The organism is Curtobacterium flaccumfaciens (assembly GCF_004361695.1).
Taxonomy (GTDB): Bacteria; Actinomycetota; Actinomycetes; order Actinomycetales; family Microbacteriaceae; genus Curtobacterium; species Curtobacterium flaccumfaciens_B.
Genome location: NZ_SNVW01000011.1, coordinates 54,296 through 110,751, shown reverse-complemented (window position 1 = coordinate 110,751; position 56,456 = coordinate 54,296). Strand labels below are relative to the sequence as shown.

Genomic DNA, 56,456 nt, shown 5'->3' with positions numbered 1-56,456 from the left:
GTAGCCGATCGAGGCGCTCGCAAGTGAGCCGTAGGTGATGCCCGAGACGTTGAGTTGGCCGACGAACCGGCCGTCGAGCTCCATCGCGAACGGGAGTCCGAGTCCCGCGCGGGCGTTGGCCTGGAGCGCGCGGATGCTGCCCCGGACGTCGGAGGAGACGTGTCCGGAGGGGTTCGTGGCCTCCCAGGTGCGGAGCCACGGACGGTTGGTCGCGAGCGCGACGTCGAGATCGCGGGTGTCGCGCAGCCGGAGGGGCCGGATGGTGACCCGCCCGTGGGACAGGGTCGGGATCGTCGTCATCGCTCAGGTTCCTCCGGTGCCCCGGCAGTTCCTGCGGGGCGGGTGTCCCGCTCGGGTCCGGCGTACCGGGACCCGAGCGGGATGGGCCGACTCATTCGCCCGCGTTGAACTCCTTGAGCCACGACTTGAGGTCGGGGCCGAGGTCCTCGCGGTCCGAGGCGAGCTGCACGATCGCCTTGATGTAGTCGAGTTTGTCACCGGTGTCGTACCGGCGTCCACGGAACACGACGCCGTACACGCCGCCGGTCCACTCCTCGGCGCTCGCCATCTTCATGAGCGCGTCGGTCAGCTGGATCTCGCCGCCCTTGCCCGGCTCCTGCTTCTCGAGGACGTCGAAGACCTCGGGACGGATGACGTAGCGGCCGATGATGGCCAGGTTCGAGGGGGCCTCGCCCTGGGCCGGCTTCTCGACGAGGCCGGTGATCTTCACGACGTCGTCGGTGTCGGTCTCCTCGACCGTGGCGATGCCGTAGAGGTGGGTCTGCGACGCGGGGACCTCGAGGAGGGCCACGACGGTCGCGTTCTTCTCGCCCTGGACCTCGATCATGCGCTTGAGCAGCGGGTCGCGGGCGTCGATGATGTCGTCACCGAGGAGCACGGCGAACGGCTCGCGGCCGACGTGCATCTTCGCGCGGAGCACCGCGTGGCCGAGGCCGAGCGGGTCACCCTGACGGACGTAGTGCATGTCGGCGAGGTCCGTGGACTGGTTCACCTTCTGCAGCTTCTCGTGGTCGCCCTTCTTCTTGAGGGTCTCCTCGAGCTCGGACACGTGGTCGAAGTGGTTCTCGAGCGCGTTCTTGTTGCGGCCGGTGATCATCAGCACGTCGGTGAGCCCGGCGCCGACGGCCTCTTCCACCACGTACTGGATGGCCGGCTTGTCGACGACGGGGAGCATCTCCTTCGGCATCGCCTTGGTCGCGGGGAGGAAGCGAGTGCCCAGCCCTGCCGCTGGGATCACCGCCTTGGAAATCTGGAAGCCCATGCGTCAGAAACTATCGGATGACCCCTGGACGGGGCATGTCGTCACTGCTGGGGACACGGCTTCCCGCTGCCCACGGCGGGAAGCCGCAACGGGGCCGCTCGGTAGACTCCTCCGCATGATCGCCGATCTCGGGAACGAGAAGCGCGCCCTGCGAGCCGAGCTCCGGCAGCGGCGGCGCACCCGGACCACGACCGAACGCGACGCCGACACCGAGGCGCTCACCGCGACCCTGCAGCGCTTCGCCGAGGAGCGCCAGGTGCACTCCCTCGCCCTGTACCTGTCGGCACCGGACGAACCGAACGTCCGTCCTTTCCTGAACTGGGCGTTCACGCACGACATCCGCGTGCTCCTGCCGATCACCCGCGAGGACGGCCTGCTCGACTGGGCCGTCGACGACGGGGCGTCCGAGACCGAGGGCATCCTCGGCATGCCGGAGGTCGTCGGCGAGGTCCTCTCCCCGCTTGCGCTCGGCGAGGTCGACGCGATCCTCGCCCCCGCCGCCGCGGTCGGACACGACGGCGTCCGGATGGGCTGGGGCCGCGGCTACTACGACAAGACCCTCGGGTCGATGGCGAACCGCCCGCCCGTCTATGCTGTGATCTTCGACGCGGAGTACCTCGACGAGGTCCCGCGCGAAGCCCACGACGAACCCGTCGACGGCATCATCACGCCGTCCCGCATCATCACGTTCCGGAGCTAGGGTGCCCACCTACTCGTACCGCTGCACCGAGTGCGGCAACGCCTTCGACATCAAGCAGTCGTTCTCCGACGCCACGCTCACCGAGTGCCCGGTGTGCGGCGGCGTCCTGCGCAAGGTGTTCTCCCCCGTCGGGGTCACCTTCAACGGCGGCGGCTTCTACCGCACGGACTCGCGCCCGGCGCCGAAGAACTCCGAGTCGGGGTCGTCGAGCGCGCCGAAGGCCGAACCGTCGAAGCCCGCCCCGGCGAAGACCGACTCGAAGCCGAGCACGCCGAAGCCCGCCGCGTCCTGACCCGGAGCCGGACTCCTCGATAGGTTTGTGGACGTCGCCGACCGGCGGCCGTCCTCGACCCGGAAGGAGTCCCGTGAAGGGATTCAAGGAGTTCCTGCTCCGCGGCAACGTCATCGACCTGGCCGTCGCAGTCGTCATCGGTGCGGCGTTCACCGCGATCGTCACCGCGATCGTCACGTCGCTCATCAACCCGCTCATCGGCGCCGTCTTCAACGCGTCGAGCCTCGACGAGGCGCTGATCTGGGAGATCCCGACCGTCTCCGGCGGCAGCGCGAAGATCCTCTTCGGCGCGATCATCGGCGCGGCGCTCAACTTCGTCATCGTGGCCGCGGTCGTGTACTTCGCCCTCGTGCTCCCCGTGAACCACCTCAAGAAGGTCGCGTTCGAGCGGGTCAAGAACGACGAGGAGCAGACGCCGCAGGACGTCCCGCCGACCGACGTCGAGGTGCTGCTCGAGATCCGCGACCTGCTCCGGTCGCAGAACGGCGTGCCCGCGCAGGCCGGGGGCGGCGCGCACGTGGCGCCGTCGAACGCTCCCGAGGGTCCGGGGATCGGCGGCACGACGAAGCTGTAGGCGCTTCGCCCAACCGAAACCCGCCCGAACCGCGCGATCGCGTGGTTCGGGCGGGTTTTCGTTGTGCGAGCGGGCGCGGCCGGGCGCGGGGCGCGGCCGAGCGGGCGCGGGCGCGGCGAGCGGGCGCGGCGCGCCAGGTGGGGCGGGCGCGCGCAGCGCTCAGCGCGCGGGCGCCCCGACTGCGCGGCGCTTCGCGACCATCGCGACGGCGTACTGCGCGCCCGCCAGCACGTGGCCGGCGGTGCCGAGGTACACGAAGACGAGCGCGACGATCCGGACCCACGGCGCGTTCTCGTCGACGGCGTGCACGGCGGAGAAGAGCAGCACCGGCAGTCCGACGAACAGCAGCGCGGACCGGATCTTGCCGGTCCACGTGACGTCGAGGTCGGGGTTGCCGTGGAACAGCACGCTCGACAGGACCACGAGCACCAGGTCGACGAGGACCACGACGGCGACGACCCACCACGGCAGCAGCCCGGTGAGCACGAGCGAGAGCACGATCGCGATGATGGCGAGCCGGTCGGCGATCGGGTCGATGGCCTTCCCGAGCTTCGAGCCCTGGTCGAAGCGGCGGGCGATGAAGCCGTCCGCCCAGTCGCTCACCCCGATGACGACGAGCGCGAAGAGCGCCCAGCCCGGGTGCCCGGCGACGACGAGCCACACGAAGACCGGGATCAGCAGCAGCCGGAACAGCGAGATCAGGTTCGGCCAGGTCTGCCAGTCGGGTCGCTCCCGCGCGGTGTCAGTCATCGAAGCCCAGGGTACCGGCTCACCAGTGGGGAGGGACGTCCCCCAGGAGCCGGGCGTCGTTCTCGCCGTCGCGGTGGCGCGCCGGTTCCGGGGCCGGTGCGGGGTCGGAGCCCGGAGCGGGCTGGGTGGTGACGCGTCGGCGGCGTCGACCCGCGCCTCCCGGCTGGTCGTCCGTCGCGCGTTCCGGCGTCGCTGATCGGACGGGAGGCGCGGCTGACGTCGCGTCGCCGGCCCGCGTCCACGTGCCCACCAGCTGGTCCGTCTCCGGCGTGACCGGCCCGGCGGGCCGGGAGGCCCGCCGACTCGGTCGGTCCGTCATCGGCGTGCGGGAATCGGAGGGATGCTGATCTCCTGCGTGGCGCCACGGTCGACGCCGAGCACGGCGGCGACGGTGTTCGCGACCCGGTCCGGGTCGGAGAACAGCTGGAACGCGTGCACGCGCACGTAGTGCCAGCCGAGACGACGGAGCACCTCGGGCCGGAGCCGCAGGGACTCGCGCAGCGAGCCCTTGACGAGCGACGCGTCGGTCTCGATCGTCACGCAGACCCCGCCGTGCGCGGCCACCAGGCCGAGCTTGCCGCGGTGGCCGAGGGCGACCGGGATGCCGCGCATCTCGAGCCGGCGGGCCAGGTCGACGAGCAGCGGGTCGGAGTCGTCCGGCACGTACTCAGCGGTGGTGCGCGCCCGGACCTCGGCGAGGATCTCGGCCAACGCGACGGTGCCGTGGCCCATGCGCTCGGCCTCGATGTCGGACGGTTGGAAGCACGTCACGATCACCATCGAGCGACGGGCACGGGTCATCGCGACCGCGAGCAGCCGCTCGCCGCCGGGCTTGCCGAGCGGACCGAAGTCCCGCAGCACGCGGCCGTGCGGCGTCCGGCCGTAGCCGATCGAGAACACGACGCGGTCGCGGCTCTGCGCGACGGACTGCTCGAGCGTCGCGACGATGAACGGCTCGGCGCGGTCCCCGATCACGAACTCGGTGAGGTCCTTGTGCCCCTGTGCCGCGGTGAGCACGGCCTGCTCGACCCGGACGGCGTGCTTCGCCGACGCGGTGATGACCATGAGCGACTCGGTCGGCCGGGTGCGGGCGTGGTCCATGACGAGGCGGACGACACGGTCCACCTCGGCGTCGACGCTCTCGACGGCACCGGACTCGGGGTCCGGCACGGCCTTGCCGTCGCTGACGTAGTCGAGCGCGATGGACCCGTGCCCGAGGAACGAACCGGCCCAGGGCAGCGACTCGATGCGGCCGCCGTAGAAGCGACGGTTGACGAGCTCGGCGAGGTCCTCGCCGCCGGCGCGGTACGACCGGGTGAGCGAGAGCGTCGGCAGGAGCGTCGACAGCTTCGCGAGCGCCGAGTCGGCGTGGAAGGCGTCGAGGACCGCTTCGTCGACCTGCAGCGCGCGGTGCGCCGGGTCGACCGCGATCCGGAACGGCGACGGGGTCTGCGTGACCGGGTCGCCGAACACGACGGTCTGCCGGGCGCGGCGGACGGCGCCGACGGTCTCGGCGATGGTGACGGCACCGGCGTCGACGAGGATCACCGTGTCGAAGGGCATGGTGTCCGCGATCTGCGACACCTCGTACGGCGAGGCGAGCCAGACCGGGGCGATCGAGCGCGACAGGTGCGGGGCGGAGTCCTGCAGGAGGCGCGAGCTGATCGCGCCCTCCTTCAGCTGCGTCTTGAGCGCCACGGCCTCGTCCGGCCAGTCGACGAGCCCGACCTTCCAGTTCTCGGCGAGCTGCCACGCCAGACCCTGGGAGACCCCGGCCGCGTGCGCGTCGTCGACGAGGCGGAAGTCGGCCTCGACCCGGTCGAGCATGTCGGTGTTCGCGCCGAGCAGGGCCCGGTCGGACTCGAGCATGGTCTCGAGCGCGGACTGCCACCAGGCGAGCTCGAGCTCGGCCGGCACGTGGGTGTCCGGCACGTGCCGGTTCGCCAGGTCGGTGATGAGCGGTTCGAGCTGCAGGTCGCGCAGGGTCTGCATGAGCTCGGTGCGCTCCTGCAGGTTGTGCAGGACGTCGGACTCCTCGGCGAGGCGGGCGATCGTCGGGACGAGCTCGTCGATCGGCACGTTCGCCAGCTGGGTCTCACGCGCGGTGCGGCCGAGCGGCTCGTCGAGGCGCGCGAGGTCCTCGACCACGTTCGAGAAGAGCACCTGGACGTCCGCGATGCCGGTGGGGACCTCGGGGTTCACGCCGGCGGCGACGTAGCGCTGCCAGAGCACGCGCTGCTGCTGGACGCGGGTGAGCGCCTCGTGCAGGTCGGACACGTGCACGCCGGGCCGCACGTACTCGCGCGCCAGCTTCTTCAGCCGGCGGCGGTTCGTGGCCGACATCGGGGCGCCCTCGCCGCGCGGGGCGGTGGCTGCCACGAGCTCGGAGACCGAACGGTCGAAGACGACGGGCAGGAAGCGGTCGAGGGTGTCCCGGATCTCGGTGAGCAGGCGCAGGTAGATGCCGAGCTCGTTGATCGTCGTGAACTGGCGCATGTGCGTCGAGTCCACGAGGTCGTGGGCACGGCGGAGCAGGGTCGGCAGGCCGTCGGTGTCGAGGTCCTTCGCCGTCTTGTGGGCACGCTGCGCGCCGTCACTCGAGCCGAACTTCGCGCCGTACCAGGGCGAGTCGTCCGGGCCGTAGCGGAACTCGCCGAGGTTCGCGGCACTGACCATCGTCTCGGCGACGCGGGAGCGCCCCTCGACCATGGACGTCACCGACGTCTTCGAGAGCCGGGCCGTGGTCGACGGCGGCACCGGCAGCAGCGAGAGCCGCGACAGTTCGACGAGGCAGTCGAGGACGGAGACGCGGAAGTCGGGGTCGACGCGGGTCAGCGAGCCGCGGTAGTCCTTGAGCACCTTCCGCAGCCGGACGAGGGCGTCGTCGACCTCGCGCAGGTTCGGACGCGATGCCTTCTCGTTGCGCGCGATGGAGCGCACGACGTCGCGGCGCAGGGTGCCGGGCGTCACGGCGACGCCGGGCAGCTGGACCTCGGCGAAGCGGGCGGCGATCCCACGGAGCGTGGCCCGGCGCGGGCTGACGACGAGCACGCGCTTGTTCGCGGCGACGAGGCCGCCGAGCGCGTTGACGATGGTCTGCGTGCCACCGGTGCCGGGCAGGGTCTTGACGACGATCGAGTTGCCGGCCGTGATCTGCGCGATCACGTTCTCCTGCTCGTCGTCCGCGTCGAGGAGGAGCGTGTCCGTCTCGGGGCTGCGCTCGTCCGACGGGGTCTGCTCGACCGGGTGGTACGACTGCTCGACCTGCCACTTGGCGCTGGGGTTGCCGGCGAGGGCGTCGAGCACGGGGTGCGACAGGTCCTCGGTGTCCTCGACCATGCCGGTCGCGACCTCGGCGAAGGTCGACACGACGAGGCGCGCGTGGACCGAGAAGCCCGGGATGTGCGCGGTCAGGCCACGGAGGCGGTCGATGACCGGGTTCGGCGTGAACGAGCCGTCCTGCTGCGCCAGCGCCACGAAGGACTGGGCGTCGAGGATGACGCCGAACTGCTCGTGCAGGGCATCGGCCAGGCCGGGGTTGAGCACGGGTTCGCCGAGCAGGCGGACCTCGAAGTCACGGCCGTGGCGACGGATCGCGAGCGGGCGGAGGAGGACCGGGCCGCGGAACTGCTCGTCGCCGTGCTGCCAGTCGGCCATGCCGATGCCGAGCTTCACGGCGTCGATGCCGCGCACGGTGGCGAGCTCGGTGCCCTTCGCCTCGACCTGGGCGGCGGCGATGCGGGCGGCACGGAGCGCCACCTCGTCGCGGATGAGGCTGGAGAGCAGCGTGGTCTTGCCGGTGATGAACTGGGCGAGGCCGCCGGGGTGCGTCGTCGAGAGCTCGATCCGGGCCCGCGGGTGGTCGGAGAAGTGCGTGAGGGGGCTGGTCCCGCCGACGCCGGTCAGCTGCTTCCGCCAGACGTCCCATGCGGGTTCGGCGGCGTTGCCGGCCTGGAGGCGCGGATCACCCAGGCTGATCGCCTGCGGACTCGTGAGCTGCAGTTCCGGACGCAGGGTGCGGTCGGGTTCGTCACTCACGACGGTCTCTTCCTGCTGCCCCCGCTGGTCCTGCTCCCCCTGCTGGTCGTGCTGATCCTGCTGATCCCGCTGGTTGGTGGGCGCGACGGCGCCCTCGACGCGGACGCCGTCGTTCACGTCGCCCTCGCCGTCGGTCACCCTGTCCGCTCGCCACACATCCGACACTGTAGGCGGGATCGCGCCGCCTCTCTGGCAATGAACCGAGGTTTCGGGGTTTCCGGCCCGGCCCGATGCGATCCCGGGCGAGGCGATGTGGTACCAACGGGACATGGCCATCGACGACCGCTCCGCTCCGTCCATCCCCGCGCCCTCGTCGGCCGGGCCGAACCGGCGTCGATCGGTCCCCGCCGAGATCTCGCGGTCGTGGCTCCTCGTCTCGGGCACGGCGTCCGACCGGTTCGAGCGGGCACAGCGCTCGCGGGCCGACCAGATCATCCTCGACATCGAGGACGCCGTCGACCCCGCCGCGAAGCCCGGTGCCCGCACGACGGTCGCCTCGTGGCTGGCCGGCGGCGGCGAGGCCTGGGTCCGGATCAACGACGTCACGACGGACTTCTGGGCCGACGACGTCGAGGAGCTCCGTGGGCTGCCCGGCCTGCAGGGCGTGATGCTCGCGAAGACCGAGTCGCCCGCGCAGGTCACCGACACGTGGCACCGCCTGGGTGGCCAGACGCCGGTGATCGCGCTCGTCGAGTCGGCGCTCGGCATCGAGGAGTCGGTGTCGATCGCACGGGCGCAGGGAGCGTTCCGGCTGGCCTTCGGCTCCGGGGACTACCGCCGCGACACCGGGACCTCGGCGGACACGCTCGCGATGGCGTACCCGCGGTCGAAGCTCGTCGTGGCCTCGCGCGTGGGCGACCTGCCCGGCCCCATCGACGGACCCACCGTCGGTTCGTCGCACCCGATCCTCCGCGAGCAGTCGCAGGTCGCCGTGTCGCTCGGCCTGACCGGCAAGCTCTGCCTCGACACCGAGCAGCTGCCGGTCATCAACGAGGTCATCTCCCCGACGCCGACCGACGTCGCCTGGGCGCAGGACTTCCTCGACGACTTCGAGGCCCGCGGGAAGGTCATCCGCGACGGATCGGACCTGCCGCGGCTCGGTCGCGCGCAGAAGATCCAGCGTCTCGCACAGGCGTTCGGGGTCGAGGCGCGGTAGGACGGTCTCCATGACCTGGTCGAACGTCCCCGGCGGACCGCCGCAGCCCACCCCGTCCGGCTCCTCCCCGGGCGCCGCCGACGCCCAGCGCGCGTGGGAGCAGGGCGGCACGACGCTCTTCCCGCCGGCGCGGCTCGCCGACCGCATCTCGACGGTGCTGCTGCTGGCGTTCGGCACCGTGATGACCGTGGTCACGGCGATCGTCGGCATCATCGCGGTGATCTCGGCCACCGCGACCTGCGACGCGGCGACCGGCTGCTCCCCGGGGACGTACTTCGGCGGGGCGGCGATCGCGGTCGGCGGGGCGTTCGTGATCGGGGTCGCGACGGTCGTCCTCGCGATCGGCGCCTGGATCCGCCGACGCAGCTCGTGGTGGATCGCGGCGATCGGCTTCGTGCTCGCGATCGGGTGCATCACCTGGGGCGGGATCGTCTTCGCCGGTGCCGCCGACGGGACGGGGTCCGGCCAGGTCTCCAGCACCGCCGCACCGGCCCGGTAGGGTCACCCGGGTGGGGAACTCCGTCCGGCTGCAGGTGTGCTCCGAGCCCGACGGCACCGTGCTCGCCGAGTGGGAGATCCAGTACGTCCTGCCCTTCCTGTGGCTCGGCTTCGTTCCTCCGCAGGTCTGGGACGAGCACGGAGCCCGGCTGACCGCGGCGCTCCGGTCGGGGCGTGCGCTCGACGCCGACGCGGCCGAGGTCCGCGTGCCCTGGTCAGTGGCGCTGCCGTCCTACCGTGACCGCCTCGGCGCCGTCGAGCGGACGTGGCCGGAGCTCGCCGATGCCGCCCGTGCCTTCCTGGGCGACGTCGCCTCGGTGGCGGCCCGTCCCGTCGACGCCGTCCTCTGCCTCGACCTGCTCGAACTCGTCGTCATGTCGGTCGCGGACGAGCACGACGTCGACGACCACGTCGCCGAGGTCGTCGGTGACGCCAGCCTCTGGGACGGCCCCGACCGCCGGGCGACCACCCGGGTGTCCGAGCTCGAGCGCGCGGTCGCCGAGGCCGAACCGGAGCGCTCCTTCCTGCTCGGCGGCGAGTGGACCGTCGGCGGCAACGCCCTCCCGCGGCAGGCCCCGCCCGCGCTCCCCGACCGCGTCGCCGAGCGCGTCGCCGACCGCGTTGCCGACGTCGGGCCGACCGAGGTGGGCGGGATCGGTCCCGAGCGGCCGGAGGTGCCCCGTCCGTCGTGGATCACGCCGGAACAGTGGCGACGGCGCTACGACCCCCGAGGCGACGACCTCTGGGAACGCGCGGCCACCGACGCCGCGAGCCGACGCGCGCGTGCCGCCGACCGTGCGGCGCCCTGGACGTGGTGGCGGACCGTCGTGACGGCGATCTCCGCCGCCGTGGTCGTCTTCGTGCTCGCCGGCGCCGCCACCCAGGACACTGTGGTCGCGGCGGTGGCCGGAGCGCTGGCGGCCGCGGTGGTCGTCATCGTGCGGGTCGTCGTCGTGCGTGTCGTCGTCGGGCGGCAGTCCGCGCGGAGCTGACCGGTCGTCGCTGGTCCTTCGGCGCTGGCCCGTCGCATCAGTCGGTTCCGGACAACGGCTTCCGCCACCGGTCGATCGACACCCGGATGCGTGCGGACCCGTCGCCCGTCCACACCGCCGCGAGTCCGTGCTCGACCAGGACGGACACCACGGTGTCACCCGCGACCGCGCGACTGCGCTCGGCGAGCGCCGTCCGCCCGCGCTCGGACAGCGCGGCGCGTGCCACGGCGTCCGGTCCGAGGTCCGGTGACGGACGGAAGGCACCGAACGCCAGACGCAGGACGGCGCCCGGTGCGGTGAGGCCCTCGGCGTCCTGCTCGTGGAAGAACACGTACGCCCACTCGCGGAACCCGTCCGGCGACTCCGGGTCCGGCGTCCGACCGTCCCGCACGATCCGGAACCCGTCGGACTGGTCGACGCCGGCCGCCGAGCCCACCGCGAAACCGTGCTCGTCGTGCAGCGCGGTGAACGCGTCGCGGAGCAGCTCGTACTGGCTGGTCACCGTCGGCCACGTCCGCTGCTCGTCGAGTCGCGCCCGCCACCGTGCGTGCACGTGGTCCTCGACGCGGCGTCGGAAGGCGGGGAGGTCGTCGCTGTCGTCCGCGAACCACTCCGTCACCACGTCGACGAGGTCCTGCTCCGTGGTGAACCCGGGCAGCAGGAGCGGGTCGATCACCTCGTCGAGCTGTTCCCCGTCCGGCTCGACCCGGTCCAGGTCCTCGTCCGGCACGCGCTGCGGGTCGAAGGGCTCGTCCGGAGCCGGTCGACGTCGTCGCCACCACAGGAGCCCCACGGCGTCACCGCTGCCACAGGGTCGTGGCCGAGCCGTCCGGACCCACGAAGACGTACGCGGCCCCGCCGCCGAACACCCCCGTGCCCGGAGGCTCCTCGAGCATCGCGACGAACTCGGTGTCGGCGGGCTGCTCGTCCCCCTGGATCCACTCCGGCACGCCGCCCCACTGCCCGGCATCCCCCACCGTGGGACAGGGTGCGGTGCCGGGCGCTCGGACACCGAGCAACCACGGATCGCCGTCGAGCAGCGCCGCGGTCGCATCCGCCGGTGGTGCCGCGAGCTCGAGGTCGCGACCGCCGACGACGACCGCCGCGTTGGCCCCCGCGTCGGGGTCCCACGAAGCGCAGCCACCCGGGTCTGCCTGGCAGAAGAACAGCAGGACCAGCGCACCACGGTGCTCGAGCTGGGCGGTGAAGCACATCGGCGCTCCGTGCTCGGCGCACCGCGGCCACGAGAACCCGGGCGGGGCGGCGGGCCGACCACCGAGCCGCGACGCCGTGATCGGGGCCGGGATGTGCGAGCGGTAGGCGCCGAGGACGGCACTCGCGACGTCAGCACCGACGACGTCCGCTTCGGCCACGTCCGCTTCGGCCACGTCAGCACCGACCACGGCAGCACCCGCGACGTCCGCACGTCCCTCGACGTCCGCCGTCACGACCACGACCTCACCCCGCGGTCCGTCCTGCCGGTCCACGACGAGCCGCCGCGCCGCGTCGTCGGCGACCGGGAACGTCCACCGGTACGACGGCCCGTCCGGTGCGGGGCCACCGGGCTGGACCGGCCCCGCGTCCGAGGCTCGGAGCATGCGCAGCACGGCGCCACGGTCGGGCGCGGGCATGCCGGCGCGCTCGACCTGCTCGTCGAGACGGTCCGCGACCTCGTCCCAGGCCTGACGGTTGCGCTCCCGCCCGCTCCGGACGACGAGCGCGTGCACGACGTGGAGCAGCACGACGGGGACGCCGGTGCAGAGCGCGGCGAAGCCCCACGACGGCCCTTCGCGCCAGCCGGCGAGGGCGTTGAGGAGCACCGCGACGGCGAGGAACCCGATCACCGCGAGGGTCCAGACGATCGCGAAGACGGGCGCCCACGATTGCCGTGCCGCTCGGTCGCGGGCCGCACGAGCAGCCTGCGTGTCGACGACCGCCCGCAGCCGGTCGGAACCCGATGCCCCGTCGTTCCCCACGACGGCAGCGTAGCGGCGTAGCGTCCGGTGCATGGTGACGGTGTCGCGGACGAGCGTCGCGGTGGTCGGTGGCGGCCCCGCCGGGGTCGTCCTCGGCCTGTTGCTCGCGCGCGCCGGCGTCGCGGTGCGCGTGGTCGAGAAGCACGACGACTTCAACCGGGACTTCCGCGGTGACACCGTGCACGCCTCGACGATCCGGCTGCTCGACGAGCTGGGCCTCGGCGACCGGTTCCGGGCACTGCCGCAGTCTCGGCTCGACGACTTCTCGCTGCCGATGCCCGACGGCTCACGGGCGCTGCTCGGCGACTTCTCGCGCCTCCGACCGCCGTACGACCACGTCGCGATGGTGCCGCAGTGGGACCTGCTGGACATGCTCGTGACCGCGGCACGCGAGGAGCCGTCGTTCACCATCTCGATGGGCCTCGCGGCGACCGGCATGATCGTGGAGAACGGCGTCGTCACCGGCGTGCACCTCCGGCCGTACGGCGCCCGCGGCGGTGCGGCCGAAGTCGAGTCCAGGACGGAGGCCGAGGAGCTCCGCGCCGACGTCGTCATCGCCTGCGACGGCCGCGACTCGGTGCTGCGGAGCGCCGCCGGGCTCCGTCCGCACACGTTCCCCGTGCCGTTCGACACCTGGTGGTTCCGGCTGCCGCGCGAGCCCGGCGACGCCGAGACCGCCCTCGTCCCCGCGTTCTCCGGCACCGACGTGCTGCTCAGCTTCCCGCGGCCGGACTACCACCAGGTCGCGTACTTCGCGCCGAAGGGCTCGGACGCCGCCCTCCGCGCCGAGGGCCTGGCGGCCTTCCGCGCCCGGGTCGCCCGGCTCCGGCCGGACTTCGCCGGACGGGTCGACGCGATCGCCTCGATGGACGACGTGCACGTGCTCGACGTCCGGATGGACCGGCTCCGGCGGTGGTGGCGCCCCGGGCTGCTCTGCATCGGCGACGCCGCCCACGCGATGTCACCGGCGGGCGGGGTCGGCATCAACCTGGCGGTGCAGGACGCCGTGGCGACGGCGGCGATCCTCGTGCCCGCGCTCCGACGCGGACTCGGTGGTGCGGGGCTCGACGGGGCGCTGGCGGCGGTGCAGCGACGCCGCTCGACGCCCGCGGTCATCGTCCAGACGGCACAGGCGGTGCTGCACCGGGTGGTGTTCGAACGGGCCTTCGCCGGTGCACTGCAGGCCGGGCCGCCGAAGCTCCCCGTCCTGCTCGCCCGCTGGGTCCCGCCGGTCCGGGGCGCTTACGCGCGCGGCATCGCGTTCGGCCCGCTGCCCGAGCACGCGCCCGCCTGGGCTCGACGCGGCGTGCACTCCACCGTCCCGCCGTCGGCCTCCGACCCCGCTCCCTGAGCGCCGCGATCCGCCTCGGCGCATGCTGGGCCCATGAAGCAACGAGTCATCGGAGACGTGTCGGTCAGTGCCATCGGACTGGGCGGCATGCCCATGTCCATCGAGGGACGCCCGGACGAACGGCAGGCGATCGCCACGATCCACGCCGCACTCGAGGCCGGCGTCACCCTCATCGACACCGCCGACGCGTACCACCTGGCCGCCCACGACGAGGTGGGACACAACGAGTCGCTCATCGCGAAGGCGGTGCGCGAGTACCACGGCGACACCTCCGACGTCCTCATCGCGACGAAGGGCGGACACCTCCGCCCCGAAGCCGGTGCGTGGGCGCAGAACGGTCGCCCGGAGTACCTGAAGGAGGCTGCGAAGGCATCGGCGAAGCGCCTCGGCGTCGAGACGATCGGCCTGTACCAGTTCCACCGTCCGGACCCCGCCGTGCCGTACGCCGAGTCGGTCGGTGCGCTCGGTGAGCTCCTCGACGAGGGCGTCATCCGGATGGCCGGCATCTCGAACGCCGACCCCGACCAGATCCGCACCGCCAACGATGTGCTCGACGGCCGCCTGGCCTCGGTGCAGAACCAGTACTCACCGAAGTTCCGATCGAGCGAGCCGGAGCTGGAACTCTGCGACGAGCTCGGCATCGCGTTCCTGCCGTGGAGCCCGCTCGGCGGCATCGCGAACGCGGCGGAGCTCGGCACGGCGTTCGAGGACTTCGCCTACATCGCCCGTGACCGCGGGGTCAGCCCGCAGGTGATCGCACTGGCGTGGGAGCTGCAGAAGAGCGACGTCGTCGTGCCGATCCCCGGGGCGTCCCGCCCGCAGTCGATCCTCGACTCGGTGACGGCCGCGACGATCAAGCTGCGTCCGGAGGACGTCGCCCGACTCGACGCGTCGCAACCGGCGGCCGTCTGACGGACGCGCCCCGTGCCTCCAGGTCGGACCGGCGGCACGGGGCCCGCTCCCCGTCGACTGCGATCAGGCGGGGCAGGCCGCCGAGACCTCCCGCAGGGCCGACTGGACGTCGGACTGGGCCTGCTTCGCCTCGGTGGAGTCGGCCGACCCGCTCGACGTGAGCGCCGAGGCGTAGTCCTTCGCCGCGGCGTTGAAGTCCGAGAACGCGGTCTTCACGGTGGCGTTGCCGATGTCCGGCAGCGCCGCGTCGAGCCGTTCGTTCAGCTCCGACACGACGGCGGCACGCGCCTTCGGGTCAGCCGGGGCCGAGGCGGACGTCTGCGACGCGACGAACGAGCGGAACTCGCCCTCGAGCTGGGCGCACGCTTCCTGCTGCGACTGCGCGGACGCGGTGCCCGTGGCCGTCGGCGTCGCGGCGGCACTGCTGTCCGACGACCGACCGGACGGCGAACCGCCGGACGAGCACCCGGCGAGGAGTGCGACGGCGATCGCGGCCGTGGCGAGCGAGACGAGCTTCTTCGGCATGGTGGTGGTTCCCCCGGTCCTGGCCGCCGCTCCGGTCGGAGCGCGGCTCCCCGCCGAGCGTACCGACCGGGTCCGCCGCACGACCGGACGGCGGAACGGGTCCGGTCGCGTACGGTCGAGGGCATGCGAGCGATCACCCCGGACCACGGTTCCCTCCACGTCGGCGAACGCCCGGACCCGGTGCCGGGCAGCGGCGAGGTGCTCATCGAGGTCGCCGCAGCCGGGGTCAACAACGCGGACCTGCAGCAGGTCGCGGGGAACTACCCACCGCCGCCCGGGGCATCCGACGTGCTCGGCCTCGAGGTGTCCGGCACCGTGCGCGCACTCGGTCCCGACGTGCAGGGCTTCGCCGTCGGCGACCGGGTCTGCGCGCTCCTCTCCGGCGGCGGGTACGCCTCGCTCGTGGTCGCGCCCGCGACGCAGGTGCTGCCCGTGCCGGACGGGGTCGACCTGGTCGAGGCCGCCGGGCTGCCCGAAGCCGCCTGCACCGTCTACTCGAACGTGGGCATGCTCGCGGGGCTCCGGCCGGGCCAGACGCTCCTGGTGCACGGAGGCACCGGCGGGATGGGCTCGCACGCGGTGCTCTGGGCGAAGGCGCTCGGCGCCACGGTGATCGCGACGTCGGGCGGGGAGCGCAAGGTGCAGGCGTCCCGCGACCTCGGCGCCGACCTGGTGATCGACCACCGCTCGGAGGACTTCGTCGCCCGGTCGCTCGAGTACACCGACGGCCGTGGCGTCGACGTGGTCCTCGACGTCGTCGGCCCGGACTACCTCGGGCGGAACCTCGACGTCCTCGCGCAGAACGGCCACGTCGCCGTGATCGCCTCGGGCAGCGGCCGGACGGGCGAGCTCGACTTCGGGACGATGATGCGGAAGCGGGCAACCATCAGCGCCACCACGCTCCGCGCGCGTCCGCTCGACGAGAAGGCCACCATCGTCGAGGCGGTCCGCTACAACGTCTGGCCGTTCGTGGCCGACGGGCGGGTCCGTCCGGTGATCGACTCGGTCCTGCCGCTCGACGACGCCGCCGAGGCGCACCGCCGGGTGCGCGACGGCGAGGTGATCGGCAAGGTCCTGCTGACGCCCTAGGCGCCGGGGTCCTGGCGCACCAGGTCGAGCACCTGCCCGCACTTCTCACCGAAGGTGGCACGGAGCAGCGCGTCCGCATCAGGGTCCGCGTCGGCCAGCGAGGGCATGTCGATCGCGAGCATCACCGCGAAGATCATGCCGCTGCCGAGGAAGCCCTGCACCTGCTCGTCCGGGATCCCGGCCTCGTCGCGGAGGAACCGGTACATCTCGAGGAACCCGGCCCGGGCAGCTGCTCCGATCGCCGGGTCCGCCCCGGAGACGAAGCCCTGGAGCAGCATCGTGTGCAGGCCGCGCTCGGCGGCGAGGTCGACGAACTGCTCGCCGATGACGTGGGCGACGGTGTCGTCCGGTCCGAGGTGCGTCAGCGTCTCGCGCCAGGCATCGAGCAGTGTCGTCAGGGTCCCGCGGAACACCTCGATGAACAGGGCTTCCTTCGAGCCGAACATCCGCACGACGTAGGGCTGGCTGATCCCGGCGGCCGAGGCGATCTGGTCTGTCGTGGTGCCGTGGTACCCCTGACGCCCGAAGAGACCACGGGCAGCCTCGAGGATCATCGCGCGACGCTGCGCGGCCGGCATGCGGCCGGCGGGGGCCGACACACCCGCCGACGATCCGGTGCTCGCCGTGGTCGGAGGCGTCGATCCGGTGGTCGAGGAGGTCATGGTTGACAGGTTATCAGTCGATTACTACAGTCCACCTCGGAAGTAATCATCGGATTACCAAAACGAACGGACCCCTCCCATGGAACGACGCATCCCCGTCTGGCTCGCCGTCGCAGCCGCGTCCCTCCCGATGTTCATGGCCACGCTCGACAACCTCGTCGTCACGAGTGCGCTGCCCGCCGTGCACGCCGACCTCGGTGCCTCGGTCGAGGAGCTGCAGTGGATCACGAACGCCTACACGCTCGCGTTCGCCGCGCTCATGCTGCTGGCCGTCGGGCTCGGTGACCGGCTGGGCCGCCGGCACCTCTTCGTCGCCGGCATCGCCGTCTTCACGGTCTCCTCCGCCTTCGCCGCGCTGAGCACCGACCCGACGGCCCTGATCGTCTGGCGCGCCGTCGAGGGCGCCGGGGCCGCCGCGATCATGCCCCTCTCGCTGACCCTGCTGGTCGGCAGCGTGCCGGACCGACTCCGCACCGTCGGCATCGGCGTCTGGGGCGGGATCTCCGGCCTCGGCGTCGCCCTCGGCCCGCTCATCGGCGGCGCGGTCGTGGAGAGCTGGAGCTGGGAGGCCATCTTCTGGCTCAACGTGCCGGTCGGCGTCGTCGCGATCCCGCTCGCGCTGTACGCCCTGCCGAACACCCGCGGAGCCCGCGTCCGCGCCGACGTCGTGGGCGTCCTGCTGGCCGGACTCGGCGTGCTCGGGGTCGTCTTCGGGGTCGTGCGCGGCAACGACGCCAGCTGGACGAGCGGCGAGGTCCTCACCGGCCTGGTCGGCGGCGGCGTGCTCCTGGTCGCGTTCGTCCTCTGGCAGGCCCGGACCAGTGCGCCGCTCCTGCCGCTCCGCTTCTTCCGCGACCGCAGCTTCGCCCTCGCCAACGTCGTCGCGATGACGTTCTCGTTCGGGGCCTTCGGCGCGGTCTTCATCCTCATCCAGTTCCTGCAGGTCGTGCAGGGACGCACCCCGCTCGAGGCCGGCGTCTGGACGATGCCGTGGACGCTCGCCCCGATGGTCGTCGCACCGCTCGCCGGCATCGTGGCGCCCCGCATCGGCACACGTGCGCTCATCACGGGCGGCATGGTGTTCCTGTCCGCGGGACTGTTCTGGATCGCCGGCACGATGTCGGCCGACGTCACCTTCACGACGCTGCTGCCGGGCTTCGTGCTCGCGGGCATCGGGATGGGTGCGGTGTTCGGGCCGATCTCGACGGCGGTGCTCGCCCGGATGCCGCAGCACGACCACGCGAAGGCGTCGGGTGCGAACTCCACGCTCCGCGAGATCGGGGTCGCGCTCGGCATCGCCGTCCTCACCGCGGTCTTCACGGGCAACGGCGGCGAACTCACCCCGACCGGCTACGTCGACGCGGCACAGCCCGCGGTGGCGGTCGGCGCGGCCGTGGTCGCGATCAGTGCGATCGCCGCCGCCTTCCTGCCGGCCGGACGCTCAGCCCACGTCCCCGACATGGTCGCCGACGACGGCCTGGAGGCACGGGTCACCCCCGTCGCGCCGGCCCCGGTCGCGTAGTCCCCGGTCGCGCGGGTCCTGTCCCGCCTGCCCCGGTCGCGACGGCACCGGTCGCGACGGCCCGGCTCAGGCGTGGACGCGGGCGAGGAACTCGACGAGGGCCGGGTGGCCGGGGGCGTCGAGGACCTCGGCCGGGGTGCCCTGCTCGACGACCTCGCCCCGGTGCAGGAACACGATCCGGTCGGCCACGTTCCGCGCGAAGTGCATCTCGTGCGTGGTCATCAGGATCGTGGAGCCCTGCCGCTTGAGCTCCGTGACCAGGTCGAGCACCTCGCCGACCAGCTGCGGGTCGAGGGCACTCGTGACCTCGTCGAGCAGCAGCAGCTCGGGGTCGGACGCGATCGCCCGCACGATGGCGACGCGCTGCTGCTGCCCGCCGGAGAGCCGATCCGGGTAGGCCCCGGCGAAGTCGGCCAGGCCGATCCGGTCGAGCAGCCGACGAGCGGTCTCCTCGGCCTGCGCCTTCCCGACGCCGTGCACCTGCCGCGACGCGAGCGTCACGTTGTCGAGCACGGTCATGTGCGGGAACAGGTTGAACTGCTGGAAGACCACGCCGATGCGGGCCCGGGTCGCGTCGACGTCGATCCGCGGGTCCGCGATGTCCGTGCCCTGCAGCAGGATCTCGCCGTCGTCGATGCCCTCGAGCAGGTTCACCGTCTTGAGCAGGGTCGACTTGCCGGAGCCGGACGCGCCGATGACGCAGATGACCTCGTGGCGGTGCACGGTCAGGTCGATCCCGCGCAGGACCTCGTGCTCGCCGAAGGCCTTGCGGAGGCCGCGCAGCTCGAGCACCGCGGCCGACGTGTCGGGGGTGATCCGTGCCTCCAGGCCCGAGCCGCTGTCACTCATACGGTCCCTCCGATCTGTTCGCGCCGCTGCTGGCGACGCGCGATCGCGTCGGTGACGCGGATCAGCGGCAGGCTGATCACCACGAACAGCAGACCGGCGACGAAGTACGGCGTGAAGTTGTAGGTCTCGGCCTGGGCGATCTGCGCCGAGCGGACCGCGTCCACCGCGCCGAGGATCGACACGAGCCCGACGTCCTTCTGCATCGACACGAAGTCGTTCATGAGCGCCGGCGTGACCTTCCGGATCGCCTGCGGCAGCACCACGAGCCGCAGCGTCTTCGCGTGCGAGAGGCCGAGCGACCGGGCTGCCAGACGCTGCGACGGGTGTACGGCCTCCATGCCGGCGCGGAGCACCTCGGCGATGTACGACGAGTACGTCAGGGTGATCGCGATCGTGCCCCAGACCTCGGCGGGCAGTCGCGGGAAGACCCCGAGGCCGGGGATCCCGTAGCCCACCAGGTACAGGACGATGATGAGCGGCAGCCCGCGGAACAGGTCGGTGTACCCGGTCGCGAGCATCCGCAGCGGGAAGAACACCGGGTTCCGCAGCCCTCGCACCACGGCGAGGAGCGTGCCGAACACGGCGACGCCGATCGCGCTGAAGAACAGGATCCGGATGTTCAGCCAGAGTCCCTCGAGGATCGAGGGGAACGACTCGATCGCCGTCTGCGGATCGAAGAACGACTGCTGGACCGCAGCCCAGCCCGGGGTGTTCACGACGCCGAAGTAGGCGATCGCGATGACGACGAGCGTCGACGCGACCGACACCACCACGGCCCGGCGACCGCGCTGCCGGCGGTAGAGCCGACGCTCGAGCTCGACCGGGCTCGGCGCGGGGGTGGCCACCGGCGTCCCGGCACCTGCTGGCAGGGTCATGCGCTGGCTTCCGACCGGATCACGCGGCTACTTCAGGACCGGCGTACCGGTCTCCGAGGAGAGCCACTTCGTCTGCAGGTCCTCGAGCGTGCCGTCGTCGTTCAGCGCCTTCAGCGCCTTGTCGACCTTGCTCGTCAGTTTCGAGTCCTTCGGCAGCACGAACCCGAACTGGTCGCCCTTGCCGTCCGCCGGGAACTGCGCGGACACCGTGCCGTCGTCGAGCTGCGCGGCGGCCATGTAGAACGCGGTCGGCAGGTCGGTGACGATCGCGTCGATCTGGCCCGACTTGAGCGCGAGGACGGCGTCGTCGTTCGAGTTGAACACCTGCGGGGTGACCCCGAGGACGCTCTTCACGCTCGCGATCGACGTGGACCCGGTGGCGACACCGATCGCGTCCTTCTTGAGCGCCGCGATGGTCGTGTCGTCGACGGCCTTCGAGGTCGTGGTCGTGACCACGGCCTGGGTGGTCGTGTAGTACGGCGTCGACATGTCGACGGCCTTCTTGCGCTTCGCGTCGATCGAGAACTGCTGGACGTTGAGGTCCCAGTCCTTCGGGCCGGGGGCGATCGCGCTGTCGAACGTGCTGCGCTTCCAGACGACGTCGGACTTCGCGTAACCCATCTCCTTCGCGACGGCGTAGGCCACCGCGGACTCGAAGCCCTTGCCGGACTGGGGCTTGTTGTCCTCGACCCAGGGCGAGTACGCGGGCTGGCCGGTCGCGATGGTGAGCTTGCCGTCGGTGACGGTGCCGTCGGCGTTGCCGCTGCCCCCGGCGGAGCAGGCCGACAGGGCGATGGCGGCGACCGCGGCGGTGGCGACGGCGAGGGTGAGGCGGAGGGAACGGGTCACGGTCGGGCCTTCGTGAGGGGGTCAGGGCAGGACGAAGTGTACTTCGCAGTGGGATACCAGCGCGAAACCGCCGTCACCGGGTGACGCACCCGCGGCCATCGACCGCCTCGCGCCAGACTGGTAGCCTGCAGGTGCGGGCTGAACCGAGCGCATGCTCGGCTGAGGTCTGAGATCAAGGGGCGTCCCAGCACGGGGCGCCCCCTTTCCGTTCCCTGGACGCACCTCCCGCTCTCCGGACGCCCCTTCTGATCTCCGAACGCCCGTGCTGTCTCCGGACGTTCCCGAACGCCGTCACGGCCAGACGACGATCGCGTCCCGGCGGGCGTTCGTGACCTCGGTCCGCCAGACCGGCCGGAGCTCGTCCCACATCGTCTCGTCACAGACACTGCCGCTCTTCGCGCCCGGCGCCTGGAACCGTCGGAACGCCGCGTACGCCACGAGGTCGGCGGCCTGGATGAAGTACGACGACGCGGAGTCGCGCGGAACCGGGTCCTCGACCAGCAACGGCGCCGTGACCCGGACACCACCGGGAGCGAAGCTGTGTCGGCGGAACCGGCGGTGGATCGCGCGGACCGTCGCGTCGTCTCCGCCGTCGTGCACGAGGATGATCGGCTTGCCGGACCGCTCCGAACGGAGTCGGAGACGCTGGAGCAGGTAGGTCCACGCCCGGTCCTCCGGCTGGTAGTCCATCGGCCGCGCTTCCTTGTCGATCACGACCGCGAAGACACCGGACGACGCCACCGTCAACGCGGCGAGCGACCGGCGGAACACGTCACGCCGCTGACCGTCACCGAGCCCGAGGTCGCGGAGGTCGCCCCGTCCGCGGAGCAGCACGTTCGCCTTGAGCTCGTGGCGGACGAGGATGCCGTAGGCGTCACGGAACTCGCGACGGACTCCGGCCAGCCAGTCCAGGCGATCGGTCCAGTCTCCGCCGGGGACGAGGACGCAGCCCAGCGTGTACGTACGGGTCGCCCCGGGAGAGGCCGCAGGGTCGCCCTCGTCGCCCGTCTCGTCCACGTAGGCGAACTCGAACGGCGCCTCGAGCGCCGCTCGAGCGAGGGCGGGGACGCGGCCGGAGTCCATCCGGCCAACATACCAATGTGGTACGTCAGTCCGCCATCGTGAAGTCGTCGAACGAGAACCCCGGCGACACGAGGCAGCTCAGCAGCACCTCGCCGTCGCCCGGGATCGTCCGCTGCCAGACCCCGCCACGCACGAACGCCTGCGCGTCGTTCACGCGGTCGCGTCCGGCGTCGGGTCCGAGGGTGATGGTCGCTCCCGGCACGGGCTCGTCGCCGTCGCCACCGAGCTGCAGGTCGACGGCGTCGGGGCCGTGCCACATCCAGATCTCGTCGCTCGTCACCCGGTGCCAGGCGGAGGCCTCGCCCGGGGGCAGCAGGAAGTGGATGAGCGTGGCGCCCGGACGGTCACCGGCGGCGGTCGGCACCGTCGCGGGCGAGGTCCAGGTGCGGACGTACCAGCCGCCCTCCGGGTGCGGCTCCATGCCGAGGGCGACGGCGCGCTTCGGGACGTCGAGCCACTCGATCAGGTCGCCGCCCACGGTGCGTCGTGCGGCCATGCCGGGTCGGGGTGCGGTCTCGGTCATGGTTCCTCCACGTGGTTCGGGGTGAGGTCGCCGTCGGCGGCCCGGACGACACCGCCGATGACGGTCGCGACCGCACGGCCGGCTCCGTCCTCGACGAGTTCGGCCAGCGCGTCCGGCACGGTGCGGGCGTCGACGTCGAACACGGCCAGGTCGGCCCGCGCGCCGACGGCGAGGTGCCCGACCCGGTCCGCCCCGACGGCGAGTCCCATCGCGTGCGCGCCACCGAGGGTCGCGGCGGCGAGGAGCCGTTCGTGCAGGTCCCGGTGGCCGTACCCCTGGGCGCGGGCGATCCGGTGCAGTGCGGTGACGTCGGCCATCAGGTCGAGCGACGGCGACGACGACAGCGAGTCGGTGCCGATCGCGATCGGGCTGCCCTCGCGGAGGTAGTCCGCGACGGGTGGCGGGTCGAGGCCGATGACCGCGTTCGAGCGCGGGCAGAGCGCGACGGCGGTCCCGCGGGCCCGGAGCAGCGCCCGGTCCGCCGCGGTCATGTAGACCCCGTGCGCGATGTGGCAGTCCGGCCCGAGCACGCCGAGCCGGTCGACGAACGCGGTCGCGCTGGCACCGAAGCCGAGCGCCCGCATGGCCCGGAACGACGGCGCGTTCGCCAGGTGCCAGTCGCTGCCGTGGCCGACGCCGTCGACGCCGTCGAGTCCGGGGACGGGTCCGAGTGCGACCCGCTCCCCCTCGAACGCCGCCTCACCGAGGTGCAGGTGCAGCCGGAGGCCGCGCTGTCGCACGATGTCCGGCAGCTCGAGCAGGGGTGCGACGTCGAGCGAGTACGGGGCGTGCGGCGAGAGTCCGGCGCCCGGGGTGGTCGGGAAGCGCTCGAGTTCGGCGAGGACCTGGTCGCGGCCGTGGGTCTGCCACGCCTCGTTCTCCCAGTCCATGACCTCCCAGTAGGCGATGCCGCCGAGGCCGTGCGTCTCGAGCGCGGTCGCCGCTTCGAGGTCGGTGACGACGTCGGCGATGCTCGTCACGCCCGCCAGGATCGACAGCTCAGCGCCGGCAGCGGCCTCGGCACGCCAGTCGTGCGGTTCGGCGTAGTCGCGGTTGAACGCGGCCGCCCAGTCCTCGAAACCCTCGTACTGCCGCTGCCCGACACTGGCCATGCCGGTGTACTGCAGATGCGAGTGCGCGTTCACCAGGCCGGGCAGCAGCGCGCCGCGCCAGCGCCGTTCGGTGAACGTCGTGCCGGTGCCGGCGAGCTGGTCGACGACCCACGAGCGGTCACCGACGTGCAGGATCCGACCGTCCTGCACGGCGACGGCACCGTCCGCGATCGGCGGTGCGGTCATCGGGACGACGATGCGCGCCGCGTGCACGGTCACCGTGTGGTCGGCGGTGCGCCCGGACGTCACGACGGGTCCCCGAAACGGCGGGTCCGGACGTCGGGCGCACGGTCCGCGGGTTGCGCGGCGAGCGGGCCGGGAGGCGCGGGTCGGCTCCCGAAGGCGGCGAGCGCCGCGCGGGCGGTCGCGTGGTCCACCGCGGGGTCGATCGGCACGACGGCGCGGTCGAGCTCGTCGCCGCGCTCGAGGAGCATCCGGACGGCGCCGAGCTGCGCGGCGAAGGACAGGTCCATGATCTCGATCGGGTTGCCCTCGGCAGCGGTGATGTTGATGCACCCGCCGCCGTCGAGCACGAGCACGTGGTGGCCGTCCGGCCAGGCGAAGCGCTCGACCTTCCGGCCGATCCCGGTCCGCACAGCGCCCGCGGCGAGCGCCGCGTCGATCGCCACTTCGCCGTCGACCCCGCCGGCGACCGCCACGACGGCGTCGTCCGCACAGGCCCGGAGCGTCGCGAGGTCGATCGTGTCGGCGACCCCGGTCGCGCTCATCACCAGGTCGGCGTCGCGCACCGCGTCGACGAGCGGCGCGACCTCGTACCCGGCGAACAGCGCCTGCAGGGCGCGGACCGGGTCGGTCTCGGCGACCGTGACGGTGAAACCGAGCGCGCGGAGCACCAGCGCGACCCCCTCGCCGACGTGCCCGAACCCGGCGACGACAGCCGCGCCTCCAGGCCGGACCCGGTGGGTGGCGGACGCGAGCCCGTCGACCAGGTCGAGCACGGCGAACACCGTCGACTGCCCGGTGCCGTACCGGTTGTCGAAGAACGTCTTGGTGCGGGCGTCGTTGACGGCGACCACCGGGATCCCGAGCTCGCCGCGGGATGCCATCACGCGGAGGGGCCGGAGGCCGCTCGTCGTCTCCTCAGCCGCACCGAGCATCGTCGGCAGCAGGTCCGGGCGCTCCTGGTGGGCGAGCCGGATGACGTGCGAGCCGTCGTCGAGCAGGACGTGCGGCCGGGTGTCGAGCATCGCGAGCGCGAGGTCCTGCTGTTCCGACAGCGTCGCGGTGCTGCTGGCGTGCACGGTCAACCCCGCGCGCCGGAGCGCATCCGCGACGGCGTCGTCCGTCTCGTCGGCGTGTGCGTAGACGACGACCTCGGCTCCGGCGTCACGGAGCAGCAGGCTCAGCACGGCGGTCTTCGGCTCGAGGAACATGCTCACGCCGATGCGGGTGCCGCGGAGCAGCCCGCCCTCGCGGAGTTCGGCGGCGACCGCTCGCGAGACGGGCATCGAACGGCGCGCCCAGCGCAGGCGTGCGTCGGCGGCGGGGTCGTCCTCGGGGTCGCGGCCGGTGGAGACGAGGAAGACGTCGTCGGACAGGGCCGGCACGCCGAGCACCCCGGGTCGGACGCTCGTGACCGGGCCGAAGGCGTCCTCGTCGACGGCGGGCACGTGTCGCCCGGCGTCCACGACGACGAGGGTGGCGCCGCGGGGACGGTCGGCCTCGCGTTCGACGACGGCCGTGCTCTCGTCGGGCGACCCGGCGCACCACAGCTGGTCGACGGGCTCGTGGTCGGCGGCGGGTCGGGCTCCGAGGCCGGTCAGCAGGGCGTGCAGCGCGGCCGTGTCGCGGGGGTCGCCGCCGACGATGCGGAACCGGCGGGCGGCGACGAGCAGGTTCGTCGCGGCCGCGAAGCGTCGGACGGCGGCCGAGGCCCAGGCGCGGGTCTCGGGGTCGGGTCCGGGCGGCATGGGTCAATCGTAGGGCGAGCGGGCAGCATCACCCGAGCGGGTGCGGTGCCGGGGTCGCGGACCAGGCCGGGTCCTCGTCGAGGCCGCCGGCAGTCCGCTTCTTCGCTCGGATCAGCACCGCGATCAGGATGACCACCCCGATCGCCGAGACGATCGCCAGCCCCACCACGTAGAGCGTCGTCGCCAGCCCGGCGATCGACACCGGGACGGCACCGTTCCGCGCCGCGGAGAACGGCGTCCCCGTCACCAGGAACGCCAGCAGCGTCGAGATCGTGGAGTTCGAGTCCCACAGGCCGTGCAGCAGCGCCACCCCGACGTAGGCGATCGGGATCGACCACGACCACCGGAAGCGCGCCCGTCCGTGCGCGGCGCCGAACACCACCGCCCCGAGGATCGCGGTCCACAGCACGTGGCCGACCGGCGACAGGATGGCCCGCACCACCTCGGTCTGCAGCAGCGACACGAGGTCGATGCCGCGACTCGTGATCGCCGCGTTGAACGCGTAGCCGGCGGACTCGAACGCGGCGAAGCCGGCACCGACCGTCGCGCCGAGGAGCGCACCCTGCCGAGCCGTCTTCGGGCGCACCCGCCAGCCGACGACCACCAGGAGGACGCCCTTCACGAACTCCTCGACGAAGCCGACCACGATGTACAGGCCGGCGCCGGCGCGGAGGTCGGCCTCGAGCAGCGACGCCCCGAGCACGCCGAGGATGCCGCCGACGAAGAACGCGACGATGAGCTGCATCGTGCTCACCGAGCCGGTCACCCGCTCGATGACGAAGAGCACGACCGTGAACGGCACGAGGAAGCTGCCGAGCAGGATGATCGTCGGCACGAGGTTCGTGTTGAGCGTGGAGAACGTGACGATGATCGTGACGACCCAGAGCACGAACCCGGTCAGCAGCGTCTTCCACCACCACCCGTGCCGGTGGTGCGGGTGCGGGGGTTGCTCGTGCGGGTCCGGGTGCTGGTGCGGGTCCGGGTGCTTGTGCTGGTGCTGGTCCGGGTGCGCGTCCCGTTGCTCGGCACGGACGGCGGGGAGGTCCGAGGGCAGGCTCATGGGGACATGGTGCTCCGAGGTCGCACGGTGCGACCGCGGGAATGCCGGGATCGAGTCATCTGTTCGGGGGGACATGACTGACGAGACGTTCGACAAGGTGACGATGTTCGGTGCCGACTGGTGCCGCGACTGCCGACGGTCCAAGGCGCTGCTCGACACGCTCGGCGTGGACTACGAGTACGTGGACGTCGAGGCGGACCTCTCCGCGGCGGACCGCGCCGAGGCGATCAGCGGGCGGAAGAACATCCCCGTCGTGGTGCTGCCCAACGGCAAGCACTTCGTGGAGCCGTCCGACGCGGAGCTGCGGTCCGAGCTCGAGGCTTCCTCGCTGGTCTGACGCGCGCCTGGGTCCGGCCGGGCGCGCGCCTGATCGGGCGCGCGCTGGTCGAACCGGGCGTACCGGGTCGAATCGGGCGTACCTGGTCGGAACTTCCGACCGGGTACGCCCGATTCCACTTTCCATCGCGCGCGTGATGGGCCCGACCGACCGGACATCGGATGACTCGGGCATGATGGCGGCGTGATCATCGACGCTCACCACCACCTCTGGGACCCGGCCGACCGCCCGTACCCCTGGATGGACGACTCCGTCGCCCCGATCCGGCGACGGTTCGACGTGGACGACCTCCGCGCGGTCTCGCGGGACACCGACGTCACGCGGACCATCGTCGTGCAGGCCGTGCACGACCCCGGCGAGACGGCGTGGCTCCTCGCGCAGCCCGAGCCGGTCGTCGGCGTCGTCGGCTGGGCGGACCTGACCGCGCCGGACGTGGCCGACCGGCTCGCGGCCACCCTGGCGCTACCGGGCGGGGACCGGCTGGTCGGTATCCGGCACCAGGCGCAGGACGAACCCGACCCCGGCTGGCTCGCGCGTCCCGACGTGGCCCGTGGTGTCCGCGCCCTGGCCGATGCGGGGCTCGTGTTCGACCTGCTCGTCCGCGAGCGGGAGCACGCTGCCGCCCTGGCACTCGTCGACACGGTGCCGGCGGCGGTGTTCGTGCTGGACCACGCCGGCAAACCCCCCATCGCGCGGGACCGATCCGGCAAACGGGACGCCACCGAAACCGAGCGCGACAACCCCGCCGTGGCCGACGCCTGGCGCGCCCGGATGCGCGACTTCGCCGCCCACCCGAACGTGGTCTGCAAGGTCTCCGGCCTCCTCACCGAGGCCGGCGACGACTGGCGCCACCGCCCGGTGGCCCGCTACGCCCGCGAGGTCGTCGAGTTCTTCGGCCCCCACCGCTCGCTGTTCGGCTCCGACTGGCCGGTGTCGACCCTCGCGACCGACTACGCCGAGGTCCTCACCGCGACCACGACCGCCCTCGACGACCTCGGTGACGACGAGCGCGACGCGGTGTTCCGAGGCACCGCCGACCGCGTCTACCTTGCCGGGAAGCACCCGCAGACATAGGATGTTTCCGCTGCACCGGCGCAGCAGGAGAGCGAGGAACGATGCGGTTCGCACGACTCGGCCCGGCGGGGAGCGAGATCCCCGTGGCCATCGACACCGACGGCGAGGTCCTCGACCTCCGCCCGATCACGAACGACGTCTCGGGGTCGTTCCTGGCGTCCGACCCGATCGGCCGTGTGCAGCACGCCCGCAGCGCCGGCGACCTGCGGCCCGTCCCGGACGCCGATGCCCTCCGCCGCGGCGCTCCGGTCGCCCGGCCCGGCAAGGTCGTCTGCATCGGCCTGAACTACCGCGACCACGCCGCCGAGACGGGCGCGGAGATCCCGACCGAACCGATCGTCTTCATGAAGGACCCGATGACGGTGATCGGCCCCGACGACGAGGTCCTGGTCCCCCGTGGCAGCACGAAGACCGACTGGGAGATCGAACTCGCGATCGTCATCGGCACGACCGCGCGCTACTGCGAGTCCGAGACCGAGGCCGCGACCCACATCGCCGGGTACGCGATCGCCAACGACGTCTCGGAGCGGGAGTTCCAGCTCGAGCGCGGCGGGCAGTGGGACAAGGGCAAGTCGTGCGAGACCTTCAACCCGCTCGGGCCGTGGCTCGTGACCCCGTCGTCACTGCAGAACGCCGGCCTCGACCCGGAGGCACTCACGCTGCGCCTCACCGTGAACGGCGAGGTCCGGCAGGACGGCACCACGGCGGACATGATCTTCCGGCCCGCCGAGATCGTCCGGTACCTGTCCCAGTTCATGGTCCTGTACCCGGGCGACGTCATCAGCACCGGCACCCCGGCGGGCGTCGCGCTGGGCAGCGGTGCGCCGTACCTGCAGCCCGGCGACGTGGTCGAGCTCACCGCCGAGGGCCTCGGCTCGCAGCGGCAGACGATCGGGGCGGCGTGATGGACGGCGCCACCCACCAGGGCGTCCGGGCGATCGTGACCGGCGGCGCGTCCGGCATCGGCGCCGCGATCGTCACCGCGCTGCAGGACCGCGGTGCCACCGTGGCGGTGCTCGACCTGCAGCCGTCGAGTGCCGAGGGCGTCGTCTCGGTCACGTGCGACGTCTCGTCCGACGAGTCCGTGCGCGCAGCGGTCGCCACTGCAGTGGAACAACTCGGCGGCCTCGAGGTCCTCGTCAACAACGCGGGCATCGGCGCACAGGGCACCGTCGAGGACAACCCCGACGACGAGTGGCGTCGCGTGTACGAGGTCAACGTCCTCGGCGCCGTCCGCCTCTCGCGAGCCGCACTCCCCCACCTCCGTGCCTCCGGGAACGCGAGCATCGTCAACACGTGCTCGATCGCCGCGACCGCGGGGCTCCCGCAGCGCGCGCTGTACTCGGCCACGAAGGGCGCCATCGCGGCGCTCACCCGCGCGATGGCCGCTGACCACCTCCGCGAGGGCATCCGCGTCAACGCCGTCAACCCGGGCACCGCGGACACCCCGTGGGTCGGTCGTCTGCTCGCCAGCGCGCCGGACCCTGCCGCCGAGCGCGCAGCCCTCGAGGCCCGCCAACCGCACGGACGGCTCGTCGCCCCCGAGGAGGTCGCCGAGGCCGTCGCCTACCTGACGAGCCCCCTGGCCCGGTCGACGACGGGCGTCGACCTCGCGGTCGACGGCGGGATGCAGGCACTCCGGCTCCGGCCCGCCTGATGGCGGTCGGCTCCGCCGCGTCGGCCTGGAGGCGCGGTGCCGGTATCGTCGCCCTGTCCGGTCCGGCTCGTGGCCGGGTCCCCAGGAGGTGGTGACGTGGCTTCGTTGACCGACGACGCGATCGCACGCATCCAGCAGATGATCGTGAGCGGCGAGCTCCAACCCGGGCAGCGCCTCCCACCAGAGAAGGAACTGAGCGAGTCGCTCGGGCTGTCCCGGAACAGCCTGCGCGAAGCGGTGAAGGCCCTCGAGCTCATCCGCGTGCTCGACGTCCGCCGCGGCGACGGCACCTACGTGACCTCGCTCGAGCCGGGGGTCCTGCTCGAGGCGGTGTCGTTCGTCGTCGACATGCACCACGACCGTTCGCTCGTCGACCTGCTCGAGGTCCGTCGCATCCTCGAGCCCGCCTCGGCCGTCCTCGCGACCGCGCGCGCTTCCGAGCAGCAGATCGACGACCTGGCGACCCTGATGGCGTCGGTCGGCGAGGACACCGGCGTCGAGGACCTCGTCGCCCACGACCTGCTGTTCCACTCGACGATCGCCGGCATCGGCGGCAACCAGTACCTCTCCGGTCTGCTCGACGCACTGTCGAGCAAGACCGTGCGCGTGCGGGTCTGGCGCGGCCTCACCCAGAACGGCTCGGTGCAGCGCACGCTCGATGAGCACGCGGCGATCGTGGACGCGATCCGCCGTCGTGATCCGCAGCTCGTGCAGTCCCTCGTGGTGTCGCACGTCGAGGGCGTCGAGCGCTGGCTGCGACGGTCCCTCGACTGAACCTGAGAGCGCGCTGGGGCACCGTCGTGTTGGGTAGGACGTCGGTCGTGAACCCGGCAACCCGCTGGACACGTTGACCCCACAAGGAGGAAACCGTGCTCGGTCTCATCATCAGCCTCATCATCGTCGGACTCATCGCCGGCGCCGTCGCCCGACTCGTCATGCCCGGGAAGCAGCACATCTCGATCCCGATGACGATCCTGCTCGGCATCATCGGCTCGTTCGTCGGAGGGTTCCTGGGCTTCCTGATCTTCCAGCACGACCCGATGGACGGCTTCTTCCAGCCGGCTGGCATCATCGGTTCGATCATCGGCGCGATCATCGTGCTGTTCATCTACCTGAAGGTCTCCGGCCGCAGCAGCGCCCGCACCCGCTGACGCGGAACCCCCGCGCAACCCAAGTCACCCCGAACCGCGCAGACGCGTGGTTCGGGGTGACTTTCGTTGTGCGGGGCGTCGCCGACCGCGGGCGGGCGCGCGGGAGACCGCACCGCGCAGGCAGCCGGCCGGGGTCAGGCGTCGAGCAGGCCGGCGGCGCGCAGGTCCTCCCAGAGCTCCGCGGGCACGGCCGCAGCGGCCCGTGCGGCGTTCTGCCGCACCTGCTCGGCGGACTGCGCGCCGAGGGCGATCGCCCGGACCGCGGCGGCCCGGAGCGGGAAGGCCAGCGCGGCCTCGGGCAGCGTGACACCGTGCCGTTCGCAGACGTCCGCGATGGCGTTCGCCCGCGCCAGGACCGAAGCCGGCGCGGTGGCGTAGTCGTACGTCGCGGACGCATCGGGGCGGGTGTGCCCGAGCAGCCCCGAGTTGTAGACGCCGACCGCGACGACGGCGACGCCGAGCACCTCGCACCGTGCGACGAGCGCCGCCGCGGGCTGCTCGAGGAGCGTGTACCGCCCCGCGAGCATGACGACGTCGCACAGCCCGGTCTCGACGGCTGCCTCGAGCGCGGCCACCGAGTTCGACCCGACGCCGACCGCGCGCACCACGCCCGCGTCCCGCAGCTCGGCGAGGGTCGGGAGCGCCTGGGCCAGCCCGTCGGTCAGCGAGTAGACGTCCGGGTCGTGCAGGTACGCGATGTCGACGTGGTCGAGGCCGAGACGGCCGAGCGACTCGTCGAGCGAACGCCGGACACCCGACGGCGACGGGTCCCACTGCCGGACGAGGTCGTCCGGCACCGCGAACCCGCCGGACGCCAGGTCGTCGCCGTCGCCACGGCCGGGTACCAGCAGCCGGCCGACCTTCGTCGAGACCAGGTAGTCCGAACGCGGCCGGTCGGCGAGCGCCGCCCCGAGTCGCCGTTCGGACAGCCCGAGGCCGTAGTGCGGAGCGGTGTCGAACCCCCGCACGCCAGCGTCCCACGCCGCGTCGACGGTGGCCCGGGCGTCCTCGTCGGACACCGCGTGCAGCAGGTTGGCGATGCCGGCACCGCCGAGCCAGAACGGCCCGCGGTCGAGGTCGGGAAGGCCCGCGTCCGGCACCACGTCCAGCGCCACGTCCGCCGAGCTCATGCGTCCACCTGGTCCGCCAGTGACCAGACCCGCGGCACCCCGTCGTCGCCGCCGGAGTAGTCGTCGTCCGCCTCGAGCAGCGGGTTGATCGTCGCCTGCCACTCGGCGTTGACGGGGTCGTCGGCGAGTGCGCGGCGCATCGCACGGTAGTCCTCGACCTCGATGAGGTGGACCAGGTCCCGCCCGTCCCGCCACACCGTCCAGTCGTGCACGCCGGCCTCGCGCAGTCGGGCCGCGAGCGCGGGCGGGACCGCGGCGTGCACGGAGTCGTACGTCGCCTCGCTCCCGGCCCGCAGTCGGGTCCGCGACAGGATCCGCTGCACTAGCGGCCGACCCCCGCGTCGTCGCGCAGGAACAGCTCGACCACCGGCACCGCGACGTCGGGCCGGACGATCGGCAGGGTCAGCGTCAGGGTGCCCGCCGGCTGCCCGCCGAGGCCGGTGTTCTGCGCACGCGTGCCCGCCGGGATCTCGCGGAAGTGGATCTCCGACGCGTCGTTCAGCAGCTGCGCGTACTCGACCTTCCCGGCCAGGCCGGCCAGGTGCACGTGCTCGAACGGCCACGTGAACAGGTGCAGGTACAGCCGGTTCCCGTTCTGCGTGTACACCGTGCCCGCCGGTGCCCGGAAGGACGACGGCCCGGCGCCGTAGACGGACCGCGCGTGCTGGTGCATCCACGTCCCCATGCCGGCGAGCGCGGTCCGTGCGACCCCGTCGAACTCGCCGCGGCCGGTGGGTCCGACGTTGAGGAGCATGTTCCCGTTGTTCGACACCCCGTCGACGAGCATCCGGACGAGCAAGTCGATGCTCTTCACGTTGAGGTTGTCGCGGTCGTAGCCCCACGAGCCGTTGAGGGTCTGGCAGGCCTCCCACGGCACGTGCACGCCGTCGACCTCCATCGGCTTGTCCGGCTGGTACTGCTCCGGGGTGACGAGGTCCCCCGGGATGTCGAGCCGGTCGTTGACGATGATGCCGGGCTGCAGGCGCTTCGTCAGCGCCAGCAGCTCCTCGGATCCCCAGTCCTCGCGGCCCTTGCCGCCCCAGATGTCCTCGTGGTCGTTGTCTCGGTAGGAGAAGTCGTAGAAGAGGTAGTCGACCCGTCCGTAGTCGGTCAGCAGCTCCTCGACCTGTCCGTGCAGGTACGCGCGGTACCGGGCCATGTCGCGGCCCTCGTTGAGCGCGGCGATCGCTGCCTCGCCGTCATCCCGTCGCGGGTGCACGCCGTCGATCGTGAAGTCCGGGTGGTGCCAGTCGATGAGCGAGTGGTAGAAGCCGACGCGCAGGCCCTCCGCCCGGACGGCGTCGACGAACTCGCGGACGATGTCGCGGCCGAAGCGGGTGTTCGTCGCCTTGTAGTCGGTCAGCTTCGAGTCCCAGAGCGCGAAGCCCTCGTGGTGCTTCGTGGTGAGGACGACGTACTTCATGCCGGCCTCGCGGGCGCGGCGGGCCCAGTCGGCGGCGTCGAACAGGTCCGGGTCGAAGTGGTCGAAGTACTTCTGGTAGTCCTCGTCGGTGATCCGCTCGCGGTTCTTCACCCACTCGTGCCGGGCCGGCAGGGCGTAGAGCCCCCAGTGGATGAACATGCCGAACCGGTCGTGGGTGAACCAGGCGGGCAGGCCGTTGGCGTCGGTCGCGGTCTGCGGCTCTGCAGGTGCGGTGATGGTCATGGGGCCGGTGTTCCTTTCAGAGGGGGGAGGGGCATCAGCGGCCGCCGAGGCCGGAGGTGACGATGCCCTTGACGAGGTGCTTCTGGAGCAGGACGAGCAGGATCACAGTCGGCAGCATCGAGATCACCGAGGCCGCCATCACGAGGTTCCACTCGGAGCCCTGCTGGCCGAAGAACTGCTGCAGGCCGAGCGGGATGGTGCCGTGGGCCTCGACGTCGTTCACGACGACGAGCGGCCAGAGGAACGAGTTCCAGTACGAGATGAACGAGAACACCGCGAGCACGGCCATGGTCGGCCGGGCGAGCGGGAGCATCACCGAGAAGAACGTCCGGATCGCGCCGGCACCGTCCACGCGGGCGGCGTCGTCGAGCTCCTGCGGCACGGTCAGGAAGAACTGCCGGACGAGGAAGGCGCCGAGCGCGGTGAAGGCCCACGGGATGATGAGCGCCTGGAACGTGTCGACCCAGCCGAAGCCCTGCATCATCACGTACATCGGGATGACGAGGACGTCCTGCGGGATCATCAGGGTGACGAGGAACAGCAGGAACACCGTGTTCCGGCCACGCCAGCGCAACCGTGAGAACGCGTACCCGGAGAGCACGGCCACGGCGACGTTGATCGCCGTCCCGACCGCCGCGACGAACACGCCGTTGAGGATGAAGCGGGCGAACGGCAGGTAGGTGAACGCCTGCACGTAGTTGTCCCACTCGAGCGAGCGGCCCCAGAGCGTCGGCGGGGTGGTGAACACCTGGTCGGCGGGCTTGAGGCTCGTCGCGACCATGTAGATGAGCGGCGAGACGAACAGGAGCGTGACGAGGCAGAGCAGGGCGTACCCGATCGCGTGCCGGACCCGCCCCGGTCGTGGCGCGGACTTCGTCCTGGCGACGGCACGGGGGTTGACCGTCCGGTTCGACGTGGTGGCACCGACGTGCCCGCGGACCGCTTCACTCATAGTGCACCCACCGCTTCTGCCCGAGGAACTGGACGGCCGTGATCCCGAGGATGATGACGAACAGCACCCAGGCGCCGGCCGAGGCCAGACCGAGCTGCTGGTTCTGGAAGCCGGTGTTGTAGATGTACTGCACGAGGGTCTCCGTCGCGGTGCCCGGCCCGCCCTTCGTCAGGACGAACGGCTGCACGAACACCTGGAACGAGGTGATCAGCGTCATCATCGTCGCGAAGAACACCGACGGCGAGATGAGCGGGAACTTGATGGCCCAGAAGGTCTGCCAGGCGTTCGCGCCGTCGAGCTGCGAGGCCTCGATCTGGTTCTCCGGCACGGCGTCGAGCGCCGCCGAGAAGATCAGCATGTTGTAGCCGAAGCCCTGCCACACGCTCATCGCGACGATGGCGAACATCGCCCAGTGCTCGTCGGCGAGGAAGTTCGGCGCGTGCACGCCGACGGTGGACTGCAGCGACGCGTCGATCGCCCCACCGGGCTGGTACAGCATCCGCCACACGACGACGTTCGCGACGATCGGTGTGATGGTCGGGATGAAGAACAGGACGCGGAAGACGTGCCGGCCGGCGATCCGCGGCGTCAGCCAGGCGGCGAGCCCGAGGGACACGACGAGGTTCAGCGGCACGTACAGCACCACGAAGAGCGCGGTGTTGAGCGCGACCGTTCGGAACACCGGGTCGGCGAACAGTCGGGCGTAGTTCTCGATGCCGGCCCAGCTGCGCTCGCCGAGCATGGGCCAGTTCATGAAGCTGACGACGAGCGACGCGATGATCGGGAACGCCGTGAAGACGACGAGTCCGATCGAGTGCGGTGCCGCGAACGCAGCCCCCCACCAGGAGCGGCGCCCGAGCGCGCTCGTGTCCTCGCCGCCCTTCCGCCGCGGGGTGGCGGCTCCGACCGCGATCGCGGTCGCGACCGCGGGGACGGCCGCTTCGGCCGGTGGGTCCTGGATGGTGGTCATGCGACGACCTCCTCGTCGTTCGCGCGGTCCTGAACAGGGGATGGATCGGACGGGAGGCGCGGGGCGGGGTCGACCCGCGCCTCCCGTCCCTCAGACGGTCGCGTCCGTCACTGCGTGCCGAGCTGGCCGGCGATCGAGGACATGGTCTCCTTGCCCGAGGTCTGTCCGTTCACCGCCTGCAGCGCGTACTGCGTGAACAGCTGGGAGAGCTGGTCGCTCTGCTTGTTCCCGAGGAGCGGGGACGACTTCGCGAGAGCTGCCTTGAGCGCGGGCTCGGCACCCTCGATGCCGGCGCTGGAGTACCAGGCCGCCTGCGCCGCTGTGCGACCGGGGAACGCGCGACCCTGCTCGGCGAGCGAGGTCAGGACCTTCTCGCTGGTCATCGTCTGCACGGCCTTGAACGCCTGCTCCGGGTACTTGCACTGCTTCGAGACGCCGAAGCCGGAGCCGGCGGCGAAGGTCGACGGACCCGGGGTGCCGGCGGGGAGCGTCGTGACACCCAGGTCGAACTTCACTTTGGCCTTCTGGCTGATGAGCGACCACGGACCGTCGGTGTACATCGCGACCTTGCCGGCGGCGAAGTCGTTCCCCGGTGTCGACGAGTCCGACGACGCCTGCGTCGCGTAGCCCTTCTTCACCAGCGTCGAGAGCCAGTCGAGGCCGTCCGCGAACTTCGCGTTCGACGCGTCGAGCTTGCCGTCGGACGTGATCACCCGGCCGCCGTTGTAGCCGTAGACCATCGACTCGAGGTTGAGGTCGCCGACCGTCGAACCGAACTCGGTGATGCCCTTCGCCTTGAGCGCAGCGCCCGCCGCCTCGAAGTCGTCGACCGTCCAGCCCGGCTTCGGCTCGGCGACGCCGGCCTGCTTGAAGAGGTCGCGGTTGTAGAACATCATGATGGGCCCGGTGTCGTACGGCAGGCCGTAGAGCTTCCCGTCGACCTTCATGCCGTCGAGCGCGGTGCTGTCGAACGCGGAGAGGTCGGTGCCGTCCTTCTTCGCGAGGTCGTCGAGCGGCAGCAGCGACGACGTGTAGTTCGCGGCGCGGAGCGACTGCATGCTCACGACGCACTGGGCGCCGCCGGCACTCAGCTGCGTGCTGAGCTTCGTGAAGTAGTTCTCGAACGGTGCGCCCTGGATCGTCAGGGTGATGCCGTCCTCGCTCTTCACGGTGTCGGCGACCTTCTGCCAGGCGGCCTTGTCCTCCTTACCGGCGATCCACATGGACCAGGTCAGGGCGTCCTTCGACTGGCTCCCACCGGCACTGCTGCCGGAGGAACAGCCGGTGAGCACGAGGGCCGCGGCAGCTGCTGCCGCGAGCCCGGCGATCATTCGTCGTCGTTGCATCGGAGTCTCCACTTCGTCGTGGTGATCGGGTGAGGGTGAGGGTGTGGTGGTCAGGCGACGCGGACGGCGTCCGGGAGCGGTGCGGACGCGCCGGCCCAGACCGGGCCGTCCGGGAACTCGTACGTGTCGAGGGTGGCGGCGAGCATCTCGGTGCCGGCGCCGGGAGCGGTCGGCGGCCAGTAGCGGCCGTCGTGGACGTCGACCGGGGTCACGAAGTGCTCGTGCAGGTGGTCGACGAACTCGATGCACCGGGTGTCGAGGTCGCCGGTCAGAGCGACCGCGTCGAACATCGAGAGGTGCTGGACGGCCTCGCACAGGCCGACACCACCGGCGTGCGGGCACACCCGGACGCCGTGCTTGGCCGCGAGGAGCAGGATCGCCAGGTTCTCGTTCACCCCGGCGACGCGGGTGGCGTCGATCTGCAGGACGCTCATCGCGCGGGCCTGGATGAGCTGCTTCGCGATCACCCGGTTCGCCATGTGCTCCCCGGTCGCCACCGGGATGGGGGCGATGCGGCGGGCGATCTCGGCGTGCGCGAGGACGTCGTCCGGGCTCGTCGGCTCCTCGACCCAGGCGATGTCGAACTGCCGCAGCCGGTCGATCCACGTCACGGCCTCGTCGAGGTCCCAGCGCTGGTTCGCGTCGATGGCGATCCGGATGTCGGGGCCGACGGTGGCGCGGGCGATGCCCATCCGCCTGATGTCCTCGTCGACGTCGCCGCCGACCTTGAGCTTGATCTGGGTGAACCCCTCGTCGACGGCTTCGCGGCAGAGGCGCGCCAGCTTCTCGTCGTCGTAGCCGAGCCAGCCCGGCGTGGTCGTGTACGCCTGGTAGCCCTCGCGTTCGAGGCGTGCACGGCGCTCGGCACGGAGCGGGACGGCGTCGCGGAACATCGCGAGCGCCTCGTCGGGGGTGATCGCGTCGGTGAGGTACCGGAAGTCGACCAGGTCGACGAGTTCCTCGGGGCTGAGGTCGGCGAGCAGTGCCCAGAGCGGCTGCCCGGCCCGCTTCGCCCGGAGATCCCAGAGCGCGTTCACCACGGCGCCGATCGCCATGTGCATCACGCCCTTCTCCGGGCCGAGCCACCGCAGCTGCGAATCGTGCACGAGCGCCCGCCAGGTGCCGCCCATGTCGTCGAGGAGCGCTTCGGCGTCGGCCCCGAGGACGTGGTCGCGGAGGGCTTCGATCGCGGCCTCCTGCACCTCGTTGCCGCGGCCGATCGTGAAGACGAAGCCGGTGCCGACGTGTCCGTCGAGGGCGTCGGTGCTGATCTCGACGTACGCGGCGGAGTAGTCGGGTGCCGGGTTCATCGCGTCGGATCCGTCGTGGTCCCGCGAGGTCGGGAACCGGACGTCGCGCACGCGCAGACCGGTGATGCGGCTCATCGTGTCTCCTGCCCGTCCGGTCGCCATCGACCGAACGAGGTAATCGAAACATCCGATGTCTCTGCTGTCAAGAGCGGATCGTGTTGCGTTTCAGCCACGAAGCGCGCCGAGTCGTCCGATGACTCGCGCCGCTCCTCGCCCCGAGCCATTCTGCGCGGAGAAGGTCGTTCCGCGCGTAGGAAGACGTTCCGTGCGTAGGAAGTCGTTCTTTCCGACCACCTACGCGCGATTCCGCTTTCCACGGCACTCGCGATGGGTCAGAACGCACCACGGCCTGGAGGCGCGGTGCGGGTCGGACCCGCACCGCGCCTCCAGGCCGTGGTCGCCTCGCGCCGGGGGCGACGCGACCGTCGCGGTCATCAGGTGGTGGCGAGCCGGCCCATCTCGGCGACCACCCCACGGAGCCGGTCCGCCAGGTCGTCGCGGGAGCCGACCGTGAAGCGGTGCGCCGCCTCGATGACCGCGGCCATCACGAGCGTCACCGCGGTCCGCGCGGAGTCCGGGTCGGTTCGTTCCGAGGCGACCTCGTGGACGGCGAGCCGGGCGTCCGCCATCCACTGCAGCATCGTCGGCACCATCTCCGGCCGGGCCTGCACGAGCTCCTTCATCCGGCGACGGTCCGCCGGCAGGGTGACCGTCTGCGCGACGAGGTCGCACAGGTCCGAGACGAGCGGCCCCTCGGCGGTGAGGAAGGCCGCGCGCGCCTCGTCCGGCACGGTCGTCGCGGGCAGCCCGAGTGCGGCGTTGCCCTTCGACGGGAAGTAGTTGAAGAACGTCCGCGGCGAGACGCCGGCGGCGGCGCAGATCTCCTCGACCGTGACGCCTGCGAGGCCTCGGTCGGTGACGAGTTCGAGGGCGGCGGCGTGGATCGCGGCGCGGGTCTGCTGCTTCTTGCGCTCCCGGAGGCCGCAGTCGGCGGCGGGGGCTTCGCTGGTGGTCACGTGGTGCTCCTGGTGCGGAACGGGTGGTGCGGGACGGGGCCTCCCACGCGGTGGTGGGAGGCCCCGGTCGACCTAGTCGTTCGACGCGCCCCGCTGGACGGGGATCGAACCGGTGACGGGCGCGGTGGGCGAGCCCATCGTGTCGGCGGCCCTGACCGCCTGCACCTCGAGGTCGTCGGCCGTGCCGGCGTTGTCCGCCTGCTCCTGCAGGGCCGAGCTCTTCCGGAGCGGCGGCGCCTTGAAGAACCAGCTCAGCACGAACGCGAGCAGGATCACCGCGAAGCCGACCCAGTAGACGGTCACGGCCGAGGCGTTGAACCCGGTCATGAACGGCTTCGTGAGGGCCTTGTCCGCACCGTTGAGGTAGGACGTGTCGCTCGTCTCGGCGTTCGAGTTGCTCGACGTGTTCGCGCCCTTGTCGATCTGCTTCGCGAGCGTCGGCGCGAGGTCGTTCACCCAGTAGGTGCGCTGCGCCGCGTTCGACCAGTCGACCGTGAGCGCGCCGTTCTGAACGCTGGCGTGTGCCTGGGTCGCGGCGCTCGCCAGCGCCTGCTGCTGCACCGCTTCCGGAGCGCCGGCCGTGGCCTGGGTCACCTTGGCGGTCGCGGCGTCGAGGCCGGTCTGCACCTGCTGCTTGACGGGGGTGACGATCGGGTTCCAGATCTGGTCCATGACACCCTGGTTCGCCTTCGCCGACGCGACGGTCGGGTTCAGGGCGGCGTCGAGGGCCGAGGTCAGGTTCTTCTCGTCCGCGGTGGCGTGCAGGATGTTCGCCGGCATGATCGAGAACAGGACCGACAGCAGCACCGCGGTGCCGAGCGTCCCACCGATCTGGCGGAAGAACGTGGCCGAGCTGGTCGCCACGCCCATGTCACGCGGCTGGACCGAGTTCTGCGACGCGAGGGTGATGCTCTGCATGAGCTGGCCGAGGCCGAGGCCGATGAGGAACATGCCGATCATGAGGAACCAGAGCGGCTTGTCGATCGTCATGAACGTCAGGACGACGTAGCCGCACGAGACCAGCGCCGTGCCGATCACCGGGAAGATCCGGTAGCGGCCGGTGCGGGCGACGATCTGGCCGGACGCGATCGAGGCGATCATCAGACCACCGATCATCGGCAGGGTCGCGAAGCCCGACTCGGTCGGGGTCAGCCCGGTGACGATCTGCAGGTAGAGCGGGATGGTCAGCATGGCGCCGAACATCGCGAAGCCGACCAGGAAGCCGAGGATCGTGGCCATCGAGAACGTGCCGGAGCGGAACAGCTTGAGCGGGATGATCGCGTCGTCCTTCATGAGCGTCTCCACCACGAGGAAGGCGACGAGCCCGAGGGCACCGACGACGTAGCAGGCGATCGCGCCGGCCGAACCCCAGCCCCACGTGCGGCCCTGTTCGGCCACCAGCAGGAGCGGGACGAGGGTCACGATGACCGAGGTCGCACCCCACCAGTCGATGCGCGGCTTCGCCTTGGCGTCGCCGAACTTCGGCAGGTGCAGGAACGCGATGACCATGAGGAGCGCCGCGACGCCGATCGGGACGTTGATCAGGAAGACCCAGCGCCACCCGGTGATGCCGAGGATGCTCGTCGCACCGGCGAACAGTCCGCCGATGAGCGGGCCGATGACACTCGAGATGCCGAAGACGGCGAGGAAGTACCCCTGGTACTTGGCGCGCTCACGCGGGGCGAGGATGTCGCCCATGATCGCGAGCGGCAGCGACATCAGCGCACCCGCACCGATGCCCTGGAACGCACGGAACGCGGCGAGCATGATCATCGACGTCGACATCGTCGAGAGCAGCGACCCGAGGATGAACACCGCGATGCCGAAGATGTACAGCGGGCGGCGGCCGAAGACGTCGGAGAGCTTGCCGTAGATCGGCGTGGTGATCGTCGACGCGATGAGGTACGCCGTGGTGACCCAGGCCTGCTGGTCGAGGCCGTGCAGGTCGTCACCGATGGTGCGGATCGCGGTGCCGACGATCGTCTGGTCGAGGGACGACAGGAACATGCCGGCCATCAGGCCGTAGATGACGAGGAGGATCTGGCGGTGCGACATGATCGGCTTCCCCGGCGTGCTGGCCGGGGTGCTCTGTCGTCCGCGCTGCACCTCGACGGGTGCGGTGGCAGTAGACATGGGGTCCTTCAGGGGTGCGGTGGTGAGTGGTGCTGGTTCGTGGTCGCGAGGGACGCCTGAGCGTGTGTGGCGGGCCGATGACGGCGGGTCAACCTTGCAGACGCTGCAACTTTACACCTTGAGCACGTTTGCTCACAACGCAAACTTGCCGTGAGCGCACGTTCGTGAACGGCTTCTCAGGCTGACCCGCCCACTACCGTGAGTGCATGGGGCGGATGACGTGGGACGCGGTACCGAACACGCTTCGCAGGCGCGTCGAGGGGGTGCTCGGCGGCGAGGTGGTCGAAGCCGTGTCGCAGGCCGAGGGCTACTCGCCCGGGAGCGCCGACCGGGTCGTCGTCGCCGGCGGGGGACGGGCGTTCGTCAAGACGGTCTCCCAGTCGCGCAACGCCGGTGCCTTCGGTCTCCACGGGCAGGAGGCCCACGTGATGGCCCTCCTCCCACCGTCGGTCCGGGCCCCGCGGTTGCTCGCCACGCTCGAGGACACGGTCGACGGTGACGACTGGATCGCCCTCGTGCTCGCCGACGTGGACGGCCGCCATCCGGGTGAGACCCGCGACGGAGCCGACGTCGCAGCCGTGCTCGACGCCCTCGACACGTTGCCCGTCGCCACCGGTGCGCTGGCGGCACGGCCTCGGCTCACGAACGACCTCGCCGGGGAGTTCGGCGCCTGGGATCGGATGCTCGCCATCGGGCTGCCGGCGACGATCCCGCGGCACGTCGCCGCCGAAGCGCAACGCCTCGCGCGGACGGCACGCGGGAGCGCGGCCCTGGTCGATGGGGAGCACCTCACCCACGTCGACTGTCGCGCGGACAACCTGCTCGTCGACGCCGTCGGGCAGGTCTGGCTGCTCGACTGGCCGTGGGCCGCCGTGGGAGCGCACTGGTTCGACCCGCTCACCTACCTGCTCGACGTGCTGGTCCGAGGCGAAGCGACCGACGTCGAGGAGCACCTCGCCGTGCACCCGGTGTTCGCCGGGCTGGACGCGACGACGGTGGACGCCGTCCTGGCCGGGCTCGCCGGCACCTTCTTCGAGAAGGCCGCGCGGCCAGCGATTCCCAACATGCCGACGCTCCGGGACTTCCAGCGACGCGAGGGACTCGCGGCGGCGGAATGGCTCCTCCGCCGGTGGACGACGCGCTGACCGCCGCGCACCGTTGACCCGCGCGCACCGTTGACCGCCGCACGCCCCACCGGTGTGCCAGACTTCCGACGTCGGCACTGGTGCCGACCGCGCGAGGGGGTGCCGGTGGGACGAGGGTCGGCTCCGTTCTGGGCACGCAGCGTCCGTCGCCGCCCCGCGGCCGCCGTGGTGCTCGCCCTCCTCGCACTCGTCGCGACCGTGGTGTCCGTGATCGCGCCCCTGCTCCTCCGCGCCGTCGAACAGTCGACGCTCGACGATGCGCTCGCCCACGCCGGGGTACGCGGCACGTCGATCGCAGCCTCGGCCGAGATCGAGTACCAGAAGCTCAGCGAGGCCCAGGGAGCGGTCGTCACGACCACCTCCGCAGCGACGGAGAGCCGCCTCTGGCACGGAGAAGTCGTCGTCGCCGAGTCGAAGGCCCTCGTCTCCTACCGAGCGCCGTCCGATCCGGCCGACGCCGACGTGCGGTACACCCAGCTCGCCGGGCTCTCCGACGACTGCGCGTCCCTCGGGCTCGTCGACGGGCGGTGTCCGTCGGGTTCCGACGAGGTGCTCGCCCCGGCGGGCTCCGGGATAGCGACCGGGGCGGTGCTGCCGCTCTCCGTGCTCGACGTCCCCGAGCAGTCCGTCCGCGTGCGGGTGGTCGGTACCTACAACGCAACGAGCCGCGTCGGCCGGATCGCGAGCGCGCCCGGCAAGCTGTTCGGCAGCGGGGGCACCGGCGGCCCCGACCTGGTGATGTCCCTCGCCGGGTTCGACGACCTGTCGATCACCGGGACGATGTGGTCGGTCAAGACCCTCCGGCACGGGCTCCGCCTCGACGACGTGCCCGCGGTGGTGCGCGACGTCGCGGCCGCTCGGGACGGCACGCTGACCGAGAGCAGCGCACAGTCGTCGGTGTCGGTGCAGGAACGGATCGACGACCTGGTCGACCGGGTGGCGGACGGGAACGACGCCGCGACGACGATCGTCGCTGTGCCGGCACTGCAGGCGGTCGTGCTGGCGTGGTTCGCCCAGGGGGTCGTCGCCGGCCGCATCGGGCAGGCGCGCGCGGCGGAGTGGGGACTCGCCCGGCTGCGTGGGCTGCCGGCGCGACGTCGGTTCGCCGCGGTCCTGCTCGAGCCCGTGCTCGCGACGGTCGTCGGCGCCGTCGCCGGTGCGGCTGCCGGTCTGGGCCTCGCCGCACTCTGCGCGCCGGTGCTGCTCGGCGCGGGGGCCCCGGCCCTCGAACCGCTCCGCGCGCCCGTCCTCCTCGCCCTCGCCGCGGCGTTCGCCGGGTCGCTCGTCGCCCTCGTCGTCGCGAGCGCCCGCGCGTCACGGGTGCCGCTCGTCGACCTGCTCCGGCGTGTCACCGAGCCGCGGACCCTGTCCCGCGCGGGCGCGGTCGTCCAGGCGGTGGCCGTGATCGCCGCGGTCGTCGGACTCGCGGCCGTCGCGACCGAGACGGAGGTCACCGGTCCGAGCATCGCGCTCCTCGCGCCGTCGCTCATCGCCGTCCTGCTGGCGATCGTCGGACTGCGTGTCGGGGTCGCCGTGGTCCGCCGCCGCGCCGACCGCCCGGCGCGTTCCCTCACCGAGCTGCTCGTGGTGCGTCGGATCGCGCGGACGCCGTCGGTGCTGACGACCGCCGTCATGGTCGTCCTCGGCGTCGCCCTGGCGGTGTCGTCGACGCAGACGGCCGTCCTCGCCGTCCGCCTCGCCGACGACCGCGCAGCCGCGACCCTCGGCGCAGCGACCGTCCTCGACGTGCGGGTGGCCGAGGACACGCCCTTCGTGCAGGCCGTGCGCGACGCTGATCCCGGCGGGCGCTCAGCCATGGCGGTGCAGGCGACGTCCCGGGGGGGTCGGCGTCGGGCGGCTGATCGCCCTCGACTCAACCCGCCTCGCCGCCGTCAGCGCGTGGGACCCGACCTGGGGCGGGCGCAGCACGGCCGCACTCGAACGCGAACTCCGTCCGACGGGTGGCCGGTCGCTCCGCCTGACCGGGACGCAGCTCGCCGTGACGCTCCGCGAGGTCGGCGCACCCTACGGCGAGGCGGCGAAGACCGTCGCCACCGCAGACCCCGCCGACGTGGATGTCGTCGCCGTCGTGCAGGCGGCCGACGGCTGGCACCGGGTCGTCCTCGGCGCACCGCGGGACGGCACGCTGACGAGTGCCCGCGGCGCCCTCCCCTGCACCGACGGCTGCCGACTCGTCTGGCTCGGCCTCGAGACCAGCGCGACCACCAGCGCACCCTACGGACTCGGGGCGACGATCACCGACGTCACGGTCGGGGACGGCACGACGGCGCGGTCGGTCGGCGCCGCCTGGCTCCACGCGGACCGCTGGCGGAGCCGCCTCGGCGAGAACCCGCTGCCGGACGGCGGCCCGACCGCCACCCTCGGGGACCGCCGCGACGGCCTCCGCGTCTCGTGGGTCGACCCGACGGGTTCCGGGACACCGAGCATCACCCCGCGGGACGGTGCCGAGCCCCTCCCGACCGTCATCGGTGCTGCGACGGTCACGCAACCGTTCGCGGGCGTTCCCGACGCCACGGTCGGCATCGGGCTCAACGGGGAGTCGATCGTGCTGCGCGTGGTCGGGACGGCACCGGCGCTCCCGCGGGTGCTCGCCGACGGCGCCCTGGTCGACCTGACCTCGGCCGGCCACGTCTCGAACCCGGTCGGCACGGGCACGGACCACGAGGTGTGGGTCGCACCCGGGGCCGAGCGGCGCGTCACGGCCGCCCTCGCCCGGAACGGCGTGACCGTGACGGGCCGGCACACCCTCGCAGACGCCGAACGCCGGGCCGAGCGGAGCGCTCCGGTGCTCGGGGCGCTGGTCGGCATCCCGACCGCCGGCGCGGCCCTCGTGCTCGTCCTGCTCGTCGTCGCCGGGGTCGGTGCGATCGGAGCGCGTCGCCGTCGTGACGACGTGGACGTGCTCCGGACGAGCGGGTTCTCGCGCAGCGCCGTGCGTCGAGCCGTGCTCCGCGAGACGTTCCTCCCCGCCGCAGCCGCCGTCCTGCTCGGCGCGGTGGCGGGGACGATCGCCACGGTGGTGACCGCCGCGCGGCTCCCGCTGCGCGCCGAGGCCGTCCCGCCCCTCGGAGTGCCCGTGGGGCCGCTCACCGTGCTCGCGGTCACGGCGGTGACGATGCTCGTGCTGCTCGCCGTCTCCGCCGGGGTCGCCGCCGTCGGCGCGGACGGTTCCGGCCGACCGCGCGGCAGCGGCGACGGAGCGGAGCACCGGCGCCCGAGAGACGGGAGGCCCGCACCGTGACGCCATCGCGCTCCACGCCCGTCGCGGACGACGGGTCCCTCCCGGCGTTCCGCGCCTCGGGCCTCGTGCACGTGTACCGGGAGGCCGAGGTCGACGTGGCCGCCCTGCGCGGCGTCGACCTGACGGTGCCGCCCGGGCAGCGCGTCGCGCTGCTCGGCCCGTCCGGTTCGGGCAAGTCGACCCTGCTGTCGATCGCCGCCGGCCTGATGCGACCGAGTGCCGGCACGGTGACCATCGGCGCGCAGGACCTCGGCACCGCCGACCGGCGCGACCTCGACCGACTGCGGCGTGACGTCCTCGGACTCATGCTGCAGGGCGCCGACGTCAACCTCATCGGCCACGAGTCGGCCCGCGCCAACGTCGCCTGGACGGTCCGCGGGATCCCCAGCCGCGACAGCGCTCTCGGCGAACGCGTGCTGGCAGCCGGCGGGGTCTCCGACGACGGCCGTCCCGTCGCCGAGCTGTCCGCGTCGCACCGGCAGACCACGGCACTGGCGGTGGCGCTGGCGTCCCGCCCACGGCTGCTGCTCGCCGACGAACCGACGAGCCGCCTCGACACCGCCGCGCGGGATGCTCTGCTCGACCTGCTCGTCGCCGAGACGGAGCGGGAGGGGATCGCGGTCCTGCTCGTCACCCACGACGAGGCCGTCGCCCGCCGGATGCAGCGGATGATCCACCTCCGCGACGGCCGGGTCGGCGAGGAGGACTCCGGGTCGGGGCGCCGCGCCGTCGTCGCGGCCGACGGTTCCGTGCCGATCCCCCAGCACCTCCGGGGCGACTGGCCGACCGGTGCACTCGTCACGGTCGAGCCGGACAGCGCGGGCGGCCTGCGCATCCGACGGGCGGACGAGGAGGCGACGGCGTGACGGCACTGGTGTTCGAACGGTTCACAGTCGGGTTCGGCGACCGGGAGGTCTTCGCGGTGGACGGCCGGGTCGACGCCGGCGCGGTCGTGGTCGTGACCGGGGACGACGGCGCTGAGGTGTCCGCGGTGCTCTCGGCCGTCGTCGCCGCGCTCGACCCGGACGCGCCCCCGCTCGACCGGTCGGCACGCGCCAGGAGCACGGGCTCGGTCCGGATCGAGGACCTCGCCGCCGGACGGCCACCGCTCGCGCTCCTGACGCGGGACCACGATCTGCTCGGAGCTCTGACCGCGACCGAGAACGTCGCACTCGGCCTGCTCGCGCACGCGCCGTCCCGCCGTCGCGCGGAGCGGGGACGTCCTGACCGGGACGACCGCATCGCGGAGGCCCTCGACGCCGTCGGGGTACCGCCGGCGGTCCGCACCAACCTCGCCGAGCAGCTCTCCGGCGGGCAGCAGCAGCGCGTCGCACTCGCTCGGGCGCTCGCGGTCGATGCCGGTGTCACGGTGCTCGACGACCCGACGAGCGAGCTCGACCCGGCATCGGGGCTCGTCGTTCTCCACGCGCTCGAGGCCGCGGCCGACCGGGGCGGGATCGTGGTCGTCGGGCGCTCGTCCGACGACGAGGTACCGGCGTCCGCGATCCTCTTGCGGATCGGTCACCGCGGCCGGCACGCTCCGGCCTGAACGGGTCACCGTCGGCCGCGGTACCCCGTCGATCCAGGAAGCGCGACCCCCGGGAGCGTACGGTCCTCCGCATGACTGACGAGCACGGCAGCACCCCACGTCCGGAGGACGACGCCGCACGACTCGGACTGGTCGTCGTCGGCGAGGCAGCAGCACTGCACTCGGGCGACGAGGCGGCCCTGGACGCGAGCGAGCAGAACATCCGCGACACCATCGACGAGATGATCGACGAACCGTTGACCGAGCGGCAGGAAGAGGTCGTCGAACGCCTGGCCGCCGCGGGTGGGACGCTCACCGCGGGCCTCAGTGGAGCACTCGCCGCCCAGTCCGGCCGCAGCGTCGACGACATCCTCGAGGGTGCCGCCCGCAGCGTCGTCTGGCAGCAGCGGCTGTCGCAGCAGCGTGACGACGCCGAGCACGACGTCCGCCACCAGCACGACGGCCGCCACCCGCACGATGCCGACCACCAGCACGACCGCGCCGAGCGCGAGGACCACGGCGGGCAGCGCGAGGACGCCGGTGGCCAGCAGCGCGAGCGCCGCGACGACGACGGGCGCGACGAGGCCTGAGCCCGTCGCGCCCGCACCGAGCACCGACCCCTACTCGGCGGCCAGCGGCTCCTGCGCCTGTTCGCGCACGACGGCGCGGGCCGCTGCCTGGCCGGTCGTGGTGCTCTTCACGATGTCGCTCAGCGTGAACCCGGCCGTGGTGCCGAGCAGCGCGTCGACCTCGCTGAACTGACTGACAACGCTCTTCGACAAGGCACCGGCGCCGTCGGACGACACCACCGTGAGCTTGTCGATGTTGCCCATCGGGGCGGCGAGCTCGCGGGCGATGCTCGGCAGCGTCTCGATCGCCTTGACGCGGAGCACGGCGTCGGAGTGCTGTGCAAGGGCGTCGGCCTGCGCCTTCGTGGCGTCGGCCTCGGCCTGCCCCTTGGCGCGGATCGCGTCGGCGGCCGCTTCGCCCTCGGCACGCGATGCGTCGGCGGCGAGCTTGCGGGCCTCGGACTCGGCCTTCGCCTCGGCCGCGATCGCCTCGGCGGAGATCCGCCGGGCCTCGGCCTGGGCGCGGGCCGTCTCGACCTGGGCCGCAGCGGCGGCTTCGGCCTCGACACGGGTCTTCCGCGCCTGCGCCTCGGCGACGGCGCTCACCTCGGACTCGAGCTCGGCGCGACGGAGTTCGGCACGCTTCTGCGCGGTCAGCTGCTCCTGCTCGACCACGCCCTGCGCCGCGCGGGCCTGGGCGAGCGGACCCGCCGCCGCGGCCTCGGCCGAGGCACGGTCGGCGTCGAGCTGCAGCGCCGCACGTCGGATGGCGAGCGTGTTCTCCGCCTCGGCGATGGCCTGGTCGGCGGTCGCACGCGCCTCACGCGCTTCGCGGTCGGCCTGGGCCTCGGCGTTCTCGGCCTCGAGCCGAACGCGAGCGCGCTCGGCACGACCGAGGTCGCTGATGTACTCGTTGCGGTCGGAGATGCCCTTGATCTCGAACGAGTCGACGTCGAGCCCCTGGCTGTGCAGGGCGTCCTTCGCGACGTCGAGCACGGCGACGGTGAGCTGGTCACGGTTGCGGATGATCGTGGAGACGTCCGTCGCGCCGATCGAGGCGCGGAGCGAGCCCGACAGGACTTCGCGCGCGAAGTCGTCGATCTTCTTCTCCTGTCCGAGGAACCGCTGCGCGGCCGCCCGGATGGAGGCGTCGGTCTCGCCGACCTTGACGAGGGCGACGGCCTCGACGTCGATCGTCACGCCGCGGGAGTCCTGCGCGTTGACGTTGATGTCGATCGCCCGGGAGCTCAGCGAGAGCTTCGCGACCTTCTCGAAGAACGGTCGGACGAGCACGCCGGCGCCGAGCACGACCTTGATGCCGGACTCGACCGTCTCGGTGCCGTCCGCGTTCTTGACCTTGCGTGAGCGCTTGCCCGTGATGATGAGTGCTTCGTCGGCACCCGCGTTGCGGTACACGACCTTCGCGTAGATCAACGCGATCACCGCGAGGACGATGATCCCGCCGACGATCAGCGGGACGGCTCCGAGCGCGAACAGGACTTCCATGACTCCCCCTCCGGTCCAGGCCGCAGCCTGGATTCCGCATCTGTTGTTCCGTTGGCTCTCATCCTACGAGCCGTCCGTGCGACGACGACAGCGAGGACGGTAGAGCGACAGGACTTCCGGTCAGAACGGGCCGATGTTGACAGGATTTCCTGCCAACGGAACGTTCCGGAAGCCGAGTAGACGGGAGGCGCGGTGCGGGTCGGACCCGCACCGCGCCTCCAGGACGGTGTCGCGTGGGCGCCTACGCGCCGGCACGCCACCAGTCGTCGAAGGGCGTCGCCGGGACCTGGCGCTTGTGCTCCGTCGCGCGGTAGCGCGTCTCGATCGCCTCGGCGACCTCGACGGGCACGTCGTGCCCCTGCAGGTACGCGTCGATCTCGGCGTAGCGGAGCCCGAGGTTCGCCTCGTCGGTCTGGCCCGGCGTCTCGTCGAGCAGGTCCGCCGTGGGGGCCTTCTCGTACAGACGTGCCGGCGCGCCGAGGTGCTCGAGCAGCTGCCGCCCCTGGCTCTTCGTCAGACCGGTGAGCGGCGTGAGGTCGACCCCGCCGTCGCCGTACTTGGTGAAGAAGCCGGTGACGGCCTCGGCCGCGTGGTCCGTGCCGACGACGAGCAGCCCGCGCTGCCCCGCCACGGCGTACTGGGCGACCATGCGCATCCGCGCCTTGACGTTGCCCTTCACGAAGTCGCTCAGCGGGACGCCCGACGCGGCCGTGTCCTGCACGACCCCGTCGACGCCGTGCTCGATGTTGATCGTGATGCCGGGGTCAGCGGCGATGAACTGCAGGGCGAGCTGCGCGTCGTCCTCGTCCGCCTGCACCCGGTACGGCATGCGGACGGTGGTGAACTCGGCGGCGTGGCCCTCGGCGCGGAGGGACTCCACCGCGAGCTGGGTCAACCGGCCGGCGAGCGTGGAGTCCTGGCCGCCGCTGATCGCGAGCAGGTAGCCCGCGGCGCCGGTGGTCAGCAGGTAGTCGCGGAGGAACCCGACCCGACGGGCGACCTCCTGCTCGGGGTCGATGGTCGGCTGGACGTTGAGGTCCGCTGCGATGGCGGCTTGGAGTTCACGCACCACCTCAGTATCCCGCTGCGACCGCCGGCGCGCACGGGTTCAGTGGACGGGTTCGGTGCCGATCGGCCGGACCGTGTTGTCGTGGTCGGCACCGATCGCACACGTGCAGACGACGCCGATGGTCTCGGCGGAGCGGGTCAGCCGGAACCGCTCGACGTGCGGCGGTCCGACGTGGCGGTCGAGGGGGTGCGTGTCGTGGTCGTGCACGGTGGTCCTCACGGCTCGAGAGCGAACGGGCGAACGGGCGAACGGGCAGGGAACGGGGGAAAGGCGGATGCCGGTGCGGCGGTGGCCCGAACCACCACCGCACCGGCCGGGGCCGCGGCGACCCGAACGCGCCGCGACCCGGGGAGACGGGCGCCGGTCCCCACCGACGCCCGTCGGGGCCGTCCGTCTGGTCAGACGCGGCGCATGCGACGCGCGACCAGGGTGCCGCCGCCGGCTGCGAGGAGCAGTCCGGCGAGGAGCATCAGCGGCAGGACCTCGGCACCGGTGAAGGCGAGGGATCCCGTGCCGGCACCCGCGCCGCTCCCGGCACCACCGGCTCCGGCACCACCGGCTCCGCCGACGCCGCCGGCACCGCCGTCACCCGGGGTCCCCGGGGTTCCGGGGTCCGTCGGGTCCGTCGGGTCGACCGGCGCCGCGGCGACCGCGAAGGTGACCGAGTCCGGGTCGCTGACCAGGGTGCCGATGGTCTCGACGGCCTCGGCCTCGTGGTCGCCGACCGCGACGTCGGGGAACGTCACCGTCCAGGTGCCGTCCTCGTCGGCGACGGTCGACTGGACGCCGTCCGCGTCACCGTCGAGCGTGACGTCGACGTCCGCGCCGGGCTCCGCCGTGCCGGTGACCGGCACGTCGGTGGTGTCGTCGTCGCCCTCGACCGCGTAGTCCGTGCCGTCTTCAGGCGACGTGATCGCGATCCCGGCGAACGGGTCCGCCTGGACGGTCGCGGTGGCGAGGTCGACCGTCGCGAGATCCGCCGCGGGCAGGAGCTGCAGACGGACCGCCCGGACCGTGGTGGCTCCGGTGTCGTCGGCGGTCGGCTCGGTGAAGGCCGGTGCGGTCTGCGAGTTGATCGTGATCGACACGAGCTCGTTCACGATGTCGAGCAGCGGGTCGAGCGCCGTGACCGTACCGGTCACCGCGGTGAGGAGCGTCGCCACGGTGTCCGCGACGAAGTCACCGCCGAGCACGTCGCCGACGATCCCGGTGAGCGCCGGCACGACGGTGGAGCCGAGCAGCGGCTGGAGCAGCGGGTCGAGCGTCCCGAGCACCGGGCCGAGGATCCCGTCGCCGGCCACCGTGAGGGTGGCACCGTCCCCGGTGCCGAGCAGGTCACCGACGGTGGTGTCGACGGTGAGGGTGAGACCCGCGACGTCGAGCCCGGCCAGGTCGACGCCCGTGTCCACGACGAGCTGCACCGCGGCCGCGTCGAGCGCGTTCGTGATGGTGCTCGTGAGGAGCGCCGGCAGCTGCTCGGTGAGGATGTCCGAGATCGCGCCGGTGATCTGCGCGTTCACGGTGTCGCTCGCGAGGAGCGTGGTGTTCGCCGGCAGGTCGTTCAGCGTGTAGAGCTGCCCGAGGTCGATCGAGACGACACCGGTGGACAGGTCGAGCGTGACCGGACCGTCCGTCAGCGGCTGCTGCGTGACGGTGGCGAGCGCTCCCTGCAGGTCGACGTCCGCGGTGAGCTGCGCCGTGGTGTCGTCGAGGGTGAGCACGCCGAGCCCGAGGGTGTTGACGGCGTCGGTCACCGGGCCCAGCAGCGAGGCGGTCAGGTCGGTCGTCAGGCCGTCCTCCCCGAGTGCCGTGTTGACGGTCGTGTCCGTCGTGCCGAGCGTCGTGTCCAAGCTCGTCACGAGCTGCTGCACCGCCGGGCTGACCAGGCGGACCTGCGCTCCGGCGACCTGGTAGTCGGTGGTGACGTCCGCGCCGTCGAAGGTGCGGTCCGCCTCGGCCCGGGCCGACAGCGCGCCGAGCCCGACGGAGAGTTCGCTGACGACCCCGTCGACGTCGAGGTCGCCCAGGAGCGGCGTGAGGTTCACGGTGGCGCCGGTACCGGGGGTCCCCGGGCCGACCTGGATCGCGCCGTCCGCGCCGACCGCACCCGAGGCGGCGACCGCCGAGGTGGTGTCGGTGGCGGCGACCTGCCCGGCGACCCCGACGTTCACGAGGCCGTTCTGCCCGAGCAGCTGGATCCCGCCGGGGACGTTGATCCCGATGCTGTTGAGCACCGTGAGGTCGAGCGGGTCGGACCCGCCGTCGGCCGGTCCGCCCGGTGCGGTGGCCCCGAACGACCCGGCGAGCGCCGCGACGTCGTCGAGGTCGATCGTGCCGCTCCCCGCGATGAGCCGGCCCTCGGCCTGGGTCGCGTCGGAGGCGGCGGCGTGTGCGGGGAGGGCTGCTCCCCCGATGATGACCGCCGCGACGGTGGCCGTGGCGCCCGCGCGGAGCGCGATGCGTGTTGCTGTGCGTGGCATGGTGCCTCTTCCTCCGGCGGAGGGGTGCTCCGCCGCTGATCCATCCCCCGGTGGTTGGCCGTGGGATCCGACGAGGTCACTGGTGAGGCGACCCCGGAGTCACGTGTGCGCGTCGTGCTGCGCGCGGGCGCGGCTATCCGGCGTGACCACCTCCGGCGAGGAGGGGTCGGCGGGCCGTGGTCTCCACGAACGGGCGCATCGAACGTGCGCGCGTGGTTCGTCCTCGTGCCATTCCTGATCCCCTCGGGTGAGCCCGGCGACGTCGTCGAGCTGAGGATGAGCGGTTGGTGAGACCGCGTTCCTGTGCAATCTACAAGGGGCCTCGGGGGTGCTGGCGATACCCCCGTTCGGGAGGTACGCGCGTTGGACGCGCACGACAGTTCGATCGTTGACAGTTAGATATCGAACGGTTAGTGTTCTGAGCATGACGAAGCAGGACCCCCGGACGTCGCAGCAGCCCCAGCCGCAGCAGGCACCCCGCATGGACTCCCCCCTCCAGCAGATGCGCTGGATCGGGTGGGCGCAGCGCAAGGCCGCCGAGGAGTGGGTGCGGGAACGCGACCTCACCCAGGAGCAGTCCTTCGTGCTCGGGTACCTGCAGCGCACGCCCGGGGCGATCCAGCGGGACATCGCCGACATCACCCGGACGAGTGCGGCCAGCGTCTCGAGCCTCCTGCAGGGACTCGAGCGCCGCGGCCTCGTCGAACGACGCGCCGACGCCGAGAACGCCCGGACGAAGCGCGTGTACGCCACCGACGAGGGGATCGCCCTCATCGCCGGGTTCGAGGACGCGATGATCGCCCTCGACGACGTCCTGCTCGCCCCGTTGAGCGAGGACGAACGGACCACGCTGCAGGCGCTCCTGCAGAAGGTGACGGCCGACCTGCCGGAGCCCACCCGCTAGCGCCCCCGCGCCGCACCCGCGCACCGCCCGCGGCGACACGACCAGCGCGCCCCGCGCGCCGCACCCGCGCACCCAGCGCACCCCACGCCTCCAGGCCACCGCCGGAGGCCCACCCACGCGACCGCACCCGCGGCCGTGCGCTCCGTCCTGCCCGGAAGGGCCGGCGGAGCCCTGCCCTGAAGGAGGCAGCCATGAGCACCACGACACCGTCCACCACCGAGCCCACGCCCGGCACCACGCCCGGCTCCGCAGCGGCGAAGAACCGCTGGTACCTCTCCGCCGCCCCCATCGGACGCGCGCTCGTGCACCTCTGCGTGCCGATGGCCGCCGCGATGGTCGTCAGCGCCGTCTACAACGTCATCAACGCGGGGTTCATCGGCGCCCAGCACGACACCTCCCTGCTCGCCGCGATCACCTTCGGCACCCCGCTCCTCGGCCTCATCATGGCGGTCGGCGGCGTGTTCGGCGTGGGCGGCAGCGCGCTCATGTCCCGCATGCTCGGCGCCTCGGAGCACGACCCGGCCAAGGCGCAGGACATCAAGCGCGTCGCCTCGTTCGCCCTCTGGGGAGCGGTGGTCACCGGGGCCGTCCTCGCCGTCGTCGGCCTGGTCTTCCTGCAGCCCCTCGTCGCCGTGCTCGGAGCGGACGCCGCCGCGGTGCCGGCGACGAGCGCCTACGTGGCCGTGATGCTCGCGTTCGTGCCGGTGCTCGCCGCGTCGTTCGCGCTCGAGCAGATCGTCCGCTCCGAGGGCGCCGCGCGGCAGGCGATGGTCGGGCTCATCCTGTCGACGATCGGCAACCTGGTGTTCGACGTACTGTTCATCCTCGTCCTGCACTGGGGCGTCGCCGGTGCCGCCCTCGCCATCGGCCTCGGGAACCTCGTCGCGATCGGGTACTGGATCGTGTGGCTGCAGCGGCACAGCGAGAACGTGAGCTTCGCGCCGAAGTGGTTCACGCTGCGCCGCGACATCCTGGCCGGCGTCTTCGGCATCGGGTCGAGCGAGCTCCTGCAGTCCGCGTTCCTCATCGTCACGACGCTCGTCCTCAACAACCTCGCCGCCGCCTACGGGGACGACCCGCTCGCCGCGATGGGCGTCGCCGTCCGCATCGCCCAGGTGCCGGAGTTCCTCGTGATGGGCGTCACGATCGGCGTCCTGCCGCTCCTCGCCTACGCGTTCGGCAAGGGCGACGCCGCACGACTCCGGGCAGCCCTCCGCGGAGCGGCGTTCACCGTCGGCACGATCGTCCTGGTGTTCTCGGGCACGGTGTTCGTCTTCCGCGAGCAGGTCTTCACGATCTTCTCCGGTGACCACTCGGTGCTCGCCATCGGCCTGACGATCCTCACCGCGCAGCTCGTCGCGGCCATCGTCAACGGCTTCACCGGACTGCTCACCTCGCTGTTCCAGGCGACCGGGATGGTGCTGCCCGCGATGATGCTCTCGATGGCGCAGGGCGTGCTCTTCATCCCGATCGTCATCGTCGGCAACCTGTGGTTCGGGCTCGCCGGGATCATCTGGGCGCTGACGGTCACCGAGGTGCTCGTCTTCGCGGCGGCACTCGTCCTGTGGGTCGCGTCACGCGGCCGGATCGCGCGCGGTCTCGCCGAGGGGTCGCCCGAGCGTGCGGACGCAACGCTGGAAGCGGCAGCCGTCTGACGCCCTGGACCTGCGTCCGGACGGACTGGAGGCGCGGTGCCGGCTGGCACCGCGCCTCCAGTCCGTCAGTGGGTGCGCTGGTGCGCGACGGGCGGGGTGGTCCTACGAGAGGACGAGTTCCAGCAGCGAGCCGGCGACCGGGGCGGCCGGGGAACGGGTGGAACTCACGAACAGAACGGTGGCAGCGGTGCACGGAACGGTGACGGCGGTCATGGCGACCAGCCCTTCGTCGGAGTGATGCGCACTCCGGATTCGACCAGGCCGTCCCGCCGCGCCAGACCTCGCAGACCGCGAGGAGCATCAAGACCACGAGACCTGACTTCCGGCCTGGTCCCCTCACCGTAACGGCGTTCCCGATCGGGAACGAGAAGTCTCCGCAAACCGCATCGCACCGGGCCAGCACAAGTCCCCCGAACTGGGGAGACCGATCTGTCTGTCCACATTTGTGCGGACCGCCTAGAGTGATCATCGTCAGCGAGTCACACCCGACCGGCGCACCCTCGCCGGGACCCGCTGCGAGCATCGACGCTCCGGCCCTCGAGCACTTCCCTGCAGCTCGGGCCGGAGCGCGATGGCACCGCCGATGCGGGTTCCGACCGGCCCGGCCCTCGGGGCGACGTCCCCGGTACGGTGGGCGGGCACACCCGCACCCCGAGGAGCCAGATGCCCCTGTTCGGCAACACCCCCAGCACACCGTCCGCCCCCGCCACCCGGTCCGAGGTCTCGAAGCAGTGGTCGGACTCGTTCGGCGGCATCGCGACCCGGTGCCTGCAGCTCATCATCGTGCTCGTCATCGCGATCGGCATCGTCTACGCCGCAGCGACCCTGAGCGTCGTCACGATCCCCGTGCTCCTCGCGCTCATCATCGCGTCGGCCATGCACCCCGTCGTCTCGTGGCTCCGCCGCCACCGGGTCCCCTCCGTCCTGGCGACGCTCGCGGTCCTCGTCGGCGTGCTCATCGTGCTCGGCCTGGTCGGCTGGCTCATCGTCGTGGC

At 72.2% G+C, this 56,456-nt stretch carries 53 protein-coding genes (2 of these 53 running past the window's edge); 24 read left to right on the top strand and 29 right to left on the bottom strand.

Features of this window, described 5'->3' with window-relative positions; genetic code table 11:
- On the bottom strand, positions 1-300 hold the 5' portion of the coding sequence (locus EDF64_RS14775; protein ID WP_133520730.1) for a GNAT family N-acetyltransferase. 360 nt of this gene lie to the left of the window's left edge; only the first 300 of its 660 coding nucleotides appear in the window; its start codon is at positions 298-300; its stop codon lies off the left edge, out of view.
- A gap of 91 nt (positions 301-391) precedes the next feature.
- The gene (gene galU, locus EDF64_RS14770; RefSeq protein WP_071292267.1) at positions 392-1,282 is read right to left on the bottom strand and encodes a UTP--glucose-1-phosphate uridylyltransferase GalU; all 891 of its coding nucleotides are present in this window, start codon (positions 1,280-1,282) and stop codon (positions 392-394) included.
- Between the two features lie 115 nt (positions 1,283-1,397).
- Between galU and EDF64_RS14765 the strand changes: the two genes are divergently transcribed.
- The 3 genes from EDF64_RS14765 to mscL all read left to right on the top strand — a co-directional run bounded on the left by EDF64_RS14765 (position 1,398) and on the right by mscL (position 2,848).
- Positions 1,398-1,982, top strand: a complete 585-nt coding sequence (locus EDF64_RS14765) for a 5-formyltetrahydrofolate cyclo-ligase (protein WP_133520729.1) — start codon at positions 1,398-1,400, stop codon at positions 1,980-1,982.
- A 1-nt stretch (position 1,983) separates the two neighbouring features.
- Entirely contained in the window at positions 1,984-2,274 is a 291-nt protein-coding gene (locus EDF64_RS14760) for an FmdB family zinc ribbon protein (protein WP_133520728.1), read from the top strand.
- A gap of 73 nt (positions 2,275-2,347) precedes the next feature.
- Entirely contained in the window at positions 2,348-2,848 is a 501-nt protein-coding gene (gene mscL / locus EDF64_RS14755; protein WP_133520727.1) for a large conductance mechanosensitive channel protein MscL, read from the top strand.
- A gap of 159 nt (positions 2,849-3,007) precedes the next feature.
- On the opposite strand, the gene EDF64_RS14750 is transcribed toward mscL, so the two are convergent.
- Both EDF64_RS14750 and EDF64_RS14745 read right to left on the bottom strand, forming a co-directional pair.
- Positions 3,008-3,598, bottom strand: a complete 591-nt coding sequence (locus EDF64_RS14750) for a CDP-alcohol phosphatidyltransferase family protein (protein WP_133520726.1) — start codon at positions 3,596-3,598, stop codon at positions 3,008-3,010.
- Positions 3,599-3,913: 315 nt separating this feature from the next.
- Positions 3,914-7,636, bottom strand: coding sequence for an AAA family ATPase (locus EDF64_RS14745; protein ID WP_432207032.1), 3,723 nt, complete (start codon positions 7,634-7,636; stop codon positions 3,914-3,916).
- Positions 7,637-7,904: 268 nt separating this feature from the next.
- Here EDF64_RS14745 and EDF64_RS14740 point away from each other — a divergent pair, with 268 nt between their 5' ends.
- From EDF64_RS14740 to EDF64_RS14730, 3 genes are read left to right on the top strand one after another with little or no spacing between them, the layout of a single operon-like run.
- Entirely contained in the window at positions 7,905-8,792 is an 888-nt protein-coding gene (locus EDF64_RS14740) for an HpcH/HpaI aldolase/citrate lyase family protein (RefSeq protein WP_243736407.1), read from the top strand.
- Between the two features lie 10 nt (positions 8,793-8,802).
- Positions 8,803-9,291, top strand: a complete 489-nt coding sequence (locus tag EDF64_RS14735; protein ID WP_133520724.1) for a DUF6264 family protein — start codon at positions 8,803-8,805, stop codon at positions 9,289-9,291.
- A 10-nt stretch (positions 9,292-9,301) separates the two neighbouring features.
- Positions 9,302-10,282: a hypothetical protein gene (locus tag EDF64_RS14730; RefSeq protein ID WP_133520723.1), complete on the top strand. Its 981-nt coding sequence runs from the start codon at positions 9,302-9,304 to the stop codon at positions 10,280-10,282.
- A 37-nt stretch (positions 10,283-10,319) separates the two neighbouring features.
- On the opposite strand, the gene EDF64_RS14725 is transcribed toward EDF64_RS14730, so the two are convergent.
- Together EDF64_RS14725 and EDF64_RS14720 are read right to left on the bottom strand one after the other, a co-directional pair.
- A complete protein-coding gene (locus tag EDF64_RS14725) occupies positions 10,320-11,075 on the bottom strand; it encodes a DUF6891 domain-containing protein (protein ID WP_133520722.1) in 756 nt (251 codons plus the stop codon).
- A gap of 4 nt (positions 11,076-11,079) precedes the next feature.
- Complete coding sequence (locus EDF64_RS14720; RefSeq protein ID WP_133520721.1) at positions 11,080-12,258, bottom strand: DUF1963 domain-containing protein; 1,179 nt, start codon at positions 12,256-12,258, stop codon at positions 11,080-11,082.
- 31 nt (positions 12,259-12,289) lie between these two features.
- Here EDF64_RS14720 and EDF64_RS14715 point away from each other — a divergent pair, with 31 nt between their 5' ends.
- Both EDF64_RS14715 and EDF64_RS14710 read left to right on the top strand, forming a co-directional pair.
- Positions 12,290-13,609 carry an FAD-dependent oxidoreductase gene (locus tag EDF64_RS14715; protein ID WP_133520720.1) on the top strand — a complete coding sequence of 440 codons (1,320 nt, stop codon included), beginning with the start codon at positions 12,290-12,292 and terminating at the stop codon, positions 13,607-13,609.
- Positions 13,610-13,642: 33 nt separating this feature from the next.
- On the top strand, positions 13,643-14,521 hold the full coding sequence (locus tag EDF64_RS14710) for an aldo/keto reductase (RefSeq protein ID WP_133520719.1): 879 nt from the start codon (positions 13,643-13,645) through the stop codon (positions 14,519-14,521).
- A gap of 63 nt (positions 14,522-14,584) precedes the next feature.
- Here the strand turns inward: EDF64_RS14710 and EDF64_RS14705 are convergent, their stop codons facing one another.
- Positions 14,585-15,046 carry a hypothetical protein gene (locus tag EDF64_RS14705; RefSeq protein ID WP_133520718.1) on the bottom strand — a complete coding sequence of 154 codons (462 nt, stop codon included), beginning with the start codon at positions 15,044-15,046 and terminating at the stop codon, positions 14,585-14,587.
- Positions 15,047-15,169: 123 nt separating this feature from the next.
- Here EDF64_RS14705 and EDF64_RS14700 point away from each other — a divergent pair, with 123 nt between their 5' ends.
- Complete coding sequence (locus EDF64_RS14700) at positions 15,170-16,135, top strand: NAD(P)H-quinone oxidoreductase (protein WP_133520717.1); 966 nt, start codon at positions 15,170-15,172, stop codon at positions 16,133-16,135.
- Here the strand turns inward: EDF64_RS14700 and EDF64_RS14695 are convergent.
- On the bottom strand, positions 16,132-16,797 hold the full coding sequence (locus EDF64_RS14695; RefSeq protein ID WP_133520716.1) for a TetR/AcrR family transcriptional regulator: 666 nt from the start codon (positions 16,795-16,797) through the stop codon (positions 16,132-16,134). The genes EDF64_RS14700 and EDF64_RS14695 overlap by 4 nt on opposite strands.
- A 79-nt stretch (positions 16,798-16,876) precedes the next feature.
- Between EDF64_RS14695 and EDF64_RS14690 the strand changes: the two genes are divergently transcribed.
- Positions 16,877-18,319, top strand: coding sequence for an MFS transporter (locus EDF64_RS14690; protein WP_133520715.1), 1,443 nt, complete (start codon positions 16,877-16,879; stop codon positions 18,317-18,319).
- A gap of 66 nt (positions 18,320-18,385) precedes the next feature.
- Here the strand turns inward: EDF64_RS14690 and EDF64_RS14685 are convergent, their stop codons facing one another.
- The 8 genes from EDF64_RS14685 to EDF64_RS14650 all read right to left on the bottom strand — a co-directional run bounded on the left by EDF64_RS14685 (position 18,386) and on the right by EDF64_RS14650 (position 26,601).
- Positions 18,386-19,168 (bottom strand): amino acid ABC transporter ATP-binding protein, encoded by a 783-nt coding sequence (locus tag EDF64_RS14685; protein WP_133520714.1) that lies wholly within the window; start codon positions 19,166-19,168, stop codon positions 18,386-18,388.
- Complete coding sequence (locus tag EDF64_RS14680) at positions 19,165-20,043, bottom strand: amino acid ABC transporter permease (protein WP_133520713.1); 879 nt, start codon at positions 20,041-20,043, stop codon at positions 19,165-19,167. Before EDF64_RS14680 ends, EDF64_RS14685 begins: the two co-directional genes overlap by 4 nt.
- 27 nt (positions 20,044-20,070) lie before the next feature.
- Positions 20,071-20,892, bottom strand: coding sequence for an ABC transporter substrate-binding protein (locus tag EDF64_RS14675; RefSeq protein WP_133520712.1), 822 nt, complete (start codon positions 20,890-20,892; stop codon positions 20,071-20,073).
- A gap of 291 nt (positions 20,893-21,183) precedes the next feature.
- Positions 21,184-21,975 carry a DUF3800 domain-containing protein gene (locus EDF64_RS14670; protein ID WP_133520711.1) on the bottom strand — a complete coding sequence of 264 codons (792 nt, stop codon included), beginning with the start codon at positions 21,973-21,975 and terminating at the stop codon, positions 21,184-21,186.
- Between the two features lie 25 nt (positions 21,976-22,000).
- The gene (locus tag EDF64_RS14665; RefSeq protein WP_243736406.1) at positions 22,001-22,498 is read right to left on the bottom strand and encodes a cupin domain-containing protein; all 498 of its coding nucleotides are present in this window, start codon (positions 22,496-22,498) and stop codon (positions 22,001-22,003) included.
- Positions 22,495-23,859 (bottom strand): amidohydrolase family protein, encoded by a 1,365-nt coding sequence (locus tag EDF64_RS14660; protein WP_347813192.1) that lies wholly within the window; start codon positions 23,857-23,859, stop codon positions 22,495-22,497. Before EDF64_RS14660 ends, EDF64_RS14665 begins: the two co-directional genes overlap by 4 nt.
- Positions 23,856-25,541, bottom strand: coding sequence for an adenosylhomocysteinase (locus EDF64_RS14655; RefSeq protein WP_133520710.1), 1,686 nt, complete (start codon positions 25,539-25,541; stop codon positions 23,856-23,858). The genes EDF64_RS14660 and EDF64_RS14655 overlap by 4 nt, the downstream gene beginning before the upstream one ends.
- A gap of 28 nt (positions 25,542-25,569) precedes the next feature.
- The gene (locus tag EDF64_RS14650; RefSeq protein WP_133520709.1) at positions 25,570-26,601 is read right to left on the bottom strand and encodes a PrsW family intramembrane metalloprotease; all 1,032 of its coding nucleotides are present in this window, start codon (positions 26,599-26,601) and stop codon (positions 25,570-25,572) included.
- 73 nt (positions 26,602-26,674) lie between these two features.
- On the opposite strand from EDF64_RS14650, the gene EDF64_RS14645 reads away from it, so the two are divergent.
- The 6 genes from EDF64_RS14645 to EDF64_RS14620 all read left to right on the top strand — a co-directional run bounded on the left by EDF64_RS14645 (position 26,675) and on the right by EDF64_RS14620 (position 30,820).
- On the top strand, positions 26,675-26,938 hold the full coding sequence (locus EDF64_RS14645; RefSeq protein WP_133520708.1) for a glutaredoxin family protein: 264 nt from the start codon (positions 26,675-26,677) through the stop codon (positions 26,936-26,938).
- A gap of 183 nt (positions 26,939-27,121) precedes the next feature.
- Positions 27,122-28,012 carry an amidohydrolase family protein gene (locus EDF64_RS14640; protein ID WP_208108917.1) on the top strand — a complete coding sequence of 297 codons (891 nt, stop codon included), beginning with the start codon at positions 27,122-27,124 and terminating at the stop codon, positions 28,010-28,012.
- A 41-nt stretch (positions 28,013-28,053) separates the two neighbouring features.
- Positions 28,054-28,917, top strand: coding sequence for a fumarylacetoacetate hydrolase family protein (locus tag EDF64_RS14635; RefSeq protein ID WP_133520707.1), 864 nt, complete (start codon positions 28,054-28,056; stop codon positions 28,915-28,917).
- Positions 28,917-29,669 carry an SDR family NAD(P)-dependent oxidoreductase gene (locus tag EDF64_RS14630; RefSeq protein WP_133520706.1) on the top strand — a complete coding sequence of 251 codons (753 nt, stop codon included), beginning with the start codon at positions 28,917-28,919 and terminating at the stop codon, positions 29,667-29,669. Before EDF64_RS14635 ends, EDF64_RS14630 begins: the two co-directional genes overlap by 1 nt.
- A gap of 96 nt (positions 29,670-29,765) precedes the next feature.
- Positions 29,766-30,443 (top strand): FadR/GntR family transcriptional regulator, encoded by a 678-nt coding sequence (locus EDF64_RS14625; RefSeq protein WP_083402770.1) that lies wholly within the window; start codon positions 29,766-29,768, stop codon positions 30,441-30,443.
- A 95-nt stretch (positions 30,444-30,538) separates the two neighbouring features.
- Positions 30,539-30,820 carry a GlsB/YeaQ/YmgE family stress response membrane protein gene (locus tag EDF64_RS14620; protein ID WP_071292246.1) on the top strand — a complete coding sequence of 94 codons (282 nt, stop codon included), beginning with the start codon at positions 30,539-30,541 and terminating at the stop codon, positions 30,818-30,820.
- Positions 30,821-30,954: 134 nt separating this feature from the next.
- Here EDF64_RS14620 and EDF64_RS14615 read toward each other — a convergent pair whose 3' ends face one another.
- The 9 genes from EDF64_RS14615 to EDF64_RS14575 form a co-directional block, all read right to left on the bottom strand.
- A complete protein-coding gene (locus EDF64_RS14615) occupies positions 30,955-31,950 on the bottom strand; it encodes an aldo/keto reductase (protein ID WP_133520705.1) in 996 nt (331 codons plus the stop codon).
- Positions 31,947-32,273: an L-rhamnose mutarotase gene (locus EDF64_RS14610; protein ID WP_133520704.1), complete on the bottom strand. Its 327-nt coding sequence runs from the start codon at positions 32,271-32,273 to the stop codon at positions 31,947-31,949. The genes EDF64_RS14615 and EDF64_RS14610 overlap by 4 nt, the downstream gene beginning before the upstream one ends.
- Complete coding sequence (locus EDF64_RS14605) at positions 32,273-33,616, bottom strand: alpha-L-fucosidase (protein WP_133520703.1); 1,344 nt, start codon at positions 33,614-33,616, stop codon at positions 32,273-32,275. The genes EDF64_RS14610 and EDF64_RS14605 overlap by 1 nt, the downstream gene beginning before the upstream one ends.
- A 34-nt stretch (positions 33,617-33,650) precedes the next feature.
- A complete protein-coding gene (locus tag EDF64_RS14600; RefSeq protein WP_111115282.1) occupies positions 33,651-34,568 on the bottom strand; it encodes a carbohydrate ABC transporter permease in 918 nt (305 codons plus the stop codon).
- Positions 34,561-35,538, bottom strand: coding sequence for a carbohydrate ABC transporter permease (locus EDF64_RS14595; RefSeq protein WP_111115283.1), 978 nt, complete (start codon positions 35,536-35,538; stop codon positions 34,561-34,563). Before EDF64_RS14595 ends, EDF64_RS14600 begins: the two co-directional genes overlap by 8 nt.
- A 107-nt stretch (positions 35,539-35,645) precedes the next feature.
- A complete protein-coding gene (locus EDF64_RS14590) occupies positions 35,646-36,884 on the bottom strand; it encodes an ABC transporter substrate-binding protein (protein WP_243736405.1) in 1,239 nt (412 codons plus the stop codon).
- Between the two features lie 50 nt (positions 36,885-36,934).
- Positions 36,935-38,269: an enolase C-terminal domain-like protein gene (locus EDF64_RS14585; protein WP_133520701.1), complete on the bottom strand. Its 1,335-nt coding sequence runs from the start codon at positions 38,267-38,269 to the stop codon at positions 36,935-36,937.
- A 359-nt stretch (positions 38,270-38,628) separates the two neighbouring features.
- Complete coding sequence (locus EDF64_RS14580; RefSeq protein WP_133520700.1) at positions 38,629-39,210, bottom strand: TetR/AcrR family transcriptional regulator; 582 nt, start codon at positions 39,208-39,210, stop codon at positions 38,629-38,631.
- Positions 39,211-39,282: 72 nt separating this feature from the next.
- Positions 39,283-41,343: an MDR family MFS transporter gene (locus tag EDF64_RS14575; RefSeq protein ID WP_133520699.1), complete on the bottom strand. Its 2,061-nt coding sequence runs from the start codon at positions 41,341-41,343 to the stop codon at positions 39,283-39,285.
- A gap of 206 nt (positions 41,344-41,549) precedes the next feature.
- Here EDF64_RS14575 and EDF64_RS14570 point away from each other — a divergent pair, with 206 nt between their 5' ends.
- The 5 genes from EDF64_RS14570 to EDF64_RS14550 all read left to right on the top strand — a co-directional run bounded on the left by EDF64_RS14570 (position 41,550) and on the right by EDF64_RS14550 (position 47,868).
- Positions 41,550-42,488, top strand: a complete 939-nt coding sequence (locus EDF64_RS14570) for an aminoglycoside phosphotransferase family protein (protein ID WP_133520698.1) — start codon at positions 41,550-41,552, stop codon at positions 42,486-42,488.
- A gap of 1,999 nt (positions 42,489-44,487) precedes the next feature.
- On the top strand, positions 44,488-45,750 hold the full coding sequence (locus EDF64_RS14565) for an FtsX-like permease family protein (RefSeq protein WP_133520697.1): 1,263 nt from the start codon (positions 44,488-44,490) through the stop codon (positions 45,748-45,750).
- Positions 45,747-46,616, top strand: a complete 870-nt coding sequence (locus EDF64_RS14560; protein ID WP_133520696.1) for an ABC transporter ATP-binding protein — start codon at positions 45,747-45,749, stop codon at positions 46,614-46,616. Before EDF64_RS14565 ends, EDF64_RS14560 begins: the two co-directional genes overlap by 4 nt.
- The gene (locus tag EDF64_RS14555) at positions 46,613-47,299 is read left to right on the top strand and encodes an ATP-binding cassette domain-containing protein (protein ID WP_133520695.1); all 687 of its coding nucleotides are present in this window, start codon (positions 46,613-46,615) and stop codon (positions 47,297-47,299) included. The genes EDF64_RS14560 and EDF64_RS14555 overlap by 4 nt, the downstream gene beginning before the upstream one ends.
- A 71-nt stretch (positions 47,300-47,370) precedes the next feature.
- Complete coding sequence (locus EDF64_RS14550) at positions 47,371-47,868, top strand: hypothetical protein (RefSeq protein WP_133520694.1); 498 nt, start codon at positions 47,371-47,373, stop codon at positions 47,866-47,868.
- Positions 47,869-47,898: 30 nt separating this feature from the next.
- On the opposite strand, the gene EDF64_RS14545 is transcribed toward EDF64_RS14550, so the two are convergent.
- The 4 genes from EDF64_RS14545 to EDF64_RS14530 form a co-directional block, all read right to left on the bottom strand.
- Positions 47,899-49,353 carry a flotillin family protein gene (locus tag EDF64_RS14545; RefSeq protein ID WP_133520693.1) on the bottom strand — a complete coding sequence of 485 codons (1,455 nt, stop codon included), beginning with the start codon at positions 49,351-49,353 and terminating at the stop codon, positions 47,899-47,901.
- Between the two features lie 241 nt (positions 49,354-49,594).
- Positions 49,595-50,422: an ammonia-dependent NAD(+) synthetase gene (gene nadE, locus EDF64_RS14540; RefSeq protein WP_133520692.1), complete on the bottom strand. Its 828-nt coding sequence runs from the start codon at positions 50,420-50,422 to the stop codon at positions 49,595-49,597.
- 39 nt (positions 50,423-50,461) lie between these two features.
- On the bottom strand, positions 50,462-50,641 hold the full coding sequence (locus EDF64_RS14535; RefSeq protein WP_133520691.1) for a hypothetical protein: 180 nt from the start codon (positions 50,639-50,641) through the stop codon (positions 50,462-50,464).
- A 179-nt stretch (positions 50,642-50,820) separates the two neighbouring features.
- On the bottom strand, positions 50,821-52,902 hold the full coding sequence (locus EDF64_RS14530; RefSeq protein ID WP_133520690.1) for a choice-of-anchor G family protein: 2,082 nt from the start codon (positions 52,900-52,902) through the stop codon (positions 50,821-50,823).
- A gap of 424 nt (positions 52,903-53,326) precedes the next feature.
- On the opposite strand from EDF64_RS14530, the gene EDF64_RS14525 reads away from it, so the two are divergent.
- The 3 genes from EDF64_RS14525 to EDF64_RS14515 form a co-directional block, all read left to right on the top strand.
- Complete coding sequence (locus EDF64_RS14525; protein WP_243736404.1) at positions 53,327-53,806, top strand: MarR family winged helix-turn-helix transcriptional regulator; 480 nt, start codon at positions 53,327-53,329, stop codon at positions 53,804-53,806.
- Between the two features lie 191 nt (positions 53,807-53,997).
- Positions 53,998-55,461 carry an MATE family efflux transporter gene (locus EDF64_RS14520; RefSeq protein ID WP_133520689.1) on the top strand — a complete coding sequence of 488 codons (1,464 nt, stop codon included), beginning with the start codon at positions 53,998-54,000 and terminating at the stop codon, positions 55,459-55,461.
- Positions 55,462-56,124: 663 nt separating this feature from the next.
- A protein-coding gene (locus EDF64_RS14515) for an AI-2E family transporter (RefSeq protein ID WP_133520688.1) crosses the window boundary here: on the top strand, positions 56,125-56,456 show its beginning. It continues 811 nt past the right edge of the window; the window shows 332 of its 1,143 coding nt (coding positions 1-332); its start codon is at positions 56,125-56,127; its stop codon lies beyond the right edge, outside the window.

Excerpts from the sequence above, each read along its gene's own strand:
- galU (WP_071292267.1), bottom strand. The coding sequence starts at position 1,282 with ATGGGCTTCCAGATTTCCAAGGCGGTGATCCCAGCGGCAGGGCTGGGC.
- EDF64_RS14765 (WP_133520729.1), top strand. The coding sequence starts at position 1,398 with ATGATCGCCGATCTCGGGAACGAGAAGCGCGCCCTGCGAGCCGAGCTC.
- EDF64_RS14750 (WP_133520726.1), bottom strand. The coding sequence starts at position 3,598 with ATGACTGACACCGCGCGGGAGCGACCCGACTGGCAGACCTGGCCGAAC.
- EDF64_RS14740 (WP_243736407.1), top strand. The coding sequence starts at position 7,905 with ATGGCCATCGACGACCGCTCCGCTCCGTCCATCCCCGCGCCCTCGTCG.
- EDF64_RS14735 (WP_133520724.1), top strand. The coding sequence starts at position 8,803 with ATGACCTGGTCGAACGTCCCCGGCGGACCGCCGCAGCCCACCCCGTCC.
- EDF64_RS14715 (WP_133520720.1), top strand. The coding sequence starts at position 12,290 with ATGGTGACGGTGTCGCGGACGAGCGTCGCGGTGGTCGGTGGCGGCCCC.
- EDF64_RS14710 (WP_133520719.1), top strand. The coding sequence starts at position 13,643 with ATGAAGCAACGAGTCATCGGAGACGTGTCGGTCAGTGCCATCGGACTG.
- EDF64_RS14705 (WP_133520718.1), bottom strand. The coding sequence starts at position 15,046 with ATGCCGAAGAAGCTCGTCTCGCTCGCCACGGCCGCGATCGCCGTCGCA.
- EDF64_RS14700 (WP_133520717.1), top strand. The coding sequence starts at position 15,170 with ATGCGAGCGATCACCCCGGACCACGGTTCCCTCCACGTCGGCGAACGC.
- EDF64_RS14695 (WP_133520716.1), bottom strand. The coding sequence starts at position 16,797 with ATGACCTCCTCGACCACCGGATCGACGCCTCCGACCACGGCGAGCACC.
- EDF64_RS14690 (WP_133520715.1), top strand. The coding sequence starts at position 16,877 with ATGGAACGACGCATCCCCGTCTGGCTCGCCGTCGCAGCCGCGTCCCTC.
- EDF64_RS14685 (WP_133520714.1), bottom strand. The coding sequence starts at position 19,168 with ATGAGTGACAGCGGCTCGGGCCTGGAGGCACGGATCACCCCCGACACG.
- EDF64_RS14680 (WP_133520713.1), bottom strand. The coding sequence starts at position 20,043 with ATGACCCTGCCAGCAGGTGCCGGGACGCCGGTGGCCACCCCCGCGCCG.
- EDF64_RS14670 (WP_133520711.1), bottom strand. The coding sequence starts at position 21,975 with ATGGACTCCGGCCGCGTCCCCGCCCTCGCTCGAGCGGCGCTCGAGGCG.
- EDF64_RS14665 (WP_243736406.1), bottom strand. The coding sequence starts at position 22,498 with ATGACCGAGACCGCACCCCGACCCGGCATGGCCGCACGACGCACCGTG.
- EDF64_RS14655 (WP_133520710.1), bottom strand. The coding sequence starts at position 25,541 with ATGCCGCCCGGACCCGACCCCGAGACCCGCGCCTGGGCCTCGGCCGCC.
- EDF64_RS14650 (WP_133520709.1), bottom strand. The coding sequence starts at position 26,601 with ATGAGCCTGCCCTCGGACCTCCCCGCCGTCCGTGCCGAGCAACGGGAC.
- EDF64_RS14645 (WP_133520708.1), top strand. The coding sequence starts at position 26,675 with ATGACTGACGAGACGTTCGACAAGGTGACGATGTTCGGTGCCGACTGG.
- EDF64_RS14635 (WP_133520707.1), top strand. The coding sequence starts at position 28,054 with ATGCGGTTCGCACGACTCGGCCCGGCGGGGAGCGAGATCCCCGTGGCC.
- EDF64_RS14630 (WP_133520706.1), top strand. The coding sequence starts at position 28,917 with ATGGACGGCGCCACCCACCAGGGCGTCCGGGCGATCGTGACCGGCGGC.
- EDF64_RS14615 (WP_133520705.1), bottom strand. The coding sequence starts at position 31,950 with ATGAGCTCGGCGGACGTGGCGCTGGACGTGGTGCCGGACGCGGGCCTT.
- EDF64_RS14605 (WP_133520703.1), bottom strand. The coding sequence starts at position 33,616 with ATGACCATCACCGCACCTGCAGAGCCGCAGACCGCGACCGACGCCAAC.
- EDF64_RS14600 (WP_111115282.1), bottom strand. The coding sequence starts at position 34,568 with ATGAGTGAAGCGGTCCGCGGGCACGTCGGTGCCACCACGTCGAACCGG.
- EDF64_RS14595 (WP_111115283.1), bottom strand. The coding sequence starts at position 35,538 with ATGACCACCATCCAGGACCCACCGGCCGAAGCGGCCGTCCCCGCGGTC.
- EDF64_RS14590 (WP_243736405.1), bottom strand. The coding sequence starts at position 36,884 with ATGCAACGACGACGAATGATCGCCGGGCTCGCGGCAGCAGCTGCCGCG.
- EDF64_RS14585 (WP_133520701.1), bottom strand. The coding sequence starts at position 38,269 with ATGAGCCGCATCACCGGTCTGCGCGTGCGCGACGTCCGGTTCCCGACC.
- EDF64_RS14575 (WP_133520699.1), bottom strand. The coding sequence starts at position 41,343 with ATGTCTACTGCCACCGCACCCGTCGAGGTGCAGCGCGGACGACAGAGC.
- EDF64_RS14570 (WP_133520698.1), top strand. The coding sequence starts at position 41,550 with ATGGGGCGGATGACGTGGGACGCGGTACCGAACACGCTTCGCAGGCGC.
- EDF64_RS14550 (WP_133520694.1), top strand. The coding sequence starts at position 47,371 with ATGACTGACGAGCACGGCAGCACCCCACGTCCGGAGGACGACGCCGCA.
- EDF64_RS14545 (WP_133520693.1), bottom strand. The coding sequence starts at position 49,353 with ATGGAAGTCCTGTTCGCGCTCGGAGCCGTCCCGCTGATCGTCGGCGGG.
- EDF64_RS14530 (WP_133520690.1), bottom strand. The coding sequence starts at position 52,902 with ATGCCACGCACAGCAACACGCATCGCGCTCCGCGCGGGCGCCACGGCC.
- EDF64_RS14525 (WP_243736404.1), top strand. The coding sequence starts at position 53,327 with ATGACGAAGCAGGACCCCCGGACGTCGCAGCAGCCCCAGCCGCAGCAG.
- EDF64_RS14520 (WP_133520689.1), top strand. The coding sequence starts at position 53,998 with ATGAGCACCACGACACCGTCCACCACCGAGCCCACGCCCGGCACCACG.